Here is a 54309-nt window from a genome sequence, read left to right on the forward strand (position 1 = left end):
GCGCGGTGCCGGCGCAGGTCGGCCAGGCTGTCCCCGCCCGGCCCCAGGGTGCGGTGCTGGGCGATCTCCCCGAAATGCGGCCGCAGCGCGGTGACGAGGTCCTCGGCGTAGTCGCCCACCGCCGTCTGGCCCTCGGCCGGCGCGATGAAGACGAGCCGGTGATCGGAGAACGCAGCCATCAGTAGAACAGCGGCCGATGCTTGTTTTCGTACTTCAGCGCGTCGGCGTCACGTTTCCCGATGACCTTGGCCGGGACGCCGCCGACGATCTCCAACTCGCCGACATCCTTGTTCACCAGGGCGTGCGCGGCGACCACGGCACCGCGGCCGATGAGCGACGGCAGCACCATCGCCCGGGACGCGATCCACACGTAGTCGCAGACGACGGTGGGGATCGGCACCGGCAGGAAATCGGGGTGGTTGATGTCGTGCCCGCCGCCGATGAAGTGCACATCGCTGGCGACGGTCACGTTGTCGCCGATGTACAGGCCGGCGCGCGAATCCAGCAGACAGCGGAAACCGATCGCCACACCGTCACCGATGGTGAGGAACTCGATGTCCAGCACGGTGGTGCCGCGCAGGATCGACGAGTTCTTACCGATCTTGGCGCCCATCAGGCGCAGATAACCCTGCCGGATGGTGTGCGACGGGATGAAGGTGATGAAGCTGTTGAAGATCAACTCGCCCAGCCGGTTCCGGATCTTCCGGCCGCGGGTCATGCCCTGCATCTTGTAGTCGACGACCCGGCCCTCGTCGTTGAGCACCCAGACGGGAGCGGGCGGGGTCCGCAAGCCGGGGGCCGCCGCCTGCTTGCGGGCGACATCGGCGGGATCGGCCGACGCGGGTTCACGAGTCATGGGCGGTTAACTCCTTCGGGGATTTGCGTCACAACCATAGCCATCCGGGCAGCAACGCCGCCCGTCGAGTCGTTACGGTCTGCTCACCGATCGGCATCCCGGCCGGCGCCGTTTCGTTCCGCGGCCAATTCGTCGACCGCGGCGTAGAGCGATTCCGCGTAGCGCGCTTCGGTGAACCGGTCGGCGTGGGCGCGCAGCGTGTCCGGATCGAAGTCGGCCGCCTCGAACCGGTCCAGCGCGCCGGCGATCGCGTCGGGTTCGGGGCGGTCGAAGTACACCCCGGTGCGGCCCTCGACGACGGTGTCCAGGAAGCCGCCCCAGCGCAGCACGACGCTGGGTCGGCCACACACCGCCGCCTCGATGGGGGTCAGGCCGAAGTCCTCGTAGCTGGCCGCGATCAGTGCGTTGCACGAGCGGTACAGCCAGGCCATCTGCGCGTCGGTCAGCGCGGACAGCATTGCGACATTGGGGGTTTTGATGCGTTCGAGGTGCGCCGCCTCGGGGCCGTGGCCCACCACCACGAGCCGACGTTGCGACCCGGCGAACGCCCGGATCACGGCCTCGACGTTCTTGTACGGCAGCAGCCGGGACACACAGAGATAGAAGGAGTCGCCGTCCGCGCCGGCCCAGTGCTGCACCTCGGGCACCGCCTCCACCGTGGAGGTCTCCTTGATGGCCACCGGGGACGGCAGCACGTCGGCACTGATGCCGTAGGCGTCCCTGATCCGGTCCCGGATGGTGGTCGAGACGGCCAGGTAGCGGTCCACGGTCCGGGCGGCGCGGCGGTCCCAGGACCGCAGATACGGTGCGCCGGTCTTCAGCACCGCCCGCTTGAGCCGGTCCCCGTCGGGCTTGAAGTAGTACTCCGCCGCGTAGAGCCAATGCGCCGGCGTGTGGCAGTGCACCAGCTTGCGCCCGTTGGTGCGGAAGCCGTGTGCCCAGCCGCTGCTGCTGGTGACGACGACGTCGGCGTCGACGTACATCGACGACGCCGCGACCGGCAGCACCGGCAGCGAGAGCCGGTGATTGCGGCGGAACAGCGGTATCCGGTTGACGCCGGACACCCGCACGTCGCGGTCGGCGAATTCCGGATAGGTGTGCTCCGGGTCGTACAGCAACGTGTAGATCGGCGCATCCGGGAACGCCCGGCTCATCGAGAGCACGACCTTCTCGGCGCCGCCGCGCTGCGTCAGATAGTCGTGCGCGATCGCCACCTTGGGACCGTCGACACCGTCGAACCTGCGCCGCACCTCAGCCATCGGTTCCACGAGCGATCCTGCCTCCCATTGGCTGGTGCATATGTCCTCAACAGTGGATCGGCGATACCCGCGACGGACCGGCCCGGGCCGGTCCGTACGAGCCTGTCGAGCGGTATGTTACCAACCCCGTTAATATCCGACAGCAAAGCCGACGGGCCGAAGGTTCGATCGCTGCTCAGCGGCTTCACCGGCACTGTCCTCCGTCATCGGCACCGGATCGGTCACTTCCGGGGTTGCTGATAGTTGACCACGCAAACGCGCTCTCCGCTCGTGACGCCGGCACGGCCCGCTCACCCGCGGCCGGAGCCGGGGCCCTGTACGTGAAATAGGAAAGATATCGCGGTCCGCGCCTGCCGAAGTTTTGCTTGTATGGCACACGATGGGCGCGCAGATGCACGGGAAATCCCCATCCCGATGCCGGCGATCATCCCGACGAAAATTGACGCGGACACGAAATCTGTTGAAGCGCAGCGCGGACTGATCACCGGCCGACGGGCGCCCGGATGTTTTTCGACCATTTCCGCCCACCGGAAGATGCCCGACGGTAACGTCCGAATTCCATCTGTTGACTTTGCGGGGGCAAGCCGATGACGCTGAATTACCTCACCGAGACGCCCGGGACACCGGGCGGCGTCCAATACTGGGACTTCGCCGAGCTGTGGCAGGGCTATGACGAATCCGTCCTGGAGCTGGCCCGCCGGGAGGGGGTGCGCTCGGTCGCCGAACTCGGCGGCGGCGCGAACCCCGTCGTGGGCGACGCCCAAAAGTGGGGCTTCGCCGACCATCGGGTGGTGGTCGACATCTCCGAGGTCGAACTCGGCAAAGCCGCCGTCGACGTGCAGACCCGGGTGGCCGACCTGTGTCAGCCGATCGAGGACGAACTGGGCACCTACGACCTGGTGTTCTCCAAGATGCTCTGCGAGCATCTACCCGATCCCGTTGTGTTCCACCAGAATTGCTTCAACCTGCTGCGCCCGGGCGGGCTCTCGGTGCACTTCTTCCCTGCACTGGGGACATTCCCGTTCCTGATCAACAAGATGATCCCGGAGCACACTGCGCGCCGGATCCTGGACAGGGTGCAGCCCGGGCGCCTGGACATGCCCAACCTGGAGAAGTTCCCTGCCTATTACCGCGGCACCACCGGCCCGACCAGGAAGGCGTTCCGCAAGTTCGAGGAGTTCGGCTTCCAGGTCGAGCAGTGGAAGTCCAGCTTCGGGCACACCTATTACTCGGTCATCCCGCCGTTGCACGCCCTGGAGAACGCCAAGAGCAGCTTCCTGCGCAAGCACCCGATCCCGCGGCTGGCCAGCTTCTCGGTGATCGTGCTGCGCAAGCCCGCCTGACCGGTTCAGAGGTGACGCTGCCGGCCGTACGCGACGAACTCGGCATCCAGTGACCGCTTCTGGGCATCGTCCATCGGCAGGTACACGGGCCGCGTCCCAGCCCGGCCCGGCCACCGGTACACCGCCTCGTCCGTGTGCCAACGTTGTTGTTGCAGTTCCCGTTTGAGAACCTTGTTGGAACCGGTGACGGGCAGCTCGGCAGACACCCGCAGCAGGCGCGGCAGCCCTTTCGACCCCAGATCGCGCTGCTCGCAGAGGAATTCGCCGAACTCGGCGGCATCGAAGCGGTCGGGTCCGGCCACCTCGATCGCCGCCATCACCTGGTCACCCGACCGCGGATCGGGCACCGCATAGACCCCGGCCGCCACTACCAGCGGATGCCGGCGCAGCACACGCTCGATGGTCAGGGCCGAGATGTTCTCACCGTCGACGCGGATCCAGTCACCGCGCCGCCCAGCGAAATAGAGGAAACCCGCAGGGTCGAGGTAGCCCAGATCTCCGGTCCAGTACCAGCCGTTGCGGATGCGTTCGGCATCGGCATCCTCGTTGCGGTAGTAGCCCTCGAAGCTGCGGGTGCCGTACTTGTCGACGATCTCGCCGACGGCGTCGTCCGGGTTGAGCACTCGGCCGTGAGCGTCCAAAACCGCTGTCGCACAGTCGGCCAACGTCTGCGGGTTGACGATCGCCACACCGTCGTGGGCCGGCCGGCCGAGCGCCCCGGCCGGTGCGTCGGGTGCCAGGACGACCGCGCCGCCGCCCTCGCTGGAGCCGTACCCCTCGAACAACTCGGCAGCGAACCGGCGCCGGAACTCGGCCTGATCGTCGGGCGACGCCTCGGTCCCGAACCCGCGTTGCAACGGATTGTCCGCGTCGTCGGCCCGCTCGGGGGTGGCCATCAGGTAGCCCAGCGCCTTACCGACATAGGTGAAGAACGTGGCCCCGAAATACCGCACGTCCGGCAGGAACCCCGACGCCGAGAACGCCGGCGTCAGGCACACCGTCGCGCCGACGGCCAACGCCGGCGCCCACAGCGCCATGATGGCGTTGCCGTGGAACAGCGGCATACAGCAGTAGTCGACGTCGTCGCGGTGGTGCCCGAACTTGTCCACGGCGGTGGAGGCGATGCGGGTCAACCGGCCCTGGCTGCATTTGACGGCCTTGGCGGTTCCGGTGGTGCCGGAGGTGAACAGCAACAGCAGCAGGCTGTCGGCCGTCACGCCCGGCGCGACGGCCGGCGGAACCCGATGGGTGTCGATGAGTGCGGTGTACTCCGGTGTGTCGACCACCAGGATCCGGTCGGTCTCAATGCCGAGGTCCAATCCGCGCAGCCGGTCGGCCCCCGCGCGGTCGGTGACGATCAGCCGGCAGTCGGCGTGCCGGATCTCGGCGGCCAGTTCGCTCTCACCGCGGGTCGGGTTGACCCCGACCACGGTGGCCCCGGCCAGGGCGGCACCGCCGAGCCAGAAGACGAAATCGGGCACGTTCGCCAGCAGCACCCCGATATGGAAGGGCTCCTCGCGGCGCAACGACCGCGCCAGTGCTCCGCGCGCGGCCGACTCGGCGACCACGTCGTCCCAGGTCCAGTCCCGCTGTCGGGTGCGTAGCCCGAGCCGGTGGTCACCGACCCGGTCGAGCAGCAGGGCGGCGATGGAGTCGCGGGCGGCGGGCGGCACCGCCCCAGCCTTACCTCCGACGGCGACACAGTGACAAAACTCGCACCTCTCTTATGCAGTTCTTAGAAGTGCCGCTAGCATCGACACCCATGACGAGCGTTACTGATCCGTCCGCACCGGCCGCGCCGCACGTAGTCGACATCCACACCACCGCCGGCAAGCTGGCCGATCTGCGCAAGCGCGCCGAGGAGGCGCAGCACCCGGTCGGTGAAGCGGCCGTGGAGAAGGTGCACGCCAAGGGCAAGCTGACCGCACGCGAGCGCGTGCTGGCGCTGCTCGACGAGGGATCGTTCGTCGAACTCGACGCGCTGGCCAAGCACCGCAGCACGAACTTCGGCCTGGAGCACAACCGCCCCGTCGGCGACGGCGTGGTCACCGGTTACGGCACCATCGACGGTCGCGACGTGTGCATCTTCAGCCAGGACGCCACCGTCTTCGGCGGCAGCCTCGGTGAGGTCTACGGCGAGAAGATCGTCAAGGTCCAGGAGCTGGCCATCAAGACCGGCCGCCCGCTCATCGGCATCAACGACGGTGCCGGCGCCCGCATCCAGGAGGGCGTGGTCTCGCTCGGCCTGTACAGCCGGATCTTCCGCAACAACATCCTGGCCTCCGGCGTCATCCCGCAGATCTCGCTGATCATGGGTGCGGCGGCCGGCGGGCACGTCTACTCCCCCGCGCTGACCGACTTCATCATCATGGTCGACCAGACCAGCCAGATGTTCATCACCGGTCCGGACGTCATCAAGACCGTCACCGGCGAGAACGTCACCATGGAGGAACTGGGTGGCGCGCACACCCACATGGCCAAGTCGGGCACGGCACACTATGTCGCCTCCGGCGAGCAGGACGCCTTCGACTACGTCCGGGACCTGCTGAGCTACCTGCCGTCGAACAACTACGCCGACCCGCCGCGGTTCGCGGCGCCGCCGCACCCGGGCGCCATCGAGGACAACCTCACCGACGAGGACCTCGAGCTCGACACCCTGATCCCGGATTCGCCCAACCAGCCGTACGACATGCACGAGGTCATCTCGCGCATCCTCGACGACGACGAGTTCCTCGAGGTGCAGGCCGGTTACGCGGGCAACATCATCGTGGGCTACGGCCGGGTCGACGGCCGCACCGTCGGCATCGTGGCCAACCAGCCCACCCAGTTCGCCGGCTGCCTGGACATCAACGCCTCGGAGAAGGCGGCGCGTTTCATCCGCACCTGCGACTGCTTCAACATCCCGATCGTGTTGCTGGTCGACGTGCCCGGCTTCCTGCCCGGCACCGATCAGGAGTACAACGGCATCATCCGGCGCGGCGCCAAGCTGCTGTATGCCTACGGTGAGGCGACGGTCGCCAAGGTCACCGTGATCACCCGCAAGTCCTACGGCGGCGCGTACTGCGTGATGGGCTCCAAGGACATGGGTGCCGACGTCGTGGTGGCCTGGCCGACGGCGCAGATCGCCGTGATGGGCGCCTCGGGCGCGGTCGGTTTCGTGTACCGCCAGCAGCTCAAGGACGCCGCCGCCAAGGGCGAGGATGTCGACGCGCTTCGCCTGGAGCTGCAGCAGGACTATGAGGACACGCTGGTGAACCCGTACGTCGCGGCCGAGCGCGGTTACGTCGACGCGGTCATCCCGCCGTCGCACACCCGTGGCTATGTGGCCACCGCGCTGCGGCTGCTGGAGCGCAAGATCAGCAGTGTTCCGCCGAAGAAGCACGGGAACATTCCACTGTGAGCGGGGCGAACGATTCAGCCACTGTGAGCGGGGCGAACGATTCAGCCACTGTGAGCGAGGAGAACTCGGTGCCGGAAGCCGAAGGCGCAGAAGCGACCACGCACGAGCCACACATCCAGGTGGTCAAGGGCAACCCGACCGCCGAGGAGCTGGCCGCGCTGATCGGTGTGCTGTCCGCGGCCGGTGGCGGGCCGGTCGACACCACGCCGCCGTCCCGGGATCTGTGGGGCCACCCGGTGGACAAGCTGCGGTACCAGGTGCACAGCTGGCAGCGGGTGACCCTGCTGGAGCGCACCCACATGAGGCACTGAGCGCTTGACCCGGCTGGTCCTGGGCTCCGCCTCGGCGGGCCGGCTGTCGGTGCTGCGCCGGGCCGGGGTCGACCCGGTGGTCGTGGTCTCCGACGTCGACGAGGATGCCGTCGTCGCGTCGCTGCCGGGGGCGCCCCCGGCCGAGGTGGTGCTGGCGCTGTCGGCCGCCAAAGCCGACCGGGTCGCCGCCGTACTCGAAGCCGATATTGGCACGGATTGCGTTGTGGTCGGCTGTGATTCGATGCTGGAACTGGACGGCCGGCTGCGCGGCAAGCCGGGCAGTGTGGATGCCGCCCGGGCGCAATGGCGGTCCATGGCCGGCCGCCCCGGCATCCTGCACACCGGCCACACCGTGCTGCGGCTGCGCGACGGCGTCGTCGTCGCCCGCGCCGGCGAAACAGCGCACACCACGGTTCATTTCGCGAAGCCGGAGCCGCCCGATCTGGAGGCGTATCTGGCCAGTGGCGAACCGCTCTGGGTCGCAGGCGGATTCACCCTCGACGGCCTGGGTGGCTGGTTCGTGGACCGCATCGAGGGCGACCCGTCCAATGTGATCGGGCTCAGCCTGCCGCTGTTGCGCAGGCTGCTCGCCGATCTCGGGGTGGGCCTGAGCCCGATCTGGCGGCCGAATCCGATCGGCTGACCGGGTAGGACGCCGCCGCGGCGCTAGGTAGGCTCATCTCGTGCCTCTTGCCGCCGATCCCGATCCCGCCCTCGCCGCGTACGCCCATCCCGAACGCCTGGTCACCGCCGACTGGCTGTCGGCCAACCTGGGCCGACCGGGACTAGCCATCGTCGAATCCGACGAGGACGTGTTGCTCTACGACACCGGCCACATCCCGGGGGCGGTGAAGATCGACTGGCACATCGACCTCAACGACGCGACCGTCCGCGACTACATCGACGGCGCCCAGTTCGCCGAGTTGATGAACCGCAAGGGCATCTCGCGCGAGGACACCGTGGTGATCTACGGCGACAAGAGCAATTGGTGGGCGGCCTACGCGCTGTGGGTGTTCACCTTGTTCGGCCACCCCGACGTGCGGCTGCTCGACGGCGGCCGTGACCTGTGGGTGTCGCACGGTCGGGAGACCACGCTGGACGTCCCCACTCGGCAGAGCACCGGCTATCCCGTGGTCGAACGCGACGACGCCCCCATCCGGGCGTACCGCGACGACGTGCTGGCCGCGCTGGGTAGCCAGCCACTGATCGACGTGCGCTCACCGCAGGAGTACACCGGCGAGCGCACCCACATGCCCGACTACCCGGAAGAGGGCGCGCTGCGCGGCGGCCACATCCCCACCGCGGTGTCGATCCCGTGGGCCAAGGCCGCCGACGACAGCGGCCGGTTCCGTAGCCGCGCCGAATTGGACAAGCTCTACGGGTTCCTGACTCCGGACGATGAGACGATCGTGTATTGCCGGATCGGCGAACGCTCCAGCCACACCTGGTTCGTGCTGACCCATCTGCTGGGCCTGCCCGGCGTGCGCAACTACGACGGATCCTGGACGGAATGGGGTAACGCCGTGCGCGTCCCGGTGGTCACCGGAGAAGAGCCGGGCACCGTATGACCCGGTCCTCGGGGATGCCGGCCGCACTGGCGGAGGTGGTCGCCGAGTTCCGCGAGGTCACCGGCCAGGACAAGCTGCAGCTCCTGCTGGAGTTCGCCAACGAGCTGCCGCCGCTGCCTGCGCACCTCGAGGAGGCGGCCATGGAACCCGTCCCGGAATGCCAGTCGCCGCTGTTCCTGGACGTCGACGCGACCGACCGTGACCATGTTCACCTTTATTTCAGCGCGCCGGCCGAAGCGCCGACGACCCGCGGCTTCGCGGCGATCCTGGCGGCCGGTCTGGACGGTCAGTCCGCGGCCGACATCCTGGCCGTGCCCGACGATTTCTATGCCGACCTCGGATTGGCCAAGCTGATCAGTCCGCTGCGGTTGCGCGGTATGTCGGCAATGCTGACCCGGATCAAGCGCCGCCTGGATGCGAGCTAAGTAACACACGCGTCATCGGATCGGTCCGTTTCGACCCTGCACGAAGCCGATCGCTTGGAAAATCACCGCTACGCCAATGGGGAAAGCGGTCAGCACCGGCGCATTGTCTGTGCACATGCAACAATAGCGGGACGGGGGAAACCCGGTGCGGCGTTCGCGCTCACCAGCCGAAGCGATTAGCCCGGCAAACAAAGTGTCAGCGATACGAAAGGGTTCCGCCTCGATGAACCGTCAGCGCAGGGATGTGATCCTCTACGAGCTGAACGAGGTGCCGTGGGATGTCATCGACATCTACGTCAAACATCGTCCGCAGTCCAATGTGGCCGCGTTGTTGGCCGAAGGCCAGTCCCTGACGACGGTGCACGAGGACCGGGAAGACCTGCAGGGTCTGCAGCCCTGGCGCACCTGGCCCACGCTGCACACGTCGACCTATGACCACAATTCGTTCGATCTCGGCCAGGACCCGACCACCTTCCGCGGCGACCCGATCTGGGATGTGGCCGAGAACGCCGGGCTCTCGGTCGGCCTGTTCGGGCCGATGCAGAGCTGGCCGGCCCGCCAATTCCGGCACGGCGGCTTCTATGTACCCGACACCTTCAGCCAAGACGCCAAGACATATCCGGCCGCGCTGGAGCGCTTTCAGGCCTTCAACCTCGCGATGACCGGCGCGAACGGCTTCTCGCCGGACGCCCTGCTGAACCCCAAGACGCTCGCCGCCACCGCGGCCGACCTGGTTCGGCTGGGACTGACCCCGCGCTCGGTGGCCACCCTGAGCACGCACTTGGTCAAGGAGCGCGTCGACCCGCGCTACAAGGCGTTCCGGTCGGCCATGCAGGCGCCGCTGGGCTTCGACATGTACTGGAAGCTGCAGCGCAAGCACAAGCCCCGGCTCAGCGCGTTCTTCACCAACCACGTCGCCGGGATGATGCACCGGTTCTGGGGCGACGGGATGCCGGGCTACACCGAGAAGTTCGAGTACACCGCCGACGAGGTGTACGGCAGCTTCATCGTGGCGGCGATGGACATCACCGACCGCCAGTTGGGCCGCATCCGCAAGTACCTGGCCAAGAATCCGCAGGCGATGCTGGTGGTCGCGGCCAGCATGGGCCAGGGTCCGGTCGAGGTGATCAAGGTCGACGACAACCGTTTCGTGCTCGAGGACCACACCAAGCTGGTCTCGACGCTGAAACTGGCCCCGGCCGAACTGGGCCTGGCGATGTATCCCATGGTCTCGCTGGTGTTCGACACCGAAGAGCAGGCGCAGGCCGCCACTGCACCGTTGACGTCGGTGACGGTCCCCGGCAAGGGACCGCTGTTCGCCCGCGTCCGGGTGGAGGGAAAGACGGTCACCTTCGGCATCGACTACTCGCAGGGCAGTGACGCCGCCGCGCTGGAGTTCCAGCCGATCGGCTCCGAGCCGGTCACGGGCAGCCCGGCGGATATCGGGCTGGAGGTCCAGTACCGCATCGGCGGGGTGAACACCGGCTACCACATCGAGGAGGGCATCCTGCTGGCCGCCGGCGCCGGTGTGCGGTCGGATCCGTCCCGCAAGGAGGTCGACGTGCTGGACGTGACGCCGTCCCTGCTGGCCAATGTCCTCGGTGTCGAACCGGCGCCGTCGATGCAGGGCATCCCGACGTTGTTTGCCTGACCACCGCCCACGCCGAAACCCGGACCGGCGGCACCCACCCGGGTGCCGCCGGTCCGGCGTCTCCGGGCGGTGTACTCGCCAGTAGTTACATGTGTTTACCGAAATGGCAACGGTGACTTGACAATTTTGGGGTGCCGACTCGCCACCCCCGGAATTGGACGCATACACTTCGCCCGATAGATTCTTAAAGACGTTTCTTAGAGATACCTGCCATCAGGAGGCGCAGTGCCCAGTCACGCCAGCTCGAAGATCTCCAAGGTGCTCGTAGCCAACCGCGGTGAGATCGCTGTCCGTGTGATCCGTGCCGCCAAGGACGCCGGGCTCGCCAGCGTGGCCGTCTATGCCGAGCCGGACGCCGATGCCCCGCACGTGCGGCTCGCCGATGAGGCGTTCGCGCTCGGCGGCCAGACCTCCGCCGAGTCCTATCTGGTGTTCGAGAAGCTGCTCGACGCCGCCGAGAAGTCCGGCGCCAACGCGATCCACCCCGGCTACGGGTTCCTCAGCGAGAACGCCGACTTCGCCCAGGCCGTGCTCGACGCGGGACTGATCTGGATCGGCCCCAGCCCGCAGTCCATCCGCGACCTCGGTGACAAGGTCACCGCGCGCCACATCGCCGCGCGCGCCCAGGCGCCGCTGGTTCCGGGAACCCCGGATCCGGTCAAGAACGCCGACGAGGTCGTCGCCTTCGCCAAGGAGTACGGCGTGCCGGTGGCCATCAAGGCAGCCTTCGGCGGGGGCGGGCGCGGTATGAAGGTCGCCCGCACCATCGAAGAGATTCCCGAACTGTTCGAGTCGGCCACCCGTGAGGCCATCGCCGCCTTCGGCCGCGGCGAGTGCTTCGTCGAGCGCTATCTGGACAAGCCGCGCCACGTCGAGGCGCAGGTCATCGCCGACACCCACGGCAACGTCGTCGTCGCGGGCACCCGCGACTGCTCGCTGCAGCGCCGCTTCCAGAAGCTCGTGGAAGAGGCGCCGGCTCCCTTCCTGACCGACGCGCAGCGCAAGGAGATCCACGAGTCGGCCAAGCGCATCTGCAAGGAGGCCGGCTACTACGGCGCCGGCACCGTGGAGTACCTGGTCGGCCAGGACGGCCTGATCTCCTTCCTCGAGGTCAACACCCGCCTGCAGGTGGAGCACCCGGTCACCGAGGAGACCTCCGGTATCGACCTGGTGCTGCAGCAGTTCAAGATCGCCAACGGCGAGGCGCTGGACATCACCGAGGATCCGACGCCGCGTGGCCACTCGTTCGAGTTCCGCATCAACGGCGAGGACGCCGGCCGTGGCTTCCTGCCGGCCCCCGGCCCGGTCACCAAGTTCGAGCCCCCGACCGGCCCCGGTGTCCGGATGGACTCCGGCGTCGAGAGCGGCTCGGTCATCGGTGGCCAGTTCGATTCGATGCTGGCCAAGCTGATCGTCACCGGCGCCACCCGCGAAGAGGCCCTGGCCCGGTCGCGCCGCGCGCTGGCCGAGTTCAACGTGGAGGGCCTGGCCACCGTCATCCCGTTCCACCGCGCCGTCACGGCCGACCCCGCGTTCATCGGTGACGGCGAGAAGTTCGACGTGCACACCCGCTGGATCGAGACGGAGTGGAACAACACCGTCGAGCCGTTCACCGGTGGCGAGCCGCTGGACGAAGAGGACAACCTGCCGCGCCAGAAGGTGGTCGTCGAGGTCGGCGGCCGCCGCCTGGAGGTCTCGCTGCCGGGTGACCTGGCTCTCGGCGGCGGTGCCGCCGCTGCCGGTGCCGGGGTGGTCCGCAAGAAGCCCAAGCCGCGCAAGCGTGGGGCCTCGGGCGCCGCCGCCGCGTCCGGCGACTCGGTCACCGCGCCGATGCAGGGCACCGTGGTGAAGGTCGCCGTCGAAGAGGGGCAGACCGTCGCCGCCGGTGACCTGGTCGTCGTGCTGGAAGCCATGAAGATGGAGAACCCGGTCACCGCGCACAAGGACGGCGTCATCACCGGGCTGTCCGTGGAGGCCGGCGCCGCCATCACCCAGGGCACCGTGATCGCCGAGATCAAGTAGTCCACCCCGCGCGAACGTCGATTACCGCTCGAAGAAGTCGGCTTTCTTCGAGCGGTAATCCACGTTCGGCGGGAGATGAGGGGGGCTGATGGAACCCGTAGAGATCAACAACGGCCAGTGGTACCTGCGCGGGTTGCGCTGCGACGAGCGCATCGACGACCGGTACGCGCTCGCCGACCTGGGTGAGACCGATCTGGACTACGTGCACGACGCCGAGGACGGCTGGGCCGACGACACCCGCTACACCTGGGCGGTCTGCGAGCCCACCACCGGTGAACTGCTGGCCGAGGTCGTCCTCGACCCCGTCACCGGATTCCTGAGCAGCCGCGGCCGGCCCGGCTTCGAGGACGCCGCCGCGATCTCCGAGGACACCGTGCGGCGGTACGCGCAGCAGGTGCTCGGCCTGGAGGTCCGCACGTGAGCAAGGTCGTCACCGTCACCGGCGCCGCCGGCCAGATCGGCTACGCCGCCCTGTTCCGCATCGGGGCGGGGGCGTTGCTCGGCCGGGACGTTCCGATCACGCTGCGCCTGCTCGAACTGCCCGCGGCGATCAAAGCCGCCGAGGGTGTGGTGATGGAACTGGTGGACAGCGCGTTCGACCTGCTGGTCGACATCGAGATCCACGACGACCCGGTCCGCGCCTTCGACGGCGTCGACGTGGCCCTGCTGGTGGGCGCCAAGCCGCGCAGCAAGGGCATGGAACGCGCCGACCTGCTGGCCGCCAACGCCGCGATCTTCGCCGACGCCGGCAAGGCCCTCAACGCCGGTGCCGGCAGCGACGTGCGGGTCGTCGTGGTCGGCAACCCGGCCAACACCAACGCCCTGGTGGCCTCGGCGCACGCCCCGGACATCCCGGCCGACCGGTTCACCGCGCTGACCCGACTGGACCACAACCGGGCGGTTGCCGCACTGGCCGCCCATGCCGGGGTGCACGTCGGGGACGTGTCCAGGGTGACGGTGTGGGGCAACCATTCCCCGACGATGTACCCCGACATCTTCCACGCCCGGGTGGGCGGCCGCCCCGGCGCCGACTTCGCGGCCGATACCGATTGGCTGGCAAAGGATTTCATCCCGACGGTGGCCAAGCGGGGCACCGCGATCATCGAGGCGCGCGGCACCTCCTCGGCGGCGTCGGCCGCCAACGCCGCCATCGACCACGTCCGCGACTGGGTGGACGGCACCGAGCCCGCCGACTGGACATCGGTGGCGCTGCCCTCCCCCGGGGTGTACGGCATTCCCGAGACAGTGGTGGCCTCGCTTCCGGTGCGGGCGGTCGACGGCGCCTGGCAGATCGTCGAGGGGCTGGACATCAACGACTTCTCCCGGGCCCGTATCGACGCCTCGGTGGCCGAACTGCTCGACGAGCGGGCCGCCGTGCAGCGGCTGGGGTTGCTCTAGCGCTGATCGATATCCAGCCCGGTGGCCAGGTCGCCACACTCGACCTCGACCACATCGGCCCGCCCCCGCAGGAACGGTGCCGCCCCGGTGTCGCCGTGCAGCGCGGCCAGCAGCTGCGGCCAGAAGCGCCGCGCGATGACCACCGGATGTCCGGGTCGGCCGCCGTACACCGCCCGGGCCAGCCCGGTCGCCGACGCCGCCGCCAGCACCCGCCGCACCACGTCGGCGCCGACGTCGGGGGTGTCCACCACACTGATGACGGCCAGCTCCGCGTCGATCGCCGCGATCCCCGCTCGCAGCGAGGCCGACAGCCCCCGCGCCCAGTCCTCGGCCGGCACCGCGCGGGCCGGTGCGGGCACGTCCGCCTGCGCCGCCCCGAGCACCACCACGACGTCCTCGCAGCCGCCATCGTGCAACGCCGCAACCGCGCAGCGCAGCCAACTACCCTGCTCGGCCAGGACTTTGGGCATTCCATAGCGCGCTCCCGCGCCGGCGGCCAGCACCACCCCGGCAACTTTGCGCGCACTCGACATGCGAACAGTGTGAAGGTGACCGATTCTTGAACGATGACGGCCCCGCCTGAGTCGCTCAAATCGGCGCACACCAAACGCACGCACCCGGTCGACGAGGTGCTTCCCGTCGGCAAGCTCGCCACCTACGGCTTCCAGCACGTGGTGGCGTTCTATGCCGGCGCGGTGCTGGTACCCATCATCATCGCCGGTGCGATCAACCTGCCCCAGGAAGACCTGGTCAAGCTGATCACCGCCGACCTGTTCACCTGCGGCATCGCCTCGATCATCCAGGCCGTCGGGTTCTGGAAGATCGGGGTCCGGCTGCCGCTGCTGCAGGGTGTCACCTTCGCCGGGGTGTCCCCCATCATCGCGATCGGACTGGCGCACGGCGGCGGCGCGTCCAGTCTGCTCTACGTCTACGGCGCGGTGATCGTCGCCGGCGTGTTCACCTTCCTCATCGCGCCGGTCTTCATCAAACTGCTGAAGTTCTTCCCGCCGGTGGTCACCGGAACGTTGATCACCATCATCGGGCTGTGTCTGGTGCCGGTGGGTGCGCTGGACGCCGTGACCAACCCGCACACCCACGAGACCGACCCGACCAACATCCGGTGGTTCCTGTACGCGCTGGGCACCATCGCCGTCATCGTGGCGATCCAGCGGCTGTTCCGCGGTTTCATGGCCACCATCGCCGTGCTGCTCGGACTGGTCATCGGATGCGCGGTGGCGTTCGCGCTGGGCGACATGAACTTCGAGAAGGTCGGTCAGGCCGCCGCCGTCGGCTTCACTCCCCCGTTCCTGTTCGGCCTGCCCAAGTTCGACTTCGTCGCCTGCCTGACCATGATCATCGTGCTGCTCATCACCGCGGTGGAGTCGACGGGCTCGACCATCGCCACCGGTGAGATCGTCGGCAAGCGGATCAAGGCCGCCGATATCGGCAACGTGCTGCGCGCCGACGGGTTGGCCACCGCCATCGGCGGCATCTTCAACTCGTTCCCGTACACGGCGTTCTCCGAGAACGTCGGGCTGGTCCGGCTGACCGGCGTCAAGAGCCGCTGGGTGGTGGCCGCCGCCGGGGTGATCATGATCCTGCTCGGCTTCCTGCCCAAGGTCGCCGCGGTGGTGGCCTCGATCCCCAACCCGGTGCTGGGCGGCGCGGCACTGACGCTGTTCGCCACGGTGGCCGTGGTCGGCATCCAGACGTTGGGCAAGGTCGATTTCACCGATCACCGCAATCTGATCATCGTGACCACCAGCCTGGCGCTGGCGCTGTGGGTGACGTCCTATCCCGATATCGCCAAGGCCATGCCGACGGGGCTCAACCTCATCTTCGGCAGCGGTATCAGCATCGGCGCGGTGGCCGCCATCGTGCTCAATATCGTGTTCTTCCACACCGGTTCGCGTGGCCCCCGGGTGGCCGGCGGCGGTTCGATCACGCTGGCCGAGGTGAACACCATGACCGCCGAACGCTTCACCGAGGTGTTCGGGCATGTGGTGCAGGACGTGCCGTGGGCCGTCGAGCGTGCCTACGCCCAACGTCCGTTCGCCGACACGAAGGCGCTGCGCGAGGCGTTCCAGGACGCGGTGCTGACCGGGTCGTCCGAGCAACAACTGGAGCTGCTCAACGCCTTCAACGACCTGGGCGCCGAGGACGAGACCGGACACGCCCTGGCCGTCGACCACGTGGCGCTGTCCAACCTGGACGAGTCCGACCACAATGACGTGGTGGAATTGGCAACCGCGTACCGCGAGCACTTCGGTTTCCCGTTGATCATCTGTGCCAGGGAGACCGAGCATTTCGACCGGGTGCTGCGCAACGGCTGGTCCCGGATGGACAACTCCGACTCCGCCGAGAAGGCGTTCGCGTTGATCGAGGTGGCCAAGATCGCCAACTACCGGTTCACGGATCTGGTGGCCGACGCCAATCCGATCGCCGCCGCGCGGTTCGGCCGCCTCAACGAACTGTCGTGAAAGCGATCGGCCTGCACGGCTTCAACGCGCTCACCGACCGACAACGCATGCACGCCCTGTTCGAGGTGTGCTCGTCGACCATCTGGGCCCGCCGGGTGCTCGCCGGCGCGCCGTTCCCCGACACGCAGGCGCTGCTCGACCGCGCCGACCGGGTGCTCGCCGAGCTGCCCGACGCCGAGATCGACGCGGCCCTGGACGGGCATCCCCGCATCGGCGGCAAGGTGGACAACGCGGCGTCGGCCCGCGAGCAGGCCGGTGTGGCGTCGGCCGCCGACGAGGTGAAGATGGCTCTGGCCGAAGGTAATCGGGCCTACGAGGACAAGTTCGGCTATGTCTATCTGGTGTGCGCCAGCGGACGGGAGGCCCAGGAGCTGCTCGACATCCTGACCGAGCGCCTGGACAACGATCCCGACACCGAGCGCCGGGTGATGCGCAGCGAGCTGGCCAAGATTAACCGGCTGCGCCTGGAGCGCCTCTTGAGCGATCCGGCATGACCGCGCCAGGATCGTGGGCATGACACACCTGAGCACCCATGTCCTGGACGCCGTGGCGGGCACGCCCGCGGCCGGGATCACCGTGACACTGACCGACCGCGGGGGTGCCGTGCTGGCGTCGGCAGCCACCGACGACGACGGCCGCGTCGCGGCACTGGCCGACGGCCTGACACCCGGGGTGTACCGGTTGACCTTCGACACCGGGTCCTACTTCACGGCCACGCCGACCTTCTACCCTGAGGTCACCATCACCTTCGAAGTGGCCGAGGGATCCGGCAAATACCATGTCCCGCTGCTACTTTCCCCGTTCGCGTACTCCACCTACCGAGGAAGTTGACCATGTCGCAGATCATCCTGGGCAAGAACCAGTACGGCAAGGCCGAGAACCGGGTGGTGCGGATCTATCGGGACACGCCGCGCCACGAGATCCGTGATATGAACGTATCCACCTGCCTGCGTGGCGATTTCGCCGCGGCTCACCTGGCCGGCGATCAGTCCGATGTGCTGCCCACCGACACGCAGAAGCAGACCGCCTACGCCTATGCCAAGGAGAAAGGCGTCGGCTCCATCGAGGATTACGGCCTGACCCTGGCCCGGCATTTCGTGCAGGATGTGGCACCGGTGCAGGCCGCCCGGATCGAGATCGAGGAGTATGCCTGGGAACGCGCCGTGGTCGACGGTGCCGAGCACGACCACACCTGGATCCGTAAGGGACAGGAGGTCCGGACCGCCGCCGTCACCGTCGAGGGTGACAGCGAGTACGTCGTGGGCGGGCTCAAGGATCTGGTCATCCTGAAGTCGACGGGGTCGGAGTTCGCGGATTTTCTCACCGATCCCTACACCGTCCTGGAGCCGACCCACGACCGGGTGATGGCCACCTCACTGGTGGCGCAGTGGCGGTTCACCAGCACCGACGTCGACTGGGAGACGGTGTACGGCCGGGTGAAGGCGGCACTGGTCGAACAGTTCGCGGTGGTGCAGTCGCTGGCGCTGCAGCAGACCCTCTTCCAGATGGGGCGGGCGGTGTTGGAGGACCATCCGGACATCGCCGAGGTCCGGCTGTCCGCGCCCAACAAGCACCACTTCGTCTACGACCTGTCCCCGTTCGGCCTGGAGAACAACAACGAGGTGTTCAACGCCGACGACCGGCCGTACGGGCTGATCCAGGCGACGGTGACCCGTGACGATGCCCCGCCCGCCGGCCCGGCCTGGGATCTGCAGCAGGGCTGGCTGGCCTGAGCTGCGGTGTTTGACCGCCCGGCGAGCCGGGCACCCTGACCGCATGGCCGCACAGGAACAGGAATACGGCACGCTGCCACCGGACGAGGCAACCGACTCCGACGAGGTCCGCAACGCCGACGGCGACGAGGTCGTCGACCCGCCCGAGGACTGGCAGGGATCGGACAAGTTCGGCATGTCCAGCCAGGAGGCCGCCGAGGGCGAATCCCTGGACGACAAGCTGGCCGCCGAGGTGGCGGACACCCGGCCGGAGCAACCGGCCCGGGACCCCGACGCCGATGAGAAGCCGGGTGTGAAGCTGCCCGAGGAAGGCACCCCGGAGGACGGGTCGTCGTTCTTCCCGGTGGTGCGGTAAACCCGAGAGAAAGGCAACCGGCATGCCCAAGACCACGAAGAGCGGCAAGGCGCGCCGCGACGAACTGCCGAGCACGCTGCAGAAGTCCGACGCCAAGGCGCAGCGCACCTTCGCCAAGGCGCACGACGCGGCCGCCGAGGAGTACGGCGAGGGTGAACGCGCCCACCGGGTGGCGTACTCGGCGCTCAAGCACAGCTACGAGAAGGTGGGCGATCACTGGGAGGCCAAGGACACACCCGGCCCGTCCGACGACCGGGCACGCAGCGGCGGCCCGAACGCGCGCGGTGAGACCGCCGAGGGCGTGGACGCGAATGCGACCAAGAAGCACCTCATGGACGTCGCCCGCCGGCTCGATGTCCCCGGCCGGTCGACGATGACCAAGGACGAATTGGTCGAGGCCATCAAGAAGGCGAACCGGCGAGAGACCCGCACGGCCCGGTCCTGAGCTGTCCCGGCCCTTTGCCGCGACCACTGGATCCGCACATCGTGCCCCGACGGCGCGACGGACCGAACCGAACGGCAAAGTTGTTCTACGACAATCTCGTTCGGAGGTATAGGAGCGGTGAGGAGGTAGCGGCAGAGCGCCTGTCGGGCGAGCATTGGCCATCACACTGCGGATTCCGCAGGTCAGACGGATTTCGAGGAAAGCGGTCGGCCGATTCGATTGTTCGGCCGCCACAGGTGGCGTAGTGTCAGACGAAGGTTGAGTTCACAGCCTGATGCGAGCGTCATTGACGTGGGGGACAATTAGCACGGTCCTGCACCATTGGGACCTTCGACCGGTCTTGAACTATTTGGCGTGACCACAGTACGAATCCCGTATTACGACTGATGGAGTCACAAATGCACAACCTCACCGTTCCTCAATCGAGGCGCAACTCCGCCTCGAATATCACCGAATGCGAGATGGCGGCCTACTGCACCAAGTGGCTCGCCCCGGCCACGGCCGTGCTCTCGGTGTTCGGCGAGCTCGACGCCGCCAACAGCCGCGAGTTCTCCGACTACGTCGTTCTGCATCTCCCGCATGTGCGCGAACTGGTGCTCGACCTGACGGGTGTGGAATTCTTCGGCACCGCAGCGTTTTCGGCGATGCGCACCATGGGTGCGCGCGCCGCCGGCGAGGGAATCGACTGGTCGGTGGTGCCCAGCCACGCGGTCAGTCGTCTGCTTCGGATCTGCGACCCGAATTCGCTGCTGCCGATCGAAGAGTCGGTGGCCTCAGCGCTGCTGCGGCTGCAGCGCGATCCGTCGGACCTACTTCAGATCGTCGCGAAGGCGCGCTAAGGACTTCGCCAGCAGCCGCGACACATGCATCTGCGAGACCCCGATGCGCTCGGCGATCTGGGTCTGTGTCATGTTCTCGAAGAATCTGAGCACCAGCACCGTGCGTTCTCGCTCGGGCAGGGCGTCCAGCAGCGGTCGCAGCGACTCCCTGTTCTCGACCTGCTCGAGCGCGAGGTCGTCGCTGCCCAGCGTGTCGCCGATGGACGGTGCCTCGTCGTCGCCGCCGGTCCCGCTGTCGATCGACAAGGTGTTGTACGAACTGCCGGCGACCAGCGCCTCGACCACTTCCTCACGGTCGATCTCCAGCTCGGCGGCCAGTTCGGTGGCGTTCGGGGCGCGGCCCAGCCGTTGGGCCATATCGGCGGTGACGCTGCCGATCCGCACGTGTAGTTCCTTGAGCCGGCGCGGCACCTTGACCGACCAGCCGTTGTCGCGGAAGTGCCGGCGTACCTCGCCCATCACGGTGGGAACCGCGAAGGACGCGAAATCCGATCCGGCGGTGTCGTCGAAGCGGTTGACCGCGTTCACCAGACCCATCCGCGCGACCTGAACCAGGTCTTCGTGGGATTCACCGCGCCCGCCGAAGCGGCGTGCGATGTGGTCGGCCAGGGGTAGACAGCGTTCGACGATGCGTTCACGTTGCCGTGCGAACTGAGTGGAGTCCTCAGGTAGCGCGCGGAGTTCACGGAACATGTCGATGACGTCCGTGTATTCCGAGGTCACTGCAGCAGGCCCACTCGTTTCGCGGTCAACGAGATCCCGACCAGGCGCCCGGCCCCGGCATGTTGACCGTCCCCGAAGGTCCGAACATCGGACACCAGCGAACGCAGCACGTGCCAGCTGAAGCTGTCGGGCGCGACGATGTCGTCATCACCCTGGCAGGTGGTGGACGCATGGACCTTCACGGCTTCGTCGTCGGGGTCGATCTGGACCACGAGGACGGAATCCGGCGCCGCCGAACGGATCAACCGGGTGCACGCCTCATCCACGGCCAGGCGCAGGTCGGCGACGGAGTCGATGTCGAGATCCTCGAACGTCGCGGCCGCCGCGACCAGCGTGCGCAGCACCGCCAGGTTCTCCAGCCGTGCGGCCACCCGAAGCTCGACAGAGCGGTCGCCGGAGGCCGGCACGCCGACGTCGCCGTTAATCCCAGTCATCTGACCTCCCGGGGTATCTGCACGGAGGCTACCCCACGTCGTTGCGGTATCAATCGATTGCACTGGGCCACCCGACTCGCGTGTGTTCCGAAGGCCCTGCGGGTACTCGGATGGCATGTCCAAGCTCGACCCCGACACGCGACGCCGCATCCTCGTGGCGGTGGCCATCGCGGTCGGCGTTCTGGCGTTGATCGTTGCGGGCGTCTACGCCGCCGTATTCATCATCCTCGGACCGATGATGGCCTGACCATGCCATGCCGGTGTCATACCCTGCTGTTGCCAGGGTTCAAACGCGGTTGCCGGATTTGACCTGGGACGGCCGTTGTGCAAGTAGACGCTCAGAAACCGGACGGGGTTCCGTTACCCAGGTAGGTCAGCCCGGTTCCGGCCAGCCCGGTGCGGTCCAGCAGGTTGCGGGTGTCGATCACCACCGCGCCCGGCGCGTGCTCGGCGATGCGCGCCCAGTCGAGGTCGCGGAACTCGGGCCACTCGGTGAGCACCACGATGGCGTCGGATCCCTTGGTCGCCAGATAGGGGTCGTTGACCGCCGTGATCGCGCAACGGCGCAGCACCGCCGTGTCGATCACGTCGAGCCGCGGGTCGTGTCCGGTCACTTCGGTGCCCGCCGCCGTCAATGCCCCGCAGATCGCCAGCGCGGGTGAGGCCCGCACGTCGCCGGTGCCGGCCTTGAAGGTCAGTCCGAGGGCGGTGACCCGCATCGAGGCCAGCGGTCGGCCGGTGTGCCGGGACAGCGTCGTCAGGATGCGGTCGGTCTGCGCGGCGTTGGTGGCCCGTGCGGCGGCGACTTCGGACAGTTCCAGGCCGTGCTGCCGGCCCGTGTGCAACAGCGCCGCGGTGTCCTTCGGCAGGCAGGACCCGCCCCAGCCGGGACCCGGCTGCAGGAAATGGGCACCGATCCGCTCGTCGGCGCCCATACAGCCGGTCACGTCGCGGATGTCCGCGCCGACCTCCGCGCACAGCTGAGCCAAGGCGTTGGTGTAGGAAAGTTTCACCGCGAGAAAGGCATTGCTCGCGTACTTGGCCAGTTCGGCGCTCTCCCGGCTCATCCACAGTACTTTGGTCGACGGCTCGCTGCCGTCGGTGCCGTAGAGCGCACCCACCCGTGCGGCCACCTCGCGGTCCGGGGTGCCGATGACGATCCGGTCCGGATGCATCGCGTCGGCCACCGCGTGCCCCTCGCGCAGGAATTCGGGGTTGGATACCGCGTGAATTGCGCTGGCGGACAGGAAGTCCGCGGCGGCGCCGGTGGTTCCGACCGGTACCGTCGACTTGATCACCACGATCGCCCCGGCGGTCAGCACCCGCTTCAGCTCGGCGAGGCAGGCGTGCACCGCACCGAGATCGGCGCCACCGTCGGCACCGCTGGGCGTCGGTACGCACACGAACACCGCATCGCAGCCGGCCAGGGCGCCGTAATCGGTGCTGAATTCCAGTGTCCCGGCCGCAATACCCGCGGCGAGCAGCTCGGTCAGACCGGGCTCGTCCAGCGCGCAGGCGCCGGTCCGCAACCCGTCCACCTTGGCGGCGTCGGTGTCGACACACACCGTGTGCCGGCCTCTGCGGGCCAGGCCCACGGCGGTTGCCAGACCGACATAACCGGCGCCCACCACACCGGCCCTCATGCGCACTCCTGCAACAGGGTTCGGCCGGCCTCGAGCACCCGTTGCACGGTGATCAGCAGCAAGCCGGCATGCGGCTCCTCGGCGTGCGGATCTCCACGGTCGCCGGCCCAGAGCACGATATGCCTCCCCGTTCCAGGTGGTCCCCAATGCTGCGGGGGTGTCGGACCGAAGAGCAACACCGACGGTGTGCCGGTGGCCGAGGCGATATGCCCGACGCCGGTGTCACCGCAGATGACCAGGCGGCTGTCACTGATCAACGCCACCAGCTCGAGGAGTTCGAGGCGTCCGGCCAGCACCGACTCCGGTGCCAGACCGGCCTGGTGCGCGATGCGATGGGCCAGTTCGCCTTCGTCGGCGGAGCCGGTGATCACCACGCAGTGGCCCTCGTCGTGCAGGGCGGCGGCGACGTCGGCGAACCGCGGTTCGGGCCACCGCCTGGCCGCCGCGCCGGCACCGGGATGGATCACCACCACCCCGGACCGATCCGGGAACCCCTCCGGCCGTTCGATGCCGAGATCATCCGGATCGCAGGGAATTCCGGCCCATTCCAGCAGGCTGCACCAGCGCTGGACCTCGTGCACATCGCTGCGCCACGGCGGTCCCGGCAGGTCGGGAAGGTCGGGGTGCCGATGGGTGAGGATGGATCGGGGCTGCACCGCGAGCAGGTGGGCGATGCTCGCCGGGCCGCACCCGTGCAGGTTCACCGCCAGGTCCGGCGGCCGGCGCCGCGGACGCAACCGCCCCAGGCCGGGAGTCGGTTGGATGTCGTCGATCGCGCGGGACAACCTCGCCAACGGGCCCAGATGTTCCGGGGTCGCCAACACGATCCGGGCCCCCGGGTGTGCCCTGCGTAACGCGCGCAGGGCCGGGAACCCGGTCAGCAGGTCGCCCAGCCCCAAGGCACGCAGTACCAGGATGTCGGTCGGGCCGGCACCGGTCACGGCCACGACGGCTCCGTCGACGCACACACCACCAGCTCCCGAACCTCACAGCCGGCGGGCTGGGAGAGGGCGAACAGGATGGCCTCGGCAACATGGGCGGGATCGTTGAGCTTGGCGTCCGGCGGTGGCTTGTACTGTTCGTCGCGGCCGTCGAAGAACGCCGTCTGCATGCCGCCGGGGATCAGCATGGTGACGCCGACCTCGCCGGCCAGTTCCGCGGCCAGGGCTCGGCTGAACCCGACGACACCGAATTTCGACGCGCAGTAGGCGGTTGCATCGCTGACCGCCTTGATACCCAATGTCGAGGCGCAGGTGACGATCCGGCCATGGCTGGATCGCAGGAACGGCAGCGCCGCACGCACGGCGGCCGCGGTGCCCAACAGGTTGACGTGGATGACCCGCTCCCAGTCCTTGGTCGCGATGTCGGTCAGCTTGCCGCAGGCATCCACGCCGGCTGCGGTGAGCAGCCCCTCGATCCGGCCGTCCACCTCGTCGGCCATGGCCCGCACCGCGACGTCGACCGCCTCGCTGTCGGCGACGTCCACGCACAGGTAGGGGTACTTTCCCGTCGGGCTGCTGCGGTCCAGGATCAGGGGCGTACCGCCTTGTGCGGCAATCGCTTCCGCCGTCGCGGCACCGAGCCCCGACGATCCACCCGTGATGATGACGTTTCCGACATGACCAGCCGGCATGTTGTGCTCCTTACGTTGTCATGACCGCGCGGCGGCGATCAGTTTCGTCGATGAGTAACCGGCGACCGTGGGCAGCAGCACGACCTCACCGCCGTGCCGGGCGACCACCTCGGCCTCGGGCAGGCGGGTGTCGGCGTAATCGCCGCCCTTGACCCAGATCTGGGGCCGCAGCCGCTCCAACACGGCTTCCGGTGAGCTTTCCTCGAAGACCACCACGGCGTCGACGCACGCCAGCGCCGAGAGCACCCTGACCCGGTCGACGTCGGGCACCACCGGTCGCCCGGGCCCCTTCAGCGAGCGGACCGAGGCATCCGAATTGACCAGCACCACCAACGCGTCGCCGAGTTGGCGGGCCTGCCGCAGCAGCCGGACGTGCCCGGTGTGCAGCAGGTCGAAACAGCCGCCGGTGGCCACCAGGGTGCGCACCCCGCCGGCGAGCAGGCGGTCACGGACGGAGTCGACATCGCCGGTGATGGCGCCGTATTCCGGGGCGAGCGAAGCGACGGGGGAAATGACCGGGGCGAGCGAAGCGACGGGGGAAATGACCGGGGCGAGCGAAGCGACGGGGATGTGAACCGGGGCGGCGGTCGAAACACCGCTGGCCCCGCCGGCGGCGACGAACCGGCTGGCGGCCGACACCGCGGCGGTGACCGCACACCGCACGTCGCCGGTGCGGGCGAGCTCGACGGTCGCGGCCACCGCGAACCGGTCACCCGCGCCGCACGAATCCTGGTGTGGCGCGGCGGCGTGACCGTCGGGCACCGGGATGTGCACGGGGGCGCCGTCACCGCAGTCCAGGACGGCCCCGTGGGCACCTCGGGTCACGCAGACCGCGCGGGCGTCCCAGCCCGTGCGCAGTGCCGCCGCCGTCGCGGCACCGGCCTCACTGTGATTCGGGGTCACCAGGGCGCAGCCACCGACCGGATCTGCCCCGCGCGGGTGCGGATCCCACACCACCGGGATACGTTGTGCCGCTGCGGTAATCAGGCGCCGCAGCTGCGGGTGTGCGGTGAGGCCGCGCCCGTAGTCGGCGACGCACACCGCGGCGGCGCGTTCCAGCGCGCCCGCGACGTCGGCGGGCAGGTCGGTGCCGGCCGCGGTTCCGTCGCCTTTGTCGATCCGCAGCATCGGGTGGCCGTGGGCGCGGATCCGGGTCTTGCACACGGTGGAGCCCGCCATGGGCAGCGCCACCACCTGCACCCCGGCCGCCGCCAACAGTTCGGTGAGGGTCTGTGCGTCGGCGTCGTTCCCGACGGCGGTCACCAGGACGACCTCGTCGGCGGCGCGCGCGGCGAGCATCGCGGCCAGCCCCGCCCCGCCGGGACGGTGCCAGACGTGTCGGGTATCGACCACCGGCACAGGCGCTTCCGGGCTGAGCCGGTCGGCGGTGCCGTCGATGTCGACGTCGAGCATCGAGTCGCCGACGACCACGATGGGGCTAGCCACGGTGACCGCCGAGCAGGTGCTCGTCGAGTTCGATGCACAACGCGTGCACCAGGACCAGGTGCATCTCCTGCACGGTGGCCGTGGTGGTGGCCTCCACGCACACGGCATCGTCGCACATGGCTGCCAGCGGATTGGGCGCCGGCCCCGTCAGCGCCCACGTCGTCATGCCCACCTCGTGCGCCGCCTTGACGGCGGTGAGCACGTTGGGGCTGGTGCCGCTGGTCGACAAGGCGACGAGCACATCGCCGGGACGTCCGTGGGCGCGCACGCCCCTGGCGAACATCTCGTCGACACCGTAGTCGTTGGCGATCGCGGTGAGCGCCGAGGTGTCGGCATGTAAGGAGATGGCCGACAATGGTTGTCGCTCGTCGCGGAACCGGCCCACCAGTTCGGCGGTCAGGTGCTGAGCCTCGGCCGCACTGCCGCCGTTACCACAGGCCAGCAATCGGCCACCGGCGCCGAGCACGCCGGCCAACTGCCGGCCCCACCGAGCGATGCGGTGTTCCTCTCCGGCGATGTGGTCAGTAGCCTGCCGCAGCGCGGACAGATGCGTGGCGATCATCGTTGTCTCCTGATTCTTCGACGGCGGTAACCACTTCGGCGTCGCTGATGCCGTCCAGGCACGGGTGGCCGGGTATGGGGCAGGTACGTGCCCTGCTGTCGCGGCACGGCGCGTTCTGATCGCCGAGCCGGATGACCCTGCGCGCGTACGGCATCCACTGCGATGCGGGTACCACGGGTGCGAACAGCGAAACCACCGGTGTTCCGACCGCCGCGGCCAGATGCGCCGGCCCGGTGTTGGGCGCGACGACCACCCGTGCGGCGGCGAACACGGCGGCCAGCTCGGCGAAGCTGGTGCGGCCACCCAGGTCGACGGCGACATCTCCTGCGACGTAGGCGGTTTGGCCACGTTCGGCGGTGTCACCGGTGACCACCACCCGATGGCCGGCCGCCACCAGCGCCGCGACCATACGCTCGCTACGCCGCACCGATGGTTGGCGGGCGGGGACGGCGGCGCCGGGATGGAACACGACGTACTCACCGCGGCCGATGACGCGGCGCAACCCGGTGCTCAGGTCCGGCGCCGGCACGCGTAACTCCCCGGCGTCATCGGGCGGCAACGCGCAGCCCGCCGCACGCGCCAGCGACAGTGCGCGTTCCGGTTCGGGGATACCGGCCGGCACGTGGTGGCGCAGATCGAGCAGGGTGCCGGGATAGTCCTCGCTGATCGCACCGATCCACGGCACGCCCGCCATCCGGCACAGCAGGGCCAGCGGCAGCGGCGATTGGTGGAACGAGGTGGCGATGTAGACCCGCTCGGGTGCGATCTCCCCGAGAGTGGCCAGTAACCGGTCGACGTGGGCCGCGGTCACCGGGGGTGAACCGAAATCCACCCAGGGCGCCTGCCATTCGACGATGCCGCGCACGCCGGGCAGCAGTTCGGCGGCCGCGCGGCCGCGCGGCCCCACCAGCAGCGTGACCGGGCCGTGCGCGGCCGCCACCGCACGCACCGCGGGCCCGGTGATCAGCACATCCCCCGCGCTGTCCAGCCTGGCCACCAGCGCCCCGCTCATCGGCAATCCCTGAGCACCATGTCGACGGCCGCCCGCAACGTCGGCGCCACCCGGGCCCGACTGCGGGCCGCCGAGATCTCTTGGGACAGTGTGCGTTCCGTCGGGACCAGCACGGCGTCGGCGTCGGCGGCCAGTGCCGCTTCCACGTCCCCGCCGGTGTCGCCGATCAGCACACACCGCGACGGCCGTACCCCCAGCGCGTCCGCGGCTGCCTGCACCATGCCCGGTGAGGGCTTGCGGCAGGCGCAGTTGTCATCGGCGTCGTGCACGCAGACCTGCCACGAATCGAACGGTCCGAGCACCTCGTCGACCCGGGCGTTCACCGACGCGAGCTGGTGCGGTGTGATCAGTCCCTTGGCCACCCCCGACTGGTTGGTCACCACCCCCAACCGCAACCCGCGGCGCCGCAACAGGTCCAGCGCCGTGGCGGCGCCGGGCACCGGGCGCACTCCGCCGGGGTCGTTGAGGTACGGACCGTCCTCGATGAGGGTGTCATCGCGGTCGAACAGGACGGCAAGCGGTGGATCACGCAGGGCGCCGCGATGATCCCACCATCCCCGCAGCCGGTGCGCGACGGCCACGGGTGGGATCGCCACGGTGCTGACGGCCAGTCGGAGCGCTTCGGCCGCCGTCCGCGGACCAGCGGCGAACCTGCGCACACCGAATTCGGTGCTCAGCGCCAGCCAGGCCGCCGCGGCCACGCCGGCCGCGTGCCGGCGACCGGTGGCCAACGCCGACAATGCCGCCACGCCGGCGACCGTGGTGGCGATATGACCGGGCAGCCGGCCGCGCCCCTCCCCGATGGCGCGGCGCCAGTGCCTGCCGTGCTTGCGCCGCAGCAGGGCGTCGTCGCGATTGCCGATCTGCGCCCGCACGGCGCTGCGCCAGTCTGCTCGGGCCACCGGGTGCGTGCAATGCCGCTGCCCGCGGCCGATCTGCCCGCCCAACCGGGTCACGCGCAGCGCCAGGTCCGAATCCTCGCGGTACGCCCGCGGGAACCGTTCGTCGAAGCCGCCCACCGCGACCAGCGCCGATCGCCGGTAGGCCATATCGGCGGTGATCCACCGTGCCTGGGCCAGCCGCTGGGTGCGCCGCTCGTCGTCGGTGGCGCGCCGTCCCGGCTCCGCCGGCACCGTGAGCCGCCCTTGCGTTGCGGCCCAACCGTTCTGCTCGGCCTCCTCGAGGTCCGAACCCAGCCGTGCCAGCCAGTCGTCGTCGGGTATGACATCGTCGTCCAGAAAACAGATCCAACGCACCGACGCACCGGCGCTGCGCCACCCGGCATTGCGGGCGGCGGCGGGGCCGCGCCCGCCGCTGCGCAGCACGGCGACCGGCAACCGTTGCGTCCCGGCCGGCAGCGGTGGTGCCGTCGCGCGCCGGTCGTCGACCACGATCACCGCGGCCGGGGCCGGGCCGGCTGAGCGATCCAGCACCGCGAGCAGCCGGTACAGCGACTCGCGCCCGATGGTGGGGATGACGATGGCGACATCGGGGATGGCCGTCATCGCGGCCTCCGCACCAGGCAGGGGCCGATGGCCAGCACGTCGATCGGCGCGCTGCCGAAGCACTCCAGCGCATCGCGTGGGCTGTCCACCATCGGCCGACCCGCGGTGTTGAAGCTGGTGTTGACGACGACCGGCACCCCGGTGGCCTCGGCGAATACCCGAATGGTGTTGTGCAACAGCGGATGATCGTCGGGTGCCACGGTCTGGATGCGGGCCGTCCCGTCGACGTGGGTGACCGCCGGGATGAGGTCACGCCACTGTGCTGCCACGTCGTGCACGAACAGCATGTACGGGCTGGGAATCGGGCCGCCGGAGAAGATGTCGCTCGCCCGCTCGGCCAGCACCATCGGGGCGACCGGGCGGAACTGTTCGCGCCCCTTGACGTTGTTGAGCCGCTCCAGGTTGTCGACGTGCCGGGGATCGGCCAGCAGCGAGCGCTGGCCGAGGGCCCGCGGACCGAACTCGGAACGGCCCTGGAACCAGCCGATGAGCTGGTTATCGGCCAACGCCTCGCCCACCGCGGTGGCCAGATCCGCGGGGCGTTCGAAGGGCACGGCGGCGTCCTGTAGTGCGCGCACGATCTCGTCGTCCGACCAGCCGCGGCCCAGCGCGGCCGAACCCATCGGCGTGATCGCTTCCCCCGCCTCGGCGGCCAACGCCAAGGCGGCGCCGAGTGCGGTGCCCGAGTCACCGGCCGCGGGCTGTACCCACACCCGCTCGAACCCGCCTTGGCGGTGCAGTATCGAGTTGGCCACACAGTTGAGCGCCACTCCCCCCGCCAGGCACAGGGTTTCGTGATCGGTGCGGGCGCGTAACCAGTGCACCAGCCCCAGCAGCACCTCCTCGACCACCCGCTGCACGCTGCAGGCCAGGTCCACCCGGTCGTCCCACCCCGATCCGAAGGACGACCAGTCCGGCGGGTGCGTGCGGAAGCCGCCGTCGTCGGTCAGGTACACCAGCCGCCGGAATTGCTCGACGAAACGCGGCTTGCCGTAGGACGCCATCGCCATGACCTTGTATTCGTCGCTGGACCGCTGGAATCCGAGATGTTCGGTGAGATCCTCGTACAACAGGCCCAGCGAATGCGGCAGTTCCTGGGTGGCCAGCACGTCGAGCTTGTCATCGGTGTACACGCCGGCCAGCATCGACGTGCGTTCACCGCGCCCGTCGACCACCAGCACCGCACAATCCCGGCTGGGCGCGGCCAGTGCACTGGACGCCGCATGCGCCACGTGATGCCGGACGAAGCGCACCTTGGCCGGATCCAGCCCGGGCAGCGCAGTTTTCAGGAACTGGGGGGCACGCCGGGCGTACATCGTGCGCAGGTACTCCCAATCCCGGTCCAGCCCGGCCAACTCCGCCGGGGCCTGGCTGGATAAGTCCATCAGCCGCGGATCGTAGGAGTAGCCGACCGCGTCCAGATCGGCCGGCTGCAGGCCGGCCTGGTGCAGGCACCAGCGTGCCGACTGCACCGGCAGTTCCCACGTCGAGAAGGGCACCGCCTGTTTGCCGTGTTTGCGCCGGCTGAACCGCTCTTCCTCGGCCGCGGCGACGATCCTGCCGTCCACCACCAAGGCGGCGGCGGGATCGTGAAACACCCCGTTGATTCCCAAGATCCGCACGTTCTCCCCATCCTCTACTTGCTGTCTTGCGCGGGGGCCGCCTGGCCCGCGAACCACTCGACCGTCTCGGCCAACCCTTGCTTGTATGTCACCTGCGGATACCAGCCCAAGAATTCGGCCGCCGCGCCGATGTCGGGGCAACGCCGTTTCGGGTCGTCACCCTGGGCCGGCACGAATTCGATGGGCGATGTGCTACCCGCCAGGTCCCGGATGATCTCGGCGATCTGCACCACGGTGAGCTCATCCGGGTTACCGATGTTGACCGGGCCCGCGCAATCCGCGGCCGCCAGGGCGACAAGGGCATCCACGGTGTCGTCGACATAGCACAGTGAGCGGGTCTGCTCACCGGATCCGTGCACCGTCAGCGGCCGCCCCGACAGCGCCTGGGCGCAAAATGTCGGGACCACCCGCCCGTCGTCGGCGCGCATCCCCGGCCCGTAGGTGTTGAAGATGCGCGCCACCCCGGTGTCGACCGAGTTGGCCCGCCGGTGCGCGAACGTCAGAGCCTCGGCGAAGCGCTTCGCCTCGTCGTACACGCTACGCGGCCCGATGGGATTGACGTTGCCCCAATAGCTTTCGTGCTGCGGATGTTGCAGCGGGTCGCCGTACACCTCACTGGTCGAGGCGAGTACCAGCCGTGCCCCGAACTGCTCGGCAAGCGCGATCACATTGGCCGTGCCCAGCGCCCCCGTGCGCAGCGTCTGCACCGGCAGCCGCAGATAGTCCACCGGGGAGGCCGGTGATGCCAGGTGGAAGATGACGTCGACCTCGGGCAGCTCGCCGGGATCGAGTGGATCGGCGATATCGCGCCGGATGAACCGGTAGCCGGGGTGGCCGGCCAGCGCGGTATCGGCCCGCGGTGCACTGGTGGACAGGTTGTCCAGGCTCACCACCTGCGTGCCGGCGTCCAGCAGCCGGCGGCACAGGTGGCCGCCCAGGAAGCCACCGCCGCCGGTGACGAGGGCGCGTCGTTGTTCAGTCATGGTTTGCCAATCGTTGCCGTGGGTAGCCGTGCCGGTTATGACTCACCCAGTGCAGCTCGATGACCGGATGTCCTTCGTGATCGCCACCCGTGATCGCGGTGACGAACTGGAAGCGGTGGTCCAGCGGTTGCTGGACACCACCAGGTGCCCGATTGTCGTGGTGGACAACCACTCCCGCGACGATTCGGTGGCGCGGATACGCCGGATCGCTGCCGGTGAGCCGCGGGTGCAGGTGCTGGCGCTGGGCGCGAACCTGGGGGCGGTGGCCCGCAATATCGGTGTCACGAACAGCCGCACCCCGTACATCGCGTTCTGCGACGACGACTCGTGGTGGGCGACCGACGCCCCCGGTCGCGCAGTCGAGCTCTTCGACCGCCATGCCGACCTGGCCCTGCTGGCCGCGCGCACCGTGGTGTGGCCCGGCGGCGACGAGGATCCGATGGTGGCACACCTGGCCGGCAGTCCCCTGCCGAGCCGGGCGGATCTGCCGGGTCCGACCATCCTCGGCTTCATGGCCTGCGCCGCGATGGTACGCAAGAGCGCCTTCGAGGCGGCGGGCGGATTCAGCCCGATCCTGCATTTCCGCGGCGAAGAGCAGTTGCTGGCAATGGATCTGGCGGCGTCGGGATGGCAGCTGTGCTACTGCCCTGAGCTGACCGCATTCCACCAGCCGTCGCAGCTGCGCGAGCCGACGGCCGCCCAGCAGGCCAGGGTGCTGCGCAACACCGCGCTCACCTCGTGGCTGCGCAGGCCGGTCGGCCACGGATTGCGCAGTGCCGTAATCCTGTTCGGGTCCGCCATCCGCGACCCCGCCCACCTGCGGGCGGCCGGGCAGGCGGTGCGATTGCTGCCGTCGGTGCTGCGCGAGCGGCGGCGCCTGCCCGCCGCCGTCGAACACCAACTCGCAGTCCTTGAGCATCCTCATCCCGACGACACCTTCGTCCGTGACCGCGGGCGGCCGAACCCGACCGGGCAGAGCCGGTCGTAGAGCCGCAGGGTATCGGCGGCGACCCGGTCCCAGGAGTACCGGGCCCGGGCCCGGTCCCGTCCGGCTGCACCGAGCCCGCGGCGCGCAAAGTCGTTGCGCAGAAGCACGTTGACCACGTCGGCGAACACGTCCGGCCGTTTCGGCGGGACCAGCCGACCGGTCACGTCGTCGACGACGGTATCGAGCATTCCGCCCACCGCGGCGGCCACCACGGGCACCCCACACGCCATCGCCTCCAACGGGACGATGCCGAACGGTTCGTACCACGGCGTACACGCCACGACATCGGCCGAGCGCAGCATCGCCGGCATATCGGCACGGGCCACCGCGCCACACAGCCGCACCCGGTCGGCCACGCCGAGTTCGTCGGCCAGGGCCAGCAACCGCTTCGCCTCGGCATCGCCGTTCAGGCGGGCGGCATCCGGCCCACCGACGATCACGAACTCGGTGTCCGGGATCGCCGGCAACGCCCGGAGCACCACGTCGAATCCCTTGCGCTGCACGAATCGGCCGACGCTGAGGATGCGCCGCCTCTTGCCACGCTGCGCCACCGGGCCGTCGGGGGTGAACAGGTCGATGTCCACCCCACACGGCACCACCGAGGTGCGGGTCCGAGACCGACCCAACCGGATCAGCTCGAACACCTCGTCGGTGCAGGTGGCCGCCACCCAGGTGGCGTTGCGCGCGACCAGCGCCTCCAGTTTGGTCCGTTCGGCCGGACTGGTGTCCTGGCCGCCCTGGTGCCTGCGTTTCACCACCCCGAGAGCGTGAAAGGTCTGCACGGCAGGGATGTTCAGCGGTTGCGCAGCCAGCTGTGCGGCGACGCCGGACATCCAGAAGTGGGCGTGCGCGACATCGGGCCGGTTCGACGACCAACGCTGGTGCAGGAACCGGGCGAACTGCCCCATATAAGGCAGCATGTCGTCTTTGGGAATGGGCTCGGCAGGTCCGGCCGGCACATGCACCACCGTGTATCCGTCCGGCGTGCGCACGCATTCGTCGATGCCGGCGTCGTCGCGGCGGGTGTATACGTCCACCTCGTGTCCGCGGCGGGCCATCGCCGCCGACAACGCCGCCACGTGGACGTTCTGTCCGCCGGCGTCAACTCCGCCCAGCGCCGCAAGCGGACTGGCGTGCTCGGACACCATCGCTATCCTCATTGCGCCTTCCTTCTCCCAACAAACTTCCCGACGTCGACGGCAGGCCTCATGTGCGGCAACGGTCCTCGATGACCTCGTCCCACTCGGCCAGGAACCGGCCGAGCGCGAAATGCTCGACGGCGTAATCCCTGGCGGCCTTACCTGCCGCGGCGGCGGCGGCCGGATCCCGGACGAAGCCCTCCACGGCGCGGGCCAGCGCCGGGACGTCGGCGCTCACCACGCCGGCTTGGGTCGGCACCACCAGCGGTGCCATCGTCGAGGCGACCGCCACCACCGGCATGCCCAGATACATCGCCTCGATCAGCGACAGCCCCAGCGACGTCCACCGGGCGGTGTGCAGATACACCCGCCGCCGCGCGACGTGCCGCCACAGCTGCGGGGCGGTCACATCGCCTTTGCCGCGTACTTTTCCGGTACGGCCGGTCCTGTCGTGGTTGAGCTCCTCGGTGTCGATCCCCCACGCATCGACGGGAACCGACCTGGACAGCTCGGCCAGCAGATCGGCACCCACGGTGCGCCAGCGCCGTACCGGCTCGTTGACCATGGTGGCCGCGGCCGCCACGTCGCCGGTGTAGAGGTGGCCGGGGTCGGCCACGCCGTGGTCGATGACGAAGGTGGGTGCGATCCCGTTGTCCCACATCAGCCGGTTGTAATCGGTGACGTGCACGATCGGGATGTCGCGCCGGCCCGCGAGGGGATGCACGCTGTCCACCGGATGCGGCCGCGGCGCATTGTGCTCGACATAGACGGCCGGGATGTCGGCTCCCGGCCGCCGACCCAGCCACAGGTACGTTGCGGCCAGGTCTTCCGGTCGCTGCAAGACCACCAGGTCGATGTCGGTCTCGCGCAGCTCGGCAAGTGGAACCTCTTGCGCGCGTGGCCAATTACGGCCCATCAGGCCGCGGGCCTCGTCCTGTTCGCCCGCTGTCGCGACCGGCACGAGGTAGCGATGCGGCCCCGCCGTGAACGATTCGGTCCAGGAACCGTGCACGTGCCATACGAGCACGTTGCGCTGATGGTCCGTCTGCATGGGGGCCGAAGTACCCTGGCACTTCTCTCTTAAACGTGCGAAGTGTTTTTGATCTTGGCGGTCCGGGTACCCCGCTCGCATGGACCGCGAACAGTTCCCCGATGCGGTGCCGGAGGCCGATGCGGTCGAGCAGCTCCGCGATGTCACCGAACCGGTGCCCGACGAAGAGAACTCCGTCACCGACCCCGGCGCACCTCCGCTGGAGGCGTCCGCAGCAGATTGGCAGGAGCAGAACGAAGTCGTCGACACCGGTGACGACGACTTCGGCAGGGAAAGCTGAGGCCCGCGATGGAGCCGTCCGAGAACGTGATCCCCTACCCCGGGCACACCGCGGACATGGCGAATCCGCCGCGCGACGAGATGCGCGAGTACGTCGGCCGAGATCTGCTCGTGGGGCGGCGGGCCCTGATCACCGGTGGTGATTCCGGTATCGGCAGGGCGGTCGCGGTGGCGTTCGCCAAGGAGGGTGCCGATGTCGCGATCGCCTACCTCGAGGAGGACGAGGACGCCGCGTACACCGCGTCGTTGGTGAGCGCGGCTGGGCGCAGGTGCGTGCTGCTGCCCGGCGAACTCGCCGACGCCGGGCACTGCGCGACGGTGGTGACGCGTACCGTCGGAGAATTGGACGGTCTGGACATCCTGGTGAACAACGCCGCCTACCAGGCGCCGCGGCAATCGTTGTCGGAGATCTCCGACGAACAGTGGCGACGCACCTTCGCCGTCAACATCGACAGCTTCTTCCGCGTCACCAAAGCGGCGCTGGAACACCTTCCCGACGGCGCGGCCATCGTCAACACCGCGTCGGTGAACGGGTTGCGCGGCAACAAGACGCTGATCGACTATTCGGCCACCAAGGGTGCCGTGCTGGCCTTCACCTACGCGCTGGCGCAGTCCCTGGCCGACCGCCGGATCCGGGTCAATTGCGTGGCGCCCGGTCCGGTGTGGACACCGCTGATCCCCGCCACCATGCCGCCGGACAAGGTGGAATCGTTCGGCGGCCACACGCCGTTGGGCCGCCCGGCGCAACCCGATGAGATCGCGCCGTCGTACGTCTTCTTCGCGGCCGACCTGCTGTCGTCGTACTACAGCGGCGAAGTCCTCTCGCCCCTGGGCGGCGAGACCCTGCCGGGCTGAGGACCGGTCATGCAGCGCAAGGGAAGACGGCCGCGGGCCATCCGCACGTCGCTACTCGCGCTGCTGTGCGTTGCGGCGCTCGGCCTGTTGCTGACGCAGTGCCCGGCCAACCGCGACGGCGCGCCCGGCCGACTGGCCCAGGCAATGGAGGAGAGCACCGCGGCCGCGCGCAGCGGCGCCCTGGCACTCGACCTGTTTCACCGCGGCCGGTCCACCGCGCAACTGGCCGCCGTCCAGCTCTCCGATGCCCGCGACGAGGCGGTCAAGGCTTACCAGGGCATTGCCGAACTGCGGGTGCAAGATCCGGTCGACGTCGGCAGGCAGGGCATGCTGGCCAACGCCGTCACCGGCATCATCACCGAACTGAACACCGCATCGGTTGCGGTGCGCGGCGTGCCAGGGCAACCGCCGCTGCCGACACTGCACGACCGGTTGCTGACGGCGGCGGCAACCCTGGAGAGCGGATACCGCTGATGAAGAAGTTCTTCGCGGTGGCGCTGGGCATCCTGACCGCCATCGGCGGTTTCCTCGATATCGGGGACCTGGTGACGAACGCCGTTGTCGGATCACGCTTCGGGCTGGCCCTGGCCTGGGTGGTGGTCGTCGGTGTGGTGGGCATCTGCTTGTTCGCCCAGATGGCCGGTCGGGTGGCCGCCGTGAGCGGTCGGGCGACCTTCGAGCTCATCCGCGAACGCCTCGGTCCGCGCACCGCTGCGGCCAACCTGAGCGCGTCCTTCCTGATCAACCTGATGACGCTGACGGCCGAGATCGGCGGTGTCGCGCTGGCCCTACAGTTGGCCAGCGATGTCGGCCGCATGGTGTGGATTCCGTTGGCCGCCTTCGCGATATGGGTCGTGGTGTGGCGGGTGAAGTTCAGCATCATGGAGAACATCACCGGAGTCACCGGGTTGTGCCTCATCGTCTTCGCCGTCGCCGTGTTCGCGCTGATGCCCGACTGGTCGGCGCTCGGGCATGCCGTCACGCATCCGGTCATTCCGGAATCCGAATCGGCGGCCACCTACTGGTATTACGCCATCGCCCTCTTCGGTGCGGCGATGACACCGTACGAGGTGTTCTTCTTCTCCTCCGGCGCGGTCGAGGAGCATTGGACGACCGAGGATCTCGGCGTGTCCCGGCTCAACGTGATGGTCGGATTCCCACTCGGCGGCGTGCTGTCGGTGGCGATCGCCGCGTGCGCCACCATCGTGTTGCTGCCCGGCGGGATCGAGGTGACGTCGCTGTCGCAGGTCGTCATGCCGGTGGTCGCGGCGGGCGGCAAACTCGCACTGGCCTTCGCCATCATTGGCATCGTGGCGGCAACCTTCGGTGCGGCGCTGGAGACGACGTTGTCCAGCGGCTACACCCTCGGCCAGTTCCTGGGCTGGCGGTGGGGCAAGTTCCGTAAGCCCGCCGACGCGGCCCGCTTCCACACGGTCATGCTGGTCTCGATCGTCCTCGGCGTCGCGGTCCTCTACACCGGCGTGGATCCGGTACTGGTGACGGAATACTCGGTGGTGTTCTCCGCGATCGCGCTGCCACTGACCTACCTGCCCATCCTCATCGTCGCCAACGACCGTGACTACATGGGCGATCACGTCAACGGGAGGGTGACCAACGTGCTGGGATCGGTGTATCTGGTGATCATCGTGGTCGCGTCATTGGCCGCGATCCCGCTGATGATCGTGACGGGAGCCGGGCAATGACGAAATCGACGACGGCCTCGAAGCGGATCCTGGATGCCCGGCTGCACCTGCTGGACCGCCAACTCGTCGACGAGGACGGCGATCCGGTGGGCATCGTCGACGATCTGGAACTGGACGGCGTGGAACCGGATCGCGACATCCCCACGGGCGCACCGGCCCCGAAGGTCACCGGGATCCTGTCCGGTCAGGTGCTGGGAACCCGGATCTTCGGCGGCGCCCCGCCCCGGTCCCGATTGCAGGAGATCCCGTGGGACAAGGTGACCCGGGTCGGTGTCACCGTGCAGGTGGCCCCGACGGACGTCGTCACCGATGTGCACTGGGTGGAACAGTGGCTGCGCGATCATGTCATCGGCCGCATCCCGGGGGGCCGGCATGCAGCTGAGTAGGCTTCTCGGCGTCGCCCTCGTCGACGCCGGCCATCATCCGGTGGGCACCGTGGTCGACATCCGGCTCTCGGTGCCCGACGACTGCCGGGGTAGCCCCGAGGTGCTCGGCCTGGTGGTGAGCCCGCGTACCGGCTCGTCGTATCTGGGTTATGACCGCACCGGCACGAACGCCCCGGTGTTGATCGCCGCGCTGGCCCGTTGGTGGCACCGCGGCACCTTCGTGGCCGGCTGGTCCGATATCGCGCGGATCGGCTCGGAGCGGATCACCTTGCGGCCCGGTTACACCCGGGCGCCCGCGGCGCTGCCATGACGATGTTTCGGCGCGGGTGATGCCGGGAATCCCGGGTCACATGTTGTTGCGCAGAGTCGCCCGTCCGTTGCTGTCCGTCGCGTTCATCGGGCAGGGTATCGAGACCCTTCTGGACACCAAGTCCGCTTCTGATGTCGTACGCCCCACGCTGGAAGGTCTGCAGACCCTCCCCGAGCCCGTCGGCACCAAGGTCCCCTCCGATGCGGTGACCGTCGCGCGGGTGAACGCCGGCGTCCAGATCGGCGCGGGGCTGCTGTTGGCCACCGGCCGGATCCCGCGCGTCGCGTCCGCGCTGCTGGCCGCCACGGTGATCCCCGGCAACCTCGGTGATCACATGTTCTGGAACGAGTCCGATCCAGAGCGCAAGGCGGCCAAACGCCGGGGATTCCTCACCGATCTGAGCCTGATCGGCGGGCTCGTGCTGGCATCTGCCGACACCGCGGGCAAGCCCTCCCTCGGCTGGCGCGGACGGCGCGCCGCACGGCTGGCGGCGGGCGCCGTGTCGGCCGCGCTGCCGATCGGCGACAGCGGCACGGACGGCGAGATCGCCGAGATTGCCGAGAAGCTCGGACACGGCCTGCAGGTGGGTGCCGAGCGCGGACGCGACCTGGCCGCCACCGCGATCGAACGCGGCGCGCCGATCGCCGAGAAGGCCCGCCGGAAGGGCGCCGAACTCGCCGAAACCGCCATCGAACGCGGCACCCCGATCGCCGAGAAGGCCCGCCGCAGGGGCGCCGAACTCGCCGAGACGGCCATCGAGCAGGGCAGCGACCAGCTGCACCGGCTGCGCCAGCAGATCTGATCATGGCCGACATCACACGTGGCATGCCCGCACCGGCAGGCCCGCTGTCCGGCGCGGTGATCGACCGATTGACCACCGGTGCGCCCCTTGACGGTTCGTCGAACGCCGCGCTGGCCGAATCGGATCCCTACGGTCGGGACGTCCAGCTGGCGCTGCAGTTGTGCTACGAGTTGTTCTATCGCGGTTTCACCGGGGTGGATGCGGGGTGGGAGTGGGATCCCGCGCTGATCGAACTGCGCAACCGGCTGGAAGCGGCATTCCTGGCCGATATCCGGCGGGGAGTCGGAGACCTGACCGGGCTCGACGCGGCCGACGAGATGGACCGGCTGTCCACCGAACCCGTCGACGGCAGCGGCCCGTCCCATTTCCTGCTGACCGAAGGCAGCTGGGAGCAGATGCGCGAGTACTTCGTGCACCGGTCCATCTACCACCTCAAGGAGGCTGATCCGCACGCCTGGGTCATCCCCCGGTTGGTCGGTCAGGCCAAGGCGTCCTTCGTGGCCGTCGAATTCGACGAATTCGGGGGCGGTCGGGGCGGACAGGTCCATCAGCAGTTGTTCGCCGACCTCTTGGCGGCCGCCGGATTGGATGACGGCTATCTGGCGTACCTGGAGACCGTTCCCGCCGAGTCGCTGGCGGTGGTCAACCTGATGTCGATGTTCGGCCTGCACCGGCGCTGGCGGGGTGCGACGGTCGGGCACTTCGCGGCCACCGAGATCACCTCGCCACCGGGATCGCAGCGGCTCGCCGACGCGCTGGACCGGATGGGCGCGCCGGCGCCGTGCACGCGGTTCTATCTGGAGCACGTGGAGGCCGACGCCGTCCACGAGCAGGTGGTGCGCACCGACGTGGTCGGTGACCTGTTGGCCCGCGAACCCGATCTGGAGCCCGATGTCGTATTCGGCATCCGGGCCTTCGAACTCGTCGAAGACCGGTTGGCCGATCACCTGATGAAATGCTGGCGCGACCAGCGCAGCTCACTCCTGCTGCCGCTCAGCTGATTTCGGCGTCGATGTCGCCGCTTTTCTGATTTTCTTGCGGTGGCTGGTGTCGCAGAGTGGGTAGGTCCGGGACCGGCGGCACGCACAGATGGCCACCTTGAACCGGTCGGATTCCACCACCCGGCCGTCGGGCATTTCGATGGAGACCGGGCCTTCGATGATCACCGGACCACCCGCGACGACCCGCACCACGCGCCGCTCGGTCATCCCAGCTCGGCCCGCAGCGCGGCCAGCAGCGGCTCGGCCGCCTCGGCCAGGAACTGGTCCTGCGCCTGCCCGCCGACCTGGACCAGCGCGATATCGGTGAATCCGGCGTCGCGGTAGGGCCGCACGGCCTCCACGATGGCGTCCAGGTCGGGTCCGCACGGGATGCTCTCGGCGACGTCCTCGGGGCGGACGAACTTGCTGGCGGCGGCGAAGCCGGCCGTCGTCGGCAGGTCGGCGTTCACCGACCAGCCGCCGCCGAACCAACGGAACTGTTCGTGCGCCCGCTGTATTGCCTTGTCCCGGTCGGGATCCCAGCACACCGGCAGTTGGCCGATCACGCGGCCGTCGGGCAGACCCACCGCCCGGCGGCGACGTCGCCACGTCTCGACGACATCGCCGTCGGGTGCGGTGTCGATGAAATGGTCGGCGAAATCCGCCAGCTTCTCGACCGATTTCGCCCCCGTCATCGACACCGCCAAGGCCACCGGCACGTCCGGGATGTCCCACAGCCGGGCCGAGTCGACTTCGAAGAACTCACCCCGAAAGTCGACCAACTCCCCGCTGAACAGTTCCCGGATGATCTTGATGGCCTCGGCAAGCATGTCGATGCGCCGGCCGACGGTGGGCCAGTCCTTCCCCACCACATGCTCGTTCAGGTTCTCGCCGCTGCCCAGGCCCAGGGTGAACCGGCCATCGGCGAGGATCTGCAGCGTCGCGGCTTGTTGCGCGACGACGGCCGGGTGGTATCGGATGGTGGGACAGGTGACATACGAGTACAGCTCAACCCGTTCGGTCACGTGCGCCACCGCGCCCAGCACCGTCCACGCGTGCGGCGCATGGCCTTGGGCGGCCAGCCATGGTGAGAAGTGGTCGCTGCACACCTCGAAGTCGAAACCGGCCGCCTCGGCGGCCGCGGCGTTGCGCACCAGATCCTTGGGGCCGCTCTGTTCGGTCATCAGGGTGTAGCCGAAGCTGGTCATGCTCCACCAGGTACCCGAGCATGCCCGGCGACAAACCCGCGTTCAGGGCGGTGCCCGATTCGCCCTTTCAGGGCGGTGCCCGATTCGCCCTTTCAGGGCGGTGCCCGATTCGCCCTTTCAGGGCGGTGCCCGATTCGCCCTTTCAGGGCGGTGGCCGCGTGCGCAGCACCAGCGGCAGCACCAGCCACAGCCCGATCAGCGCCAGCGCGGTCACGCCACCGGCGAGGATGCCGGCACGGGAACCGACGACCACATCGAAGATGAGCACCGACACGCCCGCCAGCGCGAGTGCGAGCAGCATGAGCCCGTAATACGCCAGGCGGTGCGCACCCGCGACGATCACGTCGAGCCGGTGCCGGCGGAACATCATCCGATGCATGCCGATGGGTGCCACCAACAGCATCGTGGCCCCCAGCGAACAGCTCACGGTGATCAGGTAGACCACCCGCATCGCGGCGTCCAATCGGTCGAACCGGTTCTGGAACGGCAGCATCAGCAGCAGACCGGTGAGCAGTTGCACGCCGGTCTCGACGACCCGCAGTTCCTGCAGCAGGCTGGACCAATTGCGGTCGAGCCGTTGGGCTGCCGTCTCGCCCCTGGCCGCGTTGTTCCACTGCTGGTCACGTTCGGGATGATCGACGTCGACGCCCATGACCGGTCTCGGGCTAATACCAGTAGCGGCGACCGCCGACCGGCCGTCCGACCGATCCGAGCAACCAGAACACGGCGCCGACCACGAGCAGGATGACGCCGATCACCCACAGCACGTAGACGTTGAGGACGAGTCCGAGAATGAGCAGGACCGCTCCGAGAACCACCATGATTACCTCATTTCACCGATCACGCAGGAACGTATGACGGCATGGCACTGGGCTCGGGCAGCCGGCAGTCGACCACCTTGGGATTGACGCCGGCATAGTTCAGTGGCCCGGCCAGCACGGTGAGCGCAATCTGACCCGCTGTGGCGCAATTCGTTTGGCCGCTGTGGAAGTAGTCGCGTTGCCAGGCCGCCAATACCCCGATCAACAGCCAGACCAACACGATCGTGCCGGCTAATCCCCGGAACATGGAAGCCTCCATCGGTCGAATCCAGTGGCAGGCGAATACCCGATCGCGTGGCAGGCGAAACCACGCCCGAGCGCGGGATACGCGGCGAGCCCTGGGGTTTGGGCGCGGGCCGTGACGGGAAACCCTCGGCTGTACGCGGCAGTGCCGCCGTGTAGGACACCAATCCACTCTGGTTAGCGGAAAGGTAATAATGACCGACAAGAAGACCGGACCCGAAGAGGCCGTCAGCGGCGTCGTCGAGGACGCCAAGGGCAAGATCAAGGAAGCCGTCGGTACGGTGACCGGCCGCCACGACCTCACCGAAGAAGGCAAGGCGCAGCAGGACAAGGCGGACGCACAGCGCGACGCCGCCAAGAAGGAGGCCGAAGCCGACGCCGCCCGCGGTGGCGCGCAGGCAGCCGAACAGCGCCAGCGGGCAGAACAACGCCGCTGACCCGCCGGCACGATGGGAACCACCCAGCCCAGCAGCTCACCCGAAGGGGTCTGCTGGGCTGAGTGCGGTCAGCTGTTGGGGTGCTGCCGTGGCACGTCGGGATGTGCTGCGTACCAACGATCTTCGATCCTACGCACCCGGACGTGTTCCAGCGTCAGCCACAGCGCGCCCACCAGCAGCCCGGCGCCGGACAGCGTGGCCATCGTCAAGCCGACATCGAAATGCTTTGTCGCAAACGCCGCGAGGCTCGCAACGAACAGCACCAATGCCACCCCGATGAGGATGAGCGCCGGCATGATCAGATTGTCCTTCATGGACTCCCCGGCATGTGGCCGCGTCGTGCGAGTGTGATCGACCGGGTCTTTCGGGCCCTTCATGGCAACCCTCCTTCTCCCTCACCTCCCGGCCACTGCGAGCCGATGGAAAGGCTGTAATCAAGGGTAGATCGCCGATGTCGGCAACGGAAGGCACATCGTCTTCAGGTGTACCGCGGGTATCCGCCGGTGCGCAGCGCCTCAGCCAGGTGCGCCGCGTTGCGGGCTGCGGCCACCGTTGCCGAGGAAACCGCCTCGGGAACCTGGTCCAACTCCAGGTAATCGGTGCTGCCCATGGCCTCACCGTTCCAGTACGTGCACCCTTGCGCCGGTATGGAGAAGCCGATGTCGTTGAGCGCCTGGAACAGATCGGCGACGGTCTTGTGCGCACCGTCCTCGTTGCCGACCACGGCGACGACGGCCACCTTGTCCACCAGGACGGGCCTGTCCAGTTCGTCGGTAGTGGACAATTCGGCGTCCAAACGCTCCAGTACCCGCTGCGCGACGCTCGAAGGGTGGCCCAGCCATACCGGCGTAGCGAGCACCAGGATGTCGGCGGACAGCACCTTCTCCCGGATCGGTGGCCACTGGTCACCGTCGCCCATATCGGCCTGCACGCCGGGGGCGATGGCATGGTCGGCACAGCGCAGCGTCTCGGTGTCGACGCCCATCGTGCGCAGTGCCGAGCAGACGTGTTCGGCCATCAGTTCGCTGCTCGACGGCGCCGGGCTGGGCTTGAGGCTGCACACCAGGGCCAGGGCGCGCAGCGGCGACACGGCGGTCACGATCCGAGCACCGGACCGGCCATGGCGGGCAGGCCCATCGTCAGTGTCAGCAACATCAGCAACATGAGGAACCAGCCGGCCCCCTGCCAGGCCCACCAGGCGTGCCGCTGCTTCCAGGCGCGGTACGTGCGGACGAAGGCGTACAGTCCACCGATCAGCAGGATGATCGGTGCGCCCAGGGCCAGCGCCAGGCGCTGCGGCGGCCCGCAGGCGGCCGAATCCGCGATCGCGCCGTGACAGGAACTCACCAGCAGCGCGGCCACCACCAGGAAGCTCACCCCGGCCACCGCCGTGAGGAGGCCGAACCGCACCGCCGCGCGGACGTCGTCGTTGTCCTGCATGGTTGCCCTCATCACCGCCGGGTTCCCGGGAACCCGGCCGCTAAACGCATGTCCGAGGCTACGCCGGGCCGGTGCCCTCGGCGATCCGCTTGATGGCCGCCAGCCGCTGGTCCCACCGCCGGCCGATGCGGTCCAGCTCCGCGCCCAGCGCGCTGAGCCTGGCGCCCAGCGCCCGATAGCGGATCTCTCGGCCGGCCCGCACCGGTTGCACCAGCCCGGCATCGGCGAGGACGGCGAGGTGCTTGGCTATCGCCTGCCTGCTGACCGGCATCCGGGTCGCCAACGCACTGGCCGACAGGTCTTGTGCGCCGAGTTCGGTGAGGATCTGCCAGCGGGTTTCGTCGGCGAGCACCGCCAGCACTCCCGGGACCGCCGTCACGGCCGGCGCTGCACGAATTCGACGAGTTCGCCCAGTTCGGCGGTCCAGCCACCCGTGTTGTCGGCGTGTGCGGCCTGCGGATCCTGCAGTTCCTCGAAGCCGGTCTCCAGCAGGTCCAGCCGGGTGCCGCCGTCGATCTCGGTGAGTTCGAACCGCACCACCGTGGAATTGCCCGGCGCCGGATCGACATCGGCGGTATGCGCCCAGCGGTACACCAAAACCCTTGGCGCTTCGATGTGTTCGACCACCACCCGATGCTTGCCGTGGTGTTCCCAGCCGAAATAGCCGGTGCCACCCGGGACGGCGTCGAATTCGCAGGTGTCGCCGAACCATTGGGCGATCAGGTCGGCTTGGGTGAGCGCCGACCACACCCGGTCGATGGGGGCGTCGATGTCGATGCTGCGGGTGATCGAGAGGGTGTCCACGGGGTCTCCTGGGGTCCGTCCGGGCTGATGTGCAACTCCAGAGTTGCATATTGCTCGGAGAACTGCAACCCCTCGGTTGCAGAGATTGAGCATGCGATTCCGGCGCGGCTTGATTACCGTCGACGGGTGGATCTCAACGACGTCGAGGTGATCGACACCCCGCGGCACCGCGACGAGCTCTGGCCACTCGGCCCCGGCGACGCCGTGTTGGCCGGCGGCACCTGGCTGTTCTCCGAACCGCAGCCCCACCTGACCCGGTTGGTGGACCTGGCCGGCCTGCGGTGGCCGTCGGTCACCCGCACCGCCGACGGCGTCGAGCTGGCCGCCACCTGCACCGTCGCCGAGGTGTCCCGGTTGTCCGGCGAGCTCGGTGTGCCGCTGCTGCACCAGTGCTGCACGGCCCTGCTGGCCTCGTTCAAGATCTGGCACACCGCCACCGTCGGCGGCAACCTCTGCCTGGCCTTCCCGGCCGGCGCGATGATCTCGATGGTGTCGGCGCTGGCCGGCACGGTGACAGTGTGGCGTCCCGACGGCACCGAATACCGCTGTCCGATCGACGGATTCGTCACCGGTGAGTCGACCACCGTGCTGGCCGCCGGTGACGTCGTGCGGTCGGTGTTCCTGCCGGCGCACACCTTGGGCGCCCGCACCGCCTTTCGCAAGCTCGCCCCCACGCCGCTGGGCCGCTCCGCGGTGGTGGTGATCGGGCGGCTCGACGGCGACGGCCGGTTCACCCTGTCGGTCACCGCAGCGACGGTGCGGCCCTACACGTTCACCTTCGCCGCGGTACCCGGTCCGGACGCGTTGGCGGCCGCCCACGGGCAGATACCCGACGCCGCCTGGACCGACGATGCCCACGGCGACCCAGACTGGCGGCGCGCGATGACACTGGTGCTCGCCCGGCAAGTGGCGGCGGAGCTCACATGATCATCAATGACGAACCGGCGCAGGACGATCCGCGGCCCGGTCAATGCCTGCGTACCTACCTGCGCGAGCACGGCCACTTCGAGGTCAAGAAGGGCTGCGACGCGGGCGACTGCGGCGCCTGCTCGGTGCTGGTCGACGGCACCGCGGTGCACTCGTGCGTGTACCCCGCGTTCCGCGCCGTCGGACGTTCGGTGACCACGGTCGCCGGGCTGGGCACCCCCGACGACCTGCATCCGGTGCAGCGCGCCTTCGCCGACGCGGCGGGCTTCCAGTGCGGCTTCTGCACGGCCGGAATGATCACCACCGCATCGGTGCTGACCGCCGACCAACGCGCGGCGCTGCCCGAGCACCTCAAGGGAAATCTGTGCCGGTGCACCGGGTACCGCGCCATCACCGACGCGCTGGCCGGGACCGTCAACACCGGCGACGCCTCCCCCGGCGCGCCCGCCGCGCGCCGCGTGGTGACCGGCACCGAGCCGTACACCATGGACCATGCGCCGCACGGGTTGCTCCACCTCGCGGTGCTGCGCAGTCCCGTCGCCCACGCCCGGATCACGTCCATCGACACCTCGGCCGCCGAGCGGGTCGCCGGTGTGCGGCTGATCCTCACCCACCTCGACAGCCCGCCCGTACCGTTCTCCACCGCGCGGCACGAGGACCGCACCGACGATCCCGACGACACCTACGTGCTCGACCACACGGTCCGGTTCATCGGTCAGCGGGTGGCGGCCGTGGTCGCCAACAGCGTCGCCGCCGCCGAGAAGGCGTGTCGCGCCATCGCGGTCGAATATGCCGAACTGCCCGCGGTGTTCGATCCAGAGCAGGCCCGCCGACCCGGCGCGCCTGCCATCCACGGCGACAAGGACGCCTCGGCCCGTATCGCCGATCCGCAGCACAACATCGTGGCTGAAGTGCACGGCGGGGTGGGCGATATCGCCGCCGGTATCGCCGCGGCCGAGGAGGCCGGCGGCGCGGTGGTGCGCGGGCGGTGGTCCACCCAGCGCATCCAGCACAGCCACCTGGAAACCCACGGCAGCACCGGCTGGATCGACGCGGACGGCCGGGTGGTCATCCGCACCAGTTCGCAGGTGCCGTTCCTGGTCCGCGACGAGCTGTGTCACATCTTCGGGCTCGACAAGGCCCGGGTGCGGGTGTTCACCGCCCGGGTGGGTGGTGGCTTCGGTGGCAAGCAGGAGTTGCTCACCGAGGACCTCGTGGCGTTGGCGGTGCTGCGCCTGGGCCGCCCGGTGCGGTACGAGTTCAGCCGCACCGACGAGTTCATCGCCGCCCCGTGCCGGCATCCCTTCCGGGTGGCCGCGACCGCCGCGGCCGGTGCCGACGGCGTGCTCACCGCGTTGGCCATCGAGGTGCTGGCCGACGCCGGCGCCTACGGCAATCACAGCCCCGGGGTGATGTTCCACGGCTGCGGCGAATCGATGGCCGTCTACCGGTGCCCGAACAAGCGGGTGGACGCCCAGGCGGTGTACACCAACAACCTTCCGTCCGGCGCCTTCCGCGGCTACGGCCTGGGCCAGGTGATCTTCGCCGTGGAATCCGCGCTCGACGAGTTGGCGGACCGGCTCGGGATCGACCCGTTCGACCTGCGCCGGCGCAATGTCGTGGTGCCCGGTGATGCGTTCGTCGATTCGCACGTGGCCGACGACGACCTCACCTTCGGCAGCTACGGTCTCGATCAGTGTCTCGACCTGACCCAGGCCGCGCTGGCCCGGGGCAACGGTGCCGAGCCGCCCGACGGACCCCAGTGGCGCGTCGGCGAGGGGATGGCGGTGGCGATGATCGCGACGATCCCGCCGCGCGGCCATTACTCGGACGCCTCGGTCACCCTGGACGCCGACGGGACCTACACCCTCTCGGTCGGTACCGCCGAGTTCGGCAACGGCACCTCGACCGTGCATCTGCGGCTGGCGGCCGAGGCGCTCGGTGTCCCGATGAGCCGGTTGCGGCTGCGCCAGTCCGACACCGACGTCACCGCCTACGACACCGGGGCGTTCGGCTCGGCGGGCACCGTCGTCGCCGGGCTGGCGGTGCAGTCCGCCTGCCGCGAACTGCGCCAGGCGTTGGAATCCGAGGCCGCCTCCGGTTCGGTGACGCGCCCGCTGACCGGCTACGGCCGCCACGAGGGCACGCCCCGATCGGTGGCGTTCAACGTGCACGGGTTCCGGGTGGCGGTGAACGTCGAGACCGGTCAGGTGCGCATCCTGCAATCGGTGCAGGCCGCCGACGCCGGGGTGGTGATGAACCCCGAGCAGTGCCGCGGCCAGGTGGAGGGCGGCGTGGCCCAGGCCATCGGCACCGCCCTGTTCGAGGAGATCCGGGTCGACGGACGCGGCGAGGTCACCACCAAAACCCTACGCAACTACCACATTCCGCAGCTGGCCGATCTGCCCGTCACCGAGGTGTACTTCGCCGACACCTACGACAAGCTCGGGCCGCTGGGCGCCAAGTCGATGAGCGAGTCCCCGTACAACCCGGTGGCCCCGGCCCTGGCCAATGCGATCGCGCGGGCGTGCGGGGCGCGGATGTACCGGCTGCCGATGACACCGGCCCGGGTCTGGCGCGCGCTGCACGGGGATGTCGGCCCGGCGTCCTAGTATGCGGCCGTGCGTATGCGACTGCTGCTGGCGATCGGGATTGCCGTCGGTGTGGCGGCCTACATCTACGGGCAGCAGTGGCAGACCGCCCTGGCGTGCGCGGTCGCCGTACCGGCGGTCCTGCGCATCGGCCCACACTTCGTCGCCGGGCTGCGCACGCCCTCGCCCCGGGAGGACACCGTCGGCGCGATGTCGGGCACCGAGTTCGAGGATCACATCGCCCGCATCGCGCGGTCGTGCGGCGTCCCGGTGATCATGACCTCGCTGACCGGGGATTGGGGCGTCGACCTGATCGTCGGACGCCGGCCGAATCGGCTTGCCATCCAATGCAAACGCCAAGCCCGGCCGGTGGGCACCGGCGCCGTCCAGGAGGTGGTGGCCGGCGCCCCCATGCAGGACTGCACCCGCACCATGGTGGTGACCAACCACGAGTTCACCCCGGCCGCACGCAAACTCGCCGAATTGCATGGTTGCACCCTGGTCGGCGGCGCCGAGCTGCCCAGGCTGCGGTCCACCATCCGCACGCTACTCGCGCAGAGCTGACCGCACCGGCTGCGGCCCGACATAGCGAGCCCGCGGCCGGATGATCTTGCGGGACAGGGCCTGTTCCAGGATGTGCGCCGACCAGCCCACCACCCGGCTCACCGCGAACGTGGGTGTGAACATCGCGCGCGGCACCCCGCACTGTTCCATCACCACGCCGGCATAGAACTCGACATTGGCGCGCAGCTCCCGGCCGTGCCGTCGCTGCGCGAGCACCTCGGTGACGTCGCGCTCCACCCGCACGGCGCGATCGGCGAGCTCACCGCCCAGGCCGGTGGCGATCGACTTCAACAGTTCGGCGCGCGGATCCGCGGTGCGGTACACCGCATGCCCGAACCCCATGATGCGCTCGCCGCGATCGAGCGCGGCGTGCGTCCAGGCCGTGGCGTTGACCGGGTCTCCGATCGCGTCCAGGGCATCCAGCGCGCGGTCCGGCGCACCGCCGTGCAACGGGCCCGAGAAGGCACCCAGCGCGGCGCAGATCGCGGACCCGACATCGGCGCCGGTCGAGGCCACCACCCGCGCGGTGAACGTCGATGCGTTGAAGCCGTGGTCGACGGTGGCGATCAGGTACTGCTCGATGGCGCGGGCGTGTTCGGCGGCCGGCCGCCGCCCGGTCAGCAGGTAGAGCCAGTGCGCCGCGGCGGGCAGGGTGGGGTCCGGTGGCACCGGCTCCAGGCCCTGCCCGATCCGGTACAGGGCCGCCAACACCGTCGGGGTGATCGCCGCCAGCAACAGCGCGTCGCGGCGGCGGGCGTCCTCGTCGAGATCCCACACCGGTTGCAGACCGAGTGCCGTGGCCACCGCCGAGAGCACCGTGCGCAGCGCGGCCAATGGGTGTTCGGGGGCGCCGCCGAGTGCGACCATCCGCAGGATCGGAGCGACATCGGCCGGGATGGCGCGCAGCGTTGCGGTGTGCGCGGCGAACTCGGCCGCCTCGGCGCCCGAGGGCAGCCGGCCGTGCACGAACAGGAACCACACCTCCGCGAAGGTGCGGGTGGCGGCTAGCTCGACGGCCGAGTACGGCCCGTAGTGATAGAAACCTTCATCACCCCGGACATCGCCGATCGCGGTGTCCGCGGCCACGATGTTGGCCAGCCCGGGTGCGGCCTCGATGAGGGTGTCGGCCATCGTCGGTCCTCCTTCTACTCAAGCGGTACAACCACATTCGGATCAATATTGACTACAGTCAATGTTGACTCGATCAATATGAGGGATGCTGCCATGGCACCACAACGGCGACATACGCGGCGCTGGCCTGCCGCGATCGACCACGACGGGCACGATTACCTGAGCACCGCACAGGTGGCCAAGGTGCTCGGGATCAAGCGCGAGTCGGTGTATGCCTACGTCAGCCGCGGACGCTTGCACAGCGTGCGCATCGCCGGGGTACGGGGCAGCGTGTTCGCCGTCGCCGAGGTCGAAGCGCTGGCCGGTGCCGGCGTGCGGGCCCGCCCGCCGGCCGGGGTGGTGGAGCGGATACGCACCCAGCTCACCTCGCTGTCCGGCGATGAGCTGTGCTATCGCGGCGTCCCGGCCCGCGAGTTGGTGGACCGGGATTTCCTCGACGTAGCGCGGTTGTTGTGGGGCCACGAGGTACCGGCGCAGCAGTCGCCGCTGGACGAGGGCGCGACCGCCCACCTGCGGGCGGCCCTACCGCATACCGCGGGGTTGCTGGACGTGGTCCGCATCGCGGTGGACCTGGCCGGCGCGTCGGACCCGCTGCGTCATCAGCGCACCGGTTCGGTGGTGGCCACCAAAGGGATGCAGATCCTGGAAGCGGTGTCGTCGGCACTGCCCACCGTGCGCGGCGACATCACGACGGGGTCGTATGCAAAACGCTTGTGGCCCAAGCTCTCGCCGCTGTCCCCCACCCGCGACAGGGTGGGCGTGCTCAACGCCGCCCTGGTGTTGCTGGCCGACCACGACCTGGCGGCCAGCACCGTCGCCGCCCGTGTCGCCGCCAGCGCACGGGCGGGCGTGTATTCGGTGGTCGCCGCGGGGCTGGCTGCCCTCGACGGTCCCATGCACGGCGGTGCGGCCACCGCCGCATACCGTTATCTTCATGCGGCCCTTGCCGATCCGGTCGCCGCGGTGGCGTCGAGCCTGCGCTCCGGGGAGCGCATTCCGGGCACCGGACATCGCATCTACCGCGAACATGATCCGCGCGCACTGGATCTGCTGGATCTGCTGGCGCGCGCGGGTGGCGGCACCCGCGTTCGCACCGCCGTCGAAACCATCGCTTCGGCAGGCGATTTCGTCAACTCCGATCTGGCGCTGGCGGCCATGGCGCTCCAGTTCCGGATGCCCGCCGACGCGCCGGAGGCCGTTTTCGGCATCGCCAGGATCGTCGGCTGGGTGGCGCATGCGCTGGAAGAGTACGACGAACCGATGCTGCGGTTCCGCCCCGAGGGGGTGTACGTGGGTAAGCGCTCGAACTAGACCGAATCTAGATCGAACTAGGTCGCACGCAGCGCGTCCCGCAGGGCGGCTCGTACCGCGTCGATGGCCGCGTCCAGTTCGGCCGGCGTCACCGTCAGAGCCGGCCGGAACCGCACCGAATCCACCCCGCTGGGCAGCATGATGACACCCCGGTCCCACAAGGTGCGCACCAGTTCGTCACGGCGCGCGGCCGTGGGCATGCTGAACGCACACATCAGGCCCCGGCCCCGCGGATCGAGCACCAGGTCCGGGAATTCGCCTGCCAATGACCGCAATCGGTCCAACAGGTACTCACCGAGCACGCGGGCGTTGTCGATCAGGCCGTCGGCCTCGATCACTTCGAGGATGCGCCGGGACCGCACCATGTCGGTGAGGTTGCCACCCCAGGTGGAGTTGATCCGCGAGCTGACGGCGAACACGTTGTCCGGCACCTCGGCGACACGACCGCCTGCCATCACCCCGCACACCTGGGTCTTCTTGCCGAACGCCACCACGTCGGGGCGTACCCCCAACTGCTGGTAAGCCCACGCGGTACCGGTCATCCCGCACCCGGTCTGCACCTCGTCGAAAATCAGCAACGCATCGAACTCGTCGCACAGGTCCCGCATCGCTGCGAAGAACTCGGGGCGCATATGCCGGTCCCCGCCCTCGCCCTGGATCGGCTCGGCGATGAAACAGGCGATGTCGTCGGGGTAGCGCTCGAACGCCGCACGCGCCTGCCGCAGCGATTCCGCTTCCAGCGCAGCGGGATCCGTGCCCGGACGCACGTACGGTGCGTCGATCCGCGGCCAGTCGAACTTCGGGAACCGGGCCACCTTGGTGGGATCGGTGTTGGTCAGCGACATGGTGTATCCGCTGCGACCGTGGAAGGCGCCGCGCAGATGCAGTACGCGGGTGCCCGGGGCGGTACGCCCCAGCACCTCGTTGTGCCGGCTCTTCCAGTCGAACGCCACCTTCAGCGCATTCTCCACCGCCAACGCTCCCCCGTCGATGAAGAACAGGTGCGGCAACGCGGGGTCGCCGAGCACCCGGGCGAAGGTGTCGACGAACCGGGCCATGGGCACGCTGTAGATGTCGGAGTTGCTCGGCTTGTTCACCGCGACGGCGCCCAGTTCGGCGCGGGCCTCGGGACTGGTCAGCGCGGGATGGTTCATGCCGAGCGCCGACGACGCGAAAAACGTGAACATGTCCAGGTACCGCGCACCGCTGCGGGCGTCGACGAGGTAGGAACCACGCGACCGCTCGGTGTCGAGGACGAAGTCGAACCCGTCGGCCAAGATGCTGCGGCTCAGGACGGCGGGCACCTCGGCGGCAGATACGGTCACGTCACGGTCGGGCAGGACAGCAGTCATACCCGCGATACTAACGCAATATTTACGGTTTGACGTATCGACAACAGGAATATCTACGGTAGGTATTCGCGACCTTCGTAAAAAGTCTGTAAGATGACCGTGCTGCGTGTGCGTACGTTGGCGGCCGTCCGGATCTGTTGCAGCAGGTCTTCCAGACCCCGCGGCGACCCCACCCGCACGAGCAGGATGTAGCTCTCCTCGCCCGCGACCGAGTGGCAGGACACCACCTCGGGTATGTGTTCCAGGCGGGCGGGCGCATCATCGGGTTGAGACGGATCAAGAGGGGTGATGGCCACGAACGCCGACAGCATGTTGCCGACCGCTTCGGGGTCGATGCGCGCCGCGTACCCGGTGACCACGCCACGCGATTCCAGCCGCCGCACGCGGGCCTGCACGGCGGACACCGACAAGCCCGCCGTCGTGGCCAGATGCGCCAGGGTGGCCCGGCCGTCGACGAGGAGTTCGCGCACCAGCGCCCGGTCGATATCGTCGAGATGGTCGGCATCGGACATGGCCGGACCCTATCGCAGGGGCGCACGCCGATGATCCGTCCTGCACAGCTGCGCGCCGCCTTTGCCGCGGCGCTGTCGGCCATGTACGGCACCGAGGTGCCCGCCTACACCACACTGGTGCAGGTCAGCACCGAGGTCAACCGGGACTGCGCCGGTGCTGCGGACAGCAACCGGCTCGGTTCGCTGCAACGCGTCACCGCCGAGCGGCACGGCGCCATCCGCGTCGGCAATGCCGCCGAGATGGCCGATGTCGCGGACCTTTTCGCCGCCTTCGGTATGTACCCGGTCGGCTTCTACGATCTGCGCGACGCCGCCTCGCCGGTGCCGGTGATCTCCACCGCGTTCCGCCCGATCGAGGCACAAGAGCTGGAGCTCAACCCGTTCCGGGTGTTCACCTCGATGCTGGCCACCGCGGATGCCCGGTTCTTCGACGCCGATCTGCGGGCCAGGGTGGACCGGTTCGTGGCGCAGCGCCGGCTGTTCGACCCGGCCTTGATCGCCGACGCGCGCCGCATCGCCGACGCCGGTGGGGCCCGCGCGGACGAGGCGGACGATTTCGTGGCCCGCGCCACCGCCGCCTTCGCGCTGTCCCGCTCGCCCATCGACAAAGTGTGGTACGACGAGCTGAGCGCGGTGTCGGCGGTGGCCGCCGATATCGCCGGTGTCGACACCACCCATATCAATCACCTGACACCGCGGGTCCTGGACATCGATGAGCTCTACCGGCGGATGACGGCGCGCGGGATCACGATGATCGACGCCATCCAGGGGCCGCCCCGCACCGACGGCCCCGCGGTGTTGCTGCGGCAGACGTCTTTTCGCGCACT

Annotated in this window: 64 protein-coding genes (2 of these 64 only partly in view); 33 read left to right on the forward strand and 31 right to left on the reverse strand. The window is 69.0% G+C overall.

The features are described from left to right. The 3 genes from AWB94_RS07710 to AWB94_RS07720 all read right to left on the reverse strand — a co-directional run. On the reverse strand, nucleotides 1–179 hold the start of the coding sequence (locus tag AWB94_RS07710) for a glycosyltransferase (RefSeq protein WP_062659717.1). It extends 937 nt beyond the left edge of the window; 179 of the gene's 1116 nt are visible here — the first part of the coding sequence; it begins with the start codon at nucleotides 177–179; its stop codon lies beyond the left edge, outside the window. After that, nucleotides 179–856 carry an acyltransferase gene (locus AWB94_RS07715; protein WP_062659718.1) on the reverse strand — a complete coding sequence of 226 codons (678 nt, stop codon included), beginning with the start codon at nucleotides 854–856 and terminating at the stop codon, nucleotides 179–181. The genes AWB94_RS07710 and AWB94_RS07715 overlap by 1 nt, the downstream gene beginning before the upstream one ends. Nucleotides 857–939: 83 nt before the next feature. Further along, nucleotides 940–2115 carry a glycosyltransferase gene (locus AWB94_RS07720; protein WP_062659952.1) on the reverse strand — a complete coding sequence of 392 codons (1176 nt, stop codon included), beginning with the start codon at nucleotides 2113–2115 and terminating at the stop codon, nucleotides 940–942. A 587-nt stretch (nucleotides 2116–2702) separates the two neighbouring features. On the opposite strand from AWB94_RS07720, the gene AWB94_RS07725 reads away from it, so the two are divergent. Next, on the forward strand, nucleotides 2703–3458 hold the full coding sequence (locus tag AWB94_RS07725) for a class I SAM-dependent methyltransferase (RefSeq protein WP_062659719.1): 756 nt from the start codon (nucleotides 2703–2705) through the stop codon (nucleotides 3456–3458). A 5-nt stretch (nucleotides 3459–3463) separates the two neighbouring features. On the opposite strand, the gene casI is transcribed toward AWB94_RS07725, so the two are convergent. Beyond that, entirely contained in the window at nucleotides 3464–5131 is a 1668-nt protein-coding gene (gene casI / locus AWB94_RS07730; RefSeq protein WP_062659720.1) for a steroid-22-oyl-CoA synthetase, read from the reverse strand. 89 nt (nucleotides 5132–5220) lie between these two features. Here casI and AWB94_RS07735 point away from each other — a divergent pair, with 89 nt between their 5' ends. From AWB94_RS07735 to AWB94_RS07775, 9 genes are all read left to right on the forward strand, one after another. Then, a complete protein-coding gene (locus tag AWB94_RS07735) occupies nucleotides 5221–6858 on the forward strand; it encodes an acyl-CoA carboxylase subunit beta (RefSeq protein WP_062659721.1) in 1638 nt (545 codons plus the stop codon). Nucleotides 6859–6926: 68 nt separating this feature from the next. Further along, nucleotides 6927–7169, forward strand: coding sequence for an acyl-CoA carboxylase subunit epsilon (locus AWB94_RS07740; protein ID WP_234811656.1), 243 nt, complete (start codon nucleotides 6927–6929; stop codon nucleotides 7167–7169). A gap of 4 nt (nucleotides 7170–7173) precedes the next feature. After that, nucleotides 7174–7812: a Maf family protein gene (locus tag AWB94_RS07745; protein WP_062659723.1), complete on the forward strand. Its 639-nt coding sequence runs from the start codon at nucleotides 7174–7176 to the stop codon at nucleotides 7810–7812. A 40-nt stretch (nucleotides 7813–7852) separates the two neighbouring features. Then, nucleotides 7853–8737, forward strand: coding sequence for a sulfurtransferase (locus AWB94_RS07750; protein ID WP_062659724.1), 885 nt, complete (start codon nucleotides 7853–7855; stop codon nucleotides 8735–8737). Nucleotides 8738–8751: 14 nt separating this feature from the next. Beyond that, nucleotides 8752–9162, forward strand: a complete 411-nt coding sequence (locus AWB94_RS07755) for a SufE family protein (protein ID WP_062659725.1) — start codon at nucleotides 8752–8754, stop codon at nucleotides 9160–9162. 223 nt (nucleotides 9163–9385) lie between these two features. After that, complete coding sequence (locus AWB94_RS07760) at nucleotides 9386–10813, forward strand: hypothetical protein (protein ID WP_131805443.1); 1428 nt, start codon at nucleotides 9386–9388, stop codon at nucleotides 10811–10813. A gap of 225 nt (nucleotides 10814–11038) precedes the next feature. Then, on the forward strand, nucleotides 11039–12835 hold the full coding sequence (locus AWB94_RS07765) for an acetyl/propionyl/methylcrotonyl-CoA carboxylase subunit alpha (RefSeq protein WP_062659727.1): 1797 nt from the start codon (nucleotides 11039–11041) through the stop codon (nucleotides 12833–12835). Between the two features lie 88 nt (nucleotides 12836–12923). Continuing rightward, the gene (locus AWB94_RS07770) at nucleotides 12924–13256 is read left to right on the forward strand and encodes a hypothetical protein (RefSeq protein ID WP_062659728.1); all 333 of its coding nucleotides are present in this window, start codon (nucleotides 12924–12926) and stop codon (nucleotides 13254–13256) included. Further along, the gene (locus AWB94_RS07775) at nucleotides 13253–14233 is read left to right on the forward strand and encodes a malate dehydrogenase (protein WP_062659729.1); all 981 of its coding nucleotides are present in this window, start codon (nucleotides 13253–13255) and stop codon (nucleotides 14231–14233) included. Before AWB94_RS07770 ends, AWB94_RS07775 begins: the two co-directional genes overlap by 4 nt. Here the strand turns inward: AWB94_RS07775 and AWB94_RS07780 are convergent. Next, nucleotides 14230–14766: a nucleotidyltransferase family protein gene (locus AWB94_RS07780; RefSeq protein ID WP_062659730.1), complete on the reverse strand. Its 537-nt coding sequence runs from the start codon at nucleotides 14764–14766 to the stop codon at nucleotides 14230–14232. The genes AWB94_RS07775 and AWB94_RS07780 overlap by 4 nt on opposite strands. A 33-nt stretch (nucleotides 14767–14799) precedes the next feature. On the opposite strand from AWB94_RS07780, the gene AWB94_RS07785 reads away from it, so the two are divergent. From AWB94_RS07785 to AWB94_RS07815, 7 genes are all read left to right on the forward strand, one after another. Then, a complete protein-coding gene (locus AWB94_RS07785; protein WP_062659731.1) occupies nucleotides 14800–16713 on the forward strand; it encodes a PbuX/PucJ/PucK family nucleobase permease in 1914 nt (637 codons plus the stop codon). After that, nucleotides 16710–17207: a 2-oxo-4-hydroxy-4-carboxy-5-ureidoimidazoline decarboxylase gene (gene uraD, locus AWB94_RS07790; RefSeq protein WP_084395505.1), complete on the forward strand. Its 498-nt coding sequence runs from the start codon at nucleotides 16710–16712 to the stop codon at nucleotides 17205–17207. Before AWB94_RS07785 ends, uraD begins: the two co-directional genes overlap by 4 nt. A 19-nt stretch (nucleotides 17208–17226) precedes the next feature. Further along, on the forward strand, nucleotides 17227–17544 hold the full coding sequence (gene uraH / locus AWB94_RS07795) for a hydroxyisourate hydrolase (protein WP_062659732.1): 318 nt from the start codon (nucleotides 17227–17229) through the stop codon (nucleotides 17542–17544). 2 nt (nucleotides 17545–17546) lie between these two features. Continuing rightward, on the forward strand, nucleotides 17547–18446 hold the full coding sequence (gene pucL, locus AWB94_RS07800; RefSeq protein ID WP_062659733.1) for a factor-independent urate hydroxylase: 900 nt from the start codon (nucleotides 17547–17549) through the stop codon (nucleotides 18444–18446). Nucleotides 18447–18489: 43 nt separating this feature from the next. Then, nucleotides 18490–18801: a hypothetical protein gene (locus AWB94_RS07805; protein WP_062659734.1), complete on the forward strand. Its 312-nt coding sequence runs from the start codon at nucleotides 18490–18492 to the stop codon at nucleotides 18799–18801. A gap of 22 nt (nucleotides 18802–18823) precedes the next feature. Next, nucleotides 18824–19246 carry a ChaB family protein gene (locus tag AWB94_RS07810; RefSeq protein WP_062659735.1) on the forward strand — a complete coding sequence of 141 codons (423 nt, stop codon included), beginning with the start codon at nucleotides 18824–18826 and terminating at the stop codon, nucleotides 19244–19246. A 398-nt stretch (nucleotides 19247–19644) separates the two neighbouring features. After that, nucleotides 19645–20085, forward strand: coding sequence for an STAS domain-containing protein (locus tag AWB94_RS07815; RefSeq protein ID WP_062659736.1), 441 nt, complete (start codon nucleotides 19645–19647; stop codon nucleotides 20083–20085). Here AWB94_RS07815 and AWB94_RS07820 read toward each other — a convergent pair. Both AWB94_RS07820 and AWB94_RS07825 read right to left on the reverse strand, forming a co-directional pair. Further along, nucleotides 20056–20808, reverse strand: coding sequence for an RNA polymerase sigma factor SigF (locus AWB94_RS07820; RefSeq protein ID WP_062659737.1), 753 nt, complete (start codon nucleotides 20806–20808; stop codon nucleotides 20056–20058). The genes AWB94_RS07815 and AWB94_RS07820 overlap by 30 nt on opposite strands. After that, nucleotides 20805–21242 carry an ATP-binding protein gene (locus AWB94_RS07825; protein WP_062659738.1) on the reverse strand — a complete coding sequence of 146 codons (438 nt, stop codon included), beginning with the start codon at nucleotides 21240–21242 and terminating at the stop codon, nucleotides 20805–20807. Before AWB94_RS07825 ends, AWB94_RS07820 begins: the two co-directional genes overlap by 4 nt. 115 nt (nucleotides 21243–21357) lie before the next feature. On the opposite strand from AWB94_RS07825, the gene AWB94_RS36080 reads away from it, so the two are divergent. Continuing rightward, nucleotides 21358–21489, forward strand: coding sequence for a hypothetical protein (locus AWB94_RS36080; protein ID WP_264021008.1), 132 nt, complete (start codon nucleotides 21358–21360; stop codon nucleotides 21487–21489). A gap of 91 nt (nucleotides 21490–21580) precedes the next feature. On the opposite strand, the gene AWB94_RS07830 is transcribed toward AWB94_RS36080, so the two are convergent. The 9 genes from AWB94_RS07830 to AWB94_RS07870 are packed head-to-tail and all read right to left on the reverse strand — an operon-like array spanning nucleotide 21581 to nucleotide 31648. Further along, nucleotides 21581–22885, reverse strand: coding sequence for a UDP-glucose dehydrogenase family protein (locus tag AWB94_RS07830; RefSeq protein WP_062659739.1), 1305 nt, complete (start codon nucleotides 22883–22885; stop codon nucleotides 21581–21583). Continuing rightward, on the reverse strand, nucleotides 22882–23832 hold the full coding sequence (locus tag AWB94_RS07835) for a glycosyltransferase family 9 protein (RefSeq protein ID WP_234811657.1): 951 nt from the start codon (nucleotides 23830–23832) through the stop codon (nucleotides 22882–22884). Before AWB94_RS07835 ends, AWB94_RS07830 begins: the two co-directional genes overlap by 4 nt. Then, nucleotides 23823–24518 (reverse strand): SDR family oxidoreductase, encoded by a 696-nt coding sequence (locus AWB94_RS07840; RefSeq protein ID WP_062659740.1) that lies wholly within the window; start codon nucleotides 24516–24518, stop codon nucleotides 23823–23825. The genes AWB94_RS07835 and AWB94_RS07840 overlap by 10 nt, the downstream gene beginning before the upstream one ends. Nucleotides 24519–24536: 18 nt before the next feature. Continuing rightward, nucleotides 24537–25964 (reverse strand): PfkB family carbohydrate kinase, encoded by a 1428-nt coding sequence (locus AWB94_RS07845; protein ID WP_234811658.1) that lies wholly within the window; start codon nucleotides 25962–25964, stop codon nucleotides 24537–24539. Next, a complete protein-coding gene (locus AWB94_RS07850; RefSeq protein ID WP_109762621.1) occupies nucleotides 25957–26526 on the reverse strand; it encodes a D-sedoheptulose-7-phosphate isomerase in 570 nt (189 codons plus the stop codon). Before AWB94_RS07850 ends, AWB94_RS07845 begins: the two co-directional genes overlap by 8 nt. Then, entirely contained in the window at nucleotides 26486–27538 is a 1053-nt protein-coding gene (locus tag AWB94_RS07855) for a glycosyltransferase family 9 protein (protein WP_062659741.1), read from the reverse strand. Before AWB94_RS07855 ends, AWB94_RS07850 begins: the two co-directional genes overlap by 41 nt. Next, a complete protein-coding gene (locus AWB94_RS07860) occupies nucleotides 27535–29043 on the reverse strand; it encodes an HAD-IIIA family hydrolase (RefSeq protein WP_062659742.1) in 1509 nt (502 codons plus the stop codon). The genes AWB94_RS07855 and AWB94_RS07860 overlap by 4 nt, the downstream gene beginning before the upstream one ends. Next, nucleotides 29040–30665 carry a carbamoyltransferase family protein gene (locus tag AWB94_RS07865; protein ID WP_062659743.1) on the reverse strand — a complete coding sequence of 542 codons (1626 nt, stop codon included), beginning with the start codon at nucleotides 30663–30665 and terminating at the stop codon, nucleotides 29040–29042. Before AWB94_RS07865 ends, AWB94_RS07860 begins: the two co-directional genes overlap by 4 nt. 14 nt (nucleotides 30666–30679) lie before the next feature. Further along, nucleotides 30680–31648, reverse strand: coding sequence for an NAD-dependent epimerase/dehydratase family protein (locus AWB94_RS07870; RefSeq protein WP_062659744.1), 969 nt, complete (start codon nucleotides 31646–31648; stop codon nucleotides 30680–30682). A 37-nt stretch (nucleotides 31649–31685) separates the two neighbouring features. Between AWB94_RS07870 and AWB94_RS07875 the strand changes: the two genes are divergently transcribed. Then, nucleotides 31686–32636 (forward strand): glycosyltransferase family 2 protein, encoded by a 951-nt coding sequence (locus tag AWB94_RS07875; RefSeq protein WP_084395508.1) that lies wholly within the window; start codon nucleotides 31686–31688, stop codon nucleotides 32634–32636. On the opposite strand, the gene AWB94_RS07880 is transcribed toward AWB94_RS07875, so the two are convergent. After that, a complete protein-coding gene (locus AWB94_RS07880; protein WP_062659745.1) occupies nucleotides 32570–33796 on the reverse strand; it encodes a glycosyltransferase in 1227 nt (408 codons plus the stop codon). The two genes, AWB94_RS07875 and AWB94_RS07880, sit on opposite strands and share 67 nt — an antisense overlap. A gap of 46 nt (nucleotides 33797–33842) precedes the next feature. Further along, nucleotides 33843–34826: a glycosyltransferase gene (locus tag AWB94_RS07885; protein ID WP_062659746.1), complete on the reverse strand. Its 984-nt coding sequence runs from the start codon at nucleotides 34824–34826 to the stop codon at nucleotides 33843–33845. A 79-nt stretch (nucleotides 34827–34905) separates the two neighbouring features. Here AWB94_RS07885 and AWB94_RS07890 point away from each other — a divergent pair, with 79 nt between their 5' ends. From AWB94_RS07890 to AWB94_RS07925, 8 genes are read left to right on the forward strand one after another with little or no spacing between them, the layout of a single operon-like run. Further along, the gene (locus AWB94_RS07890) at nucleotides 34906–35106 is read left to right on the forward strand and encodes a hypothetical protein (RefSeq protein ID WP_062659747.1); all 201 of its coding nucleotides are present in this window, start codon (nucleotides 34906–34908) and stop codon (nucleotides 35104–35106) included. Between the two features lie 8 nt (nucleotides 35107–35114). After that, nucleotides 35115–35960, forward strand: a complete 846-nt coding sequence (locus AWB94_RS07895) for an SDR family oxidoreductase (RefSeq protein WP_062659748.1) — start codon at nucleotides 35115–35117, stop codon at nucleotides 35958–35960. A 9-nt stretch (nucleotides 35961–35969) separates the two neighbouring features. Further along, nucleotides 35970–36434 carry a hypothetical protein gene (locus tag AWB94_RS07900; protein ID WP_062659749.1) on the forward strand — a complete coding sequence of 155 codons (465 nt, stop codon included), beginning with the start codon at nucleotides 35970–35972 and terminating at the stop codon, nucleotides 36432–36434. Next, nucleotides 36434–37663: an NRAMP family divalent metal transporter gene (locus AWB94_RS07905; RefSeq protein WP_062659750.1), complete on the forward strand. Its 1230-nt coding sequence runs from the start codon at nucleotides 36434–36436 to the stop codon at nucleotides 37661–37663. The genes AWB94_RS07900 and AWB94_RS07905 overlap by 1 nt, the downstream gene beginning before the upstream one ends. Beyond that, nucleotides 37660–38049, forward strand: a complete 390-nt coding sequence (locus AWB94_RS07910; RefSeq protein ID WP_062659751.1) for a PRC-barrel domain-containing protein — start codon at nucleotides 37660–37662, stop codon at nucleotides 38047–38049. Before AWB94_RS07905 ends, AWB94_RS07910 begins: the two co-directional genes overlap by 4 nt. Continuing rightward, the gene (locus AWB94_RS07915) at nucleotides 38036–38359 is read left to right on the forward strand and encodes a hypothetical protein (protein ID WP_062659958.1); all 324 of its coding nucleotides are present in this window, start codon (nucleotides 38036–38038) and stop codon (nucleotides 38357–38359) included. The genes AWB94_RS07910 and AWB94_RS07915 overlap by 14 nt, the downstream gene beginning before the upstream one ends. A gap of 40 nt (nucleotides 38360–38399) precedes the next feature. Beyond that, nucleotides 38400–39161: a DoxX family protein gene (locus AWB94_RS07920; RefSeq protein WP_062659752.1), complete on the forward strand. Its 762-nt coding sequence runs from the start codon at nucleotides 38400–38402 to the stop codon at nucleotides 39159–39161. Between the two features lie 2 nt (nucleotides 39162–39163). Further along, on the forward strand, nucleotides 39164–40162 hold the full coding sequence (locus AWB94_RS07925; RefSeq protein WP_062659753.1) for an iron-containing redox enzyme family protein: 999 nt from the start codon (nucleotides 39164–39166) through the stop codon (nucleotides 40160–40162). On the opposite strand, the gene AWB94_RS07930 is transcribed toward AWB94_RS07925, so the two are convergent. The 5 genes from AWB94_RS07930 to AWB94_RS07945 all read right to left on the reverse strand — a co-directional run bounded on the left by AWB94_RS07930 (nucleotide 40139) and on the right by AWB94_RS07945 (nucleotide 42417). After that, nucleotides 40139–40369: a CDGSH iron-sulfur domain-containing protein gene (locus AWB94_RS07930; protein ID WP_062659754.1), complete on the reverse strand. Its 231-nt coding sequence runs from the start codon at nucleotides 40367–40369 to the stop codon at nucleotides 40139–40141. The genes AWB94_RS07925 and AWB94_RS07930 overlap by 24 nt on opposite strands. Then, nucleotides 40366–41349, reverse strand: coding sequence for a TIGR03557 family F420-dependent LLM class oxidoreductase (locus AWB94_RS07935; RefSeq protein ID WP_062659755.1), 984 nt, complete (start codon nucleotides 41347–41349; stop codon nucleotides 40366–40368). The genes AWB94_RS07930 and AWB94_RS07935 overlap by 4 nt, the downstream gene beginning before the upstream one ends. A gap of 142 nt (nucleotides 41350–41491) precedes the next feature. Further along, entirely contained in the window at nucleotides 41492–42001 is a 510-nt protein-coding gene (locus AWB94_RS07940; RefSeq protein WP_062659756.1) for a DUF6328 family protein, read from the reverse strand. Between the two features lie 13 nt (nucleotides 42002–42014). Beyond that, a complete protein-coding gene (locus tag AWB94_RS34080; RefSeq protein ID WP_109762623.1) occupies nucleotides 42015–42170 on the reverse strand; it encodes a DUF6131 family protein in 156 nt (51 codons plus the stop codon). 19 nt (nucleotides 42171–42189) lie between these two features. Then, nucleotides 42190–42417 (reverse strand): hypothetical protein, encoded by a 228-nt coding sequence (locus AWB94_RS07945; RefSeq protein WP_165605423.1) that lies wholly within the window; start codon nucleotides 42415–42417, stop codon nucleotides 42190–42192. A gap of 190 nt (nucleotides 42418–42607) precedes the next feature. Between AWB94_RS07945 and mbp1 the strand changes: the two genes are divergently transcribed. After that, complete coding sequence (gene mbp1, locus AWB94_RS07950; protein ID WP_062659758.1) at nucleotides 42608–42850, forward strand: microaggregate-binding protein 1; 243 nt, start codon at nucleotides 42608–42610, stop codon at nucleotides 42848–42850. Between the two features lie 68 nt (nucleotides 42851–42918). Here mbp1 and usfY read toward each other — a convergent pair whose 3' ends face one another. The 5 genes from usfY to AWB94_RS07975 form a co-directional block, all read right to left on the reverse strand. Beyond that, the gene (gene usfY, locus AWB94_RS07955; protein ID WP_062659759.1) at nucleotides 42919–43227 is read right to left on the reverse strand and encodes a protein UsfY; all 309 of its coding nucleotides are present in this window, start codon (nucleotides 43225–43227) and stop codon (nucleotides 42919–42921) included. Between the two features lie 101 nt (nucleotides 43228–43328). Then, complete coding sequence (locus AWB94_RS07960; protein ID WP_409365999.1) at nucleotides 43329–43940, reverse strand: flavodoxin family protein; 612 nt, start codon at nucleotides 43938–43940, stop codon at nucleotides 43329–43331. 5 nt (nucleotides 43941–43945) lie between these two features. Beyond that, a complete protein-coding gene (locus tag AWB94_RS07965; protein WP_234811659.1) occupies nucleotides 43946–44290 on the reverse strand; it encodes a hypothetical protein in 345 nt (114 codons plus the stop codon). Nucleotides 44291–44348: 58 nt separating this feature from the next. Beyond that, on the reverse strand, nucleotides 44349–44669 hold the full coding sequence (locus AWB94_RS07970) for an ArsR/SmtB family transcription factor (RefSeq protein ID WP_201029629.1): 321 nt from the start codon (nucleotides 44667–44669) through the stop codon (nucleotides 44349–44351). Then, entirely contained in the window at nucleotides 44666–45094 is a 429-nt protein-coding gene (locus AWB94_RS07975; protein ID WP_062659762.1) for an SRPBCC family protein, read from the reverse strand. Before AWB94_RS07975 ends, AWB94_RS07970 begins: the two co-directional genes overlap by 4 nt. Nucleotides 45095–45220: 126 nt before the next feature. Between AWB94_RS07975 and AWB94_RS07980 the strand changes: the two genes are divergently transcribed. Genes AWB94_RS07980 through AWB94_RS07990 form a run of 3 tightly spaced genes read left to right on the forward strand, consistent with a single transcriptional unit; the run spans nucleotide 45221 to nucleotide 49176 of the window. Continuing rightward, complete coding sequence (locus AWB94_RS07980) at nucleotides 45221–46021, forward strand: FAD binding domain-containing protein (protein ID WP_062659763.1); 801 nt, start codon at nucleotides 45221–45223, stop codon at nucleotides 46019–46021. Next, nucleotides 46018–48633 (forward strand): molybdopterin-dependent oxidoreductase, encoded by a 2616-nt coding sequence (locus tag AWB94_RS07985; RefSeq protein ID WP_062659764.1) that lies wholly within the window; start codon nucleotides 46018–46020, stop codon nucleotides 48631–48633. Before AWB94_RS07980 ends, AWB94_RS07985 begins: the two co-directional genes overlap by 4 nt. Nucleotides 48634–48648: 15 nt before the next feature. Continuing rightward, a complete protein-coding gene (locus tag AWB94_RS07990; protein ID WP_109762625.1) occupies nucleotides 48649–49176 on the forward strand; it encodes a restriction endonuclease in 528 nt (175 codons plus the stop codon). Here AWB94_RS07990 and AWB94_RS07995 read toward each other — a convergent pair. Then, entirely contained in the window at nucleotides 49159–50307 is a 1149-nt protein-coding gene (locus tag AWB94_RS07995; protein ID WP_062659766.1) for a citrate/2-methylcitrate synthase, read from the reverse strand. The two genes, AWB94_RS07990 and AWB94_RS07995, sit on opposite strands and share 18 nt — an antisense overlap. Nucleotides 50308–50400: 93 nt before the next feature. On the opposite strand from AWB94_RS07995, the gene AWB94_RS08000 reads away from it, so the two are divergent. Further along, on the forward strand, nucleotides 50401–51618 hold the full coding sequence (locus tag AWB94_RS08000) for a citrate synthase (RefSeq protein ID WP_062659767.1): 1218 nt from the start codon (nucleotides 50401–50403) through the stop codon (nucleotides 51616–51618). Nucleotides 51619–51635: 17 nt separating this feature from the next. On the opposite strand, the gene lat is transcribed toward AWB94_RS08000, so the two are convergent. Both lat and AWB94_RS08010 read right to left on the reverse strand, forming a co-directional pair. Further along, the gene (lat, locus tag AWB94_RS08005) at nucleotides 51636–52970 is read right to left on the reverse strand and encodes an L-lysine 6-transaminase (protein WP_062659768.1); all 1335 of its coding nucleotides are present in this window, start codon (nucleotides 52968–52970) and stop codon (nucleotides 51636–51638) included. Nucleotides 52971–53023: 53 nt separating this feature from the next. Continuing rightward, a complete protein-coding gene (locus AWB94_RS08010) occupies nucleotides 53024–53482 on the reverse strand; it encodes an Lrp/AsnC family transcriptional regulator (RefSeq protein ID WP_062659769.1) in 459 nt (152 codons plus the stop codon). Between the two features lie 30 nt (nucleotides 53483–53512). On the opposite strand from AWB94_RS08010, the gene hglS reads away from it, so the two are divergent. Further along, a protein-coding gene (hglS, locus tag AWB94_RS08015) for a 2-oxoadipate dioxygenase/decarboxylase (RefSeq protein WP_062659770.1) crosses the window boundary here: on the forward strand, nucleotides 53513–54309 show its 5' portion. It continues 412 nt past the right edge of the window; the window shows 797 of its 1209 coding nt (coding positions 1–797); the start codon lies at nucleotides 53513–53515; the stop codon falls past the right edge of the window.

Origin of the sequence: Mycolicibacterium canariasense (assembly GCF_002101555.1) — a bacterium.
Taxonomy (GTDB): domain Bacteria; phylum Actinomycetota; class Actinomycetes; order Mycobacteriales; family Mycobacteriaceae; genus Mycobacterium; species Mycobacterium canariasense.

Bases quoted from the DNA above. Each gene is read 5' to 3' on its own strand.
- AWB94_RS07925 (WP_062659753.1), top strand. From the start codon at position 39,164: ATGGCCGACATCACACGTGGCATGCCCGCACCGGCAGGCCCGCTGTCC.
- AWB94_RS07945 (WP_165605423.1), bottom strand. From the start codon at position 42,417: ATGTTCCGGGGATTAGCCGGCACGATCGTGTTGGTCTGGCTGTTGATC.
- AWB94_RS36080 (WP_264021008.1), top strand. From the start codon at position 21,358: ATGTCCAAGCTCGACCCCGACACGCGACGCCGCATCCTCGTGGCGGTG.
- AWB94_RS07780 (WP_062659730.1), bottom strand. From the start codon at position 14,766: ATGTCGAGTGCGCGCAAAGTTGCCGGGGTGGTGCTGGCCGCCGGCGCG.
- AWB94_RS07805 (WP_062659734.1), top strand. From the start codon at position 18,490: ATGGCCGCACAGGAACAGGAATACGGCACGCTGCCACCGGACGAGGCA.
- AWB94_RS07755 (WP_062659725.1), top strand. From the start codon at position 8,752: ATGCCGGCCGCACTGGCGGAGGTGGTCGCCGAGTTCCGCGAGGTCACC.
- AWB94_RS07885 (WP_062659746.1), bottom strand. From the start codon at position 34,826: ATGCAGACGGACCATCAGCGCAACGTGCTCGTATGGCACGTGCACGGT.
- AWB94_RS07735 (WP_062659721.1), top strand. From the start codon at position 5,221: ATGACGAGCGTTACTGATCCGTCCGCACCGGCCGCGCCGCACGTAGTC.
- AWB94_RS07900 (WP_062659749.1), top strand. From the start codon at position 35,970: ATGCAGCGCAAGGGAAGACGGCCGCGGGCCATCCGCACGTCGCTACTC.
- AWB94_RS07785 (WP_062659731.1), top strand. From the start codon at position 14,800: ATGACGGCCCCGCCTGAGTCGCTCAAATCGGCGCACACCAAACGCACG.
- lat (WP_062659768.1), bottom strand. From the start codon at position 52,970: ATGACTGCTGTCCTGCCCGACCGTGACGTGACCGTATCTGCCGCCGAG.
- AWB94_RS07860 (WP_062659742.1), bottom strand. From the start codon at position 29,043: ATGACGGCCATCCCCGATGTCGCCATCGTCATCCCCACCATCGGGCGC.
- AWB94_RS07875 (WP_084395508.1), top strand. From the start codon at position 31,686: ATGACTCACCCAGTGCAGCTCGATGACCGGATGTCCTTCGTGATCGCC.
- AWB94_RS07935 (WP_062659755.1), bottom strand. From the start codon at position 41,349: ATGACCAGCTTCGGCTACACCCTGATGACCGAACAGAGCGGCCCCAAG.
- AWB94_RS07965 (WP_234811659.1), bottom strand. From the start codon at position 44,290: ATGCAGGACAACGACGACGTCCGCGCGGCGGTGCGGTTCGGCCTCCTC.
- AWB94_RS07840 (WP_062659740.1), bottom strand. From the start codon at position 24,518: ATGCCGGCTGGTCATGTCGGAAACGTCATCATCACGGGTGGATCGTCG.
- uraH (WP_062659732.1), top strand. From the start codon at position 17,227: ATGACACACCTGAGCACCCATGTCCTGGACGCCGTGGCGGGCACGCCC.
- AWB94_RS07810 (WP_062659735.1), top strand. From the start codon at position 18,824: ATGCCCAAGACCACGAAGAGCGGCAAGGCGCGCCGCGACGAACTGCCG.
- AWB94_RS07760 (WP_131805443.1), top strand. From the start codon at position 9,386: ATGAACCGTCAGCGCAGGGATGTGATCCTCTACGAGCTGAACGAGGTG.
- AWB94_RS08000 (WP_062659767.1), top strand. From the start codon at position 50,401: ATGGCACCACAACGGCGACATACGCGGCGCTGGCCTGCCGCGATCGAC.
- AWB94_RS34080 (WP_109762623.1), bottom strand. From the start codon at position 42,170: ATGGTGGTTCTCGGAGCGGTCCTGCTCATTCTCGGACTCGTCCTCAAC.
- AWB94_RS07855 (WP_062659741.1), bottom strand. From the start codon at position 27,538: ATGAGCGGGGCGCTGGTGGCCAGGCTGGACAGCGCGGGGGATGTGCTG.
- AWB94_RS07850 (WP_109762621.1), bottom strand. From the start codon at position 26,526: ATGATCGCCACGCATCTGTCCGCGCTGCGGCAGGCTACTGACCACATC.
- pucL (WP_062659733.1), top strand. From the start codon at position 17,547: ATGTCGCAGATCATCCTGGGCAAGAACCAGTACGGCAAGGCCGAGAAC.
- AWB94_RS07720 (WP_062659952.1), bottom strand. From the start codon at position 2,115: ATGGCTGAGGTGCGGCGCAGGTTCGACGGTGTCGACGGTCCCAAGGTG.
- AWB94_RS07715 (WP_062659718.1), bottom strand. From the start codon at position 856: ATGACTCGTGAACCCGCGTCGGCCGATCCCGCCGATGTCGCCCGCAAG.
- AWB94_RS07940 (WP_062659756.1), bottom strand. From the start codon at position 42,001: ATGGGCGTCGACGTCGATCATCCCGAACGTGACCAGCAGTGGAACAAC.
- AWB94_RS07870 (WP_062659744.1), bottom strand. From the start codon at position 31,648: ATGACTGAACAACGACGCGCCCTCGTCACCGGCGGCGGTGGCTTCCTG.
- AWB94_RS07770 (WP_062659728.1), top strand. From the start codon at position 12,924: ATGGAACCCGTAGAGATCAACAACGGCCAGTGGTACCTGCGCGGGTTG.
- AWB94_RS07910 (WP_062659751.1), top strand. From the start codon at position 37,660: ATGACGAAATCGACGACGGCCTCGAAGCGGATCCTGGATGCCCGGCTG.
- usfY (WP_062659759.1), bottom strand. From the start codon at position 43,227: ATGAAGGGCCCGAAAGACCCGGTCGATCACACTCGCACGACGCGGCCA.
- AWB94_RS07915 (WP_062659958.1), top strand. From the start codon at position 38,036: ATGCAGCTGAGTAGGCTTCTCGGCGTCGCCCTCGTCGACGCCGGCCAT.
- AWB94_RS07905 (WP_062659750.1), top strand. From the start codon at position 36,434: ATGAAGAAGTTCTTCGCGGTGGCGCTGGGCATCCTGACCGCCATCGGC.
- AWB94_RS07930 (WP_062659754.1), bottom strand. From the start codon at position 40,369: ATGACCGAGCGGCGCGTGGTGCGGGTCGTCGCGGGTGGTCCGGTGATC.
- AWB94_RS07880 (WP_062659745.1), bottom strand. From the start codon at position 33,796: ATGAGGATAGCGATGGTGTCCGAGCACGCCAGTCCGCTTGCGGCGCTG.
- AWB94_RS07995 (WP_062659766.1), bottom strand. From the start codon at position 50,307: ATGGCCGACACCCTCATCGAGGCCGCACCCGGGCTGGCCAACATCGTG.
- AWB94_RS07920 (WP_062659752.1), top strand. From the start codon at position 38,400: ATGTTGTTGCGCAGAGTCGCCCGTCCGTTGCTGTCCGTCGCGTTCATC.
- AWB94_RS07815 (WP_062659736.1), top strand. From the start codon at position 19,645: ATGCACAACCTCACCGTTCCTCAATCGAGGCGCAACTCCGCCTCGAAT.
- AWB94_RS07725 (WP_062659719.1), top strand. From the start codon at position 2,703: ATGACGCTGAATTACCTCACCGAGACGCCCGGGACACCGGGCGGCGTC.
- AWB94_RS07985 (WP_062659764.1), top strand. From the start codon at position 46,018: ATGATCATCAATGACGAACCGGCGCAGGACGATCCGCGGCCCGGTCAA.
- AWB94_RS07990 (WP_109762625.1), top strand. From the start codon at position 48,649: ATGCGACTGCTGCTGGCGATCGGGATTGCCGTCGGTGTGGCGGCCTAC.
- AWB94_RS08010 (WP_062659769.1), bottom strand. From the start codon at position 53,482: ATGTCCGATGCCGACCATCTCGACGATATCGACCGGGCGCTGGTGCGC.
- AWB94_RS07890 (WP_062659747.1), top strand. From the start codon at position 34,906: ATGGACCGCGAACAGTTCCCCGATGCGGTGCCGGAGGCCGATGCGGTC.
- AWB94_RS07895 (WP_062659748.1), top strand. From the start codon at position 35,115: ATGGAGCCGTCCGAGAACGTGATCCCCTACCCCGGGCACACCGCGGAC.
- AWB94_RS07830 (WP_062659739.1), bottom strand. From the start codon at position 22,885: ATGAGGGCCGGTGTGGTGGGCGCCGGTTATGTCGGTCTGGCAACCGCC.
- mbp1 (WP_062659758.1), top strand. From the start codon at position 42,608: ATGACCGACAAGAAGACCGGACCCGAAGAGGCCGTCAGCGGCGTCGTC.
- AWB94_RS07825 (WP_062659738.1), bottom strand. From the start codon at position 21,242: ATGACTGGGATTAACGGCGACGTCGGCGTGCCGGCCTCCGGCGACCGC.